Below are 57,455 nucleotides of genomic sequence, written 5' to 3' on the forward strand. Positions count from 1 at the left end.
GGAACTGCCAGGCATCAAATAAGTAGAAAGCCCTGTACTGACGTACAGGGCTTTTTGCTATGGGAAATTTGGGTGAAGCATCGTGAATTTTGAAGGCAATATATCGCGTTCAGTCTCAACATATTCACGGTAAATGGTTGCTTATTAATAGTGCGTCAGATGATAAGCGCTGTATCCGACAGCCGCTCCTGCAATATCCCAGCTAAAGTCCTTCCAGCTCCAGCCACTTCCTCCCGCACGGCTATCATAAAGCTCTTTTGTCGCCCCAAGGCCGACTGAAAATAATAAGCCGAATGAACGACTGCGCGCTTCATTCCTGCCCTGATTATCTGCGTAGGCTGTGCCTGCTGCCGCTAATACCGCAGAGCCAACAAAGTGCCCGGCTTTGTCCTTACCTGTCCATTGGTCATTGGCGAAATGGGTACAACCGCTGCAAAAAAATATAAGGCTGATGACAGAGAGTCTGACGGAAGAAGGGAGTAATGGCGTCATAAAATGAAATTCCAGATATAAAAAAGCCCGATCAGGATGATCAGGCTTTCAGTATAGCCAATTATAGAATTCGGCTGATTAATCTGTCGATTCGAATCCGCCGCAGACGGCGAATAAGTTTACGTACTTTAACCGGATAATTAGGAATACTTTCCAGTTCCATGTAATGAGAGACAACTTGCGTATGCTGGCGGATCTGTTCCAGCTCTTTTTGACGCTCAACCGCCATCTCTTTAAGCGGATCGTGGATCAAAATGGCATTCTCCAGATCCAAACGCCAGGCGCGTGGGTTGAGGTTATTACCGGTGATCAGCTGCCAGCGGTCATCCACCCACATACCTTTCAGATGGTAACTATTGTCCCCATCTTTCCATAACCGGACAATTAATTGCCCGCTGTCGACAAAGCGTTGCAAACGGCTCAGGAAGCGGCGCAGATTGATTTCATACAAATAAGGCAAGGCGCCGATGATTTTAAAAGGTTGATCTTGCGGAATGTAGAAATCGTTAGCGGTTTTATCACCCACAATAATTTCAACCTGTTTACCCCGGCGCAGCAAATGAATGATATTGCGCGCCAGCATTGCAGGCATATTGAAATAAGGAGTACACAGCGTCAGCTTATGATCGGTGCTGGCCATTAAATGGTGAATCGTACGATTCAATTCATTCTGCTTGCCCAGGCCTACAATTGGCGTGACCGCCAGTTCATCATTACCGGCGCTGTCTTTGAAATGATAACCACTGGTGCGCAGGGTTTGCCGAAACTGACGCGTTTCGTTCTTAATCTCAATACTTTTAGGGCGATCTTCACGATCGAGACGCTGAACCGCTGCGGCAGTGAGGATCGATTTCTTTATAAAGTCGATCATCGTGTTAGCCAGCGTAGTATTTGTCAGCAACTGATAACGGTCATAACGATATTTTTCATGACGATGCAGATACACATCATTAAGACTTGCGCCGCTGTAAATGACCTGATCGTCGATAACAAAGCCTTTGAGGTGCAAAACGCCCAGGGCTTCACGGGTATTCACAGGTACGCCATAGACCGGTACGGAAAGCTCAGGATGCTCTTTCGCCATACGACAATACCAGTCAGCATTGGTATTGGCCGCAGCTGCGCCGATACGCCCACGCTGAGCGCGGTGCCAGTCAACCAGCACGCAAATCTCCAGTTCAGGACGCCGCTGCTTGGCATCATACAGCGCCGACAACACATCGCGACCACCATCATCGTTCTCTAAATAGAGAGCAACCAGATAAATCCGTTGGGTGGCGTTGGCAATGGCTTCAAGCAGTGCCTTACGGAAATCGGTAGGGCAGTAGAGCGTTTTTACAGCACCAACTGTTTGGGGGAGTTTTGGCAGTTGAGCAAGGTGTTGTTGATGTTTATTACGTTTGAATTTTGACAACATCACAGTGCGCTTCTTCTCTCTTCAGGTAATGATTTTAGCGGCACAGACAAACTGTGGTGACCGCACAATCGGTCGATAATACCATTAGTCCTGCCGCATGTGCGCATCTTTTGCCTGTTCATCGCTCAGGCTCACGGTTTTCTGCTGTGAATTTCGGCGCTTTTCCAGTGCCAGAGACAGATTAACAATACTGTCCTGAATCTGAATATCGACGTCAAATCCCAGTTTTTTAGCCAGTGTAATCATGCCGCGGTTATTCGGCATCGTGATGCCTGTAAGACGTTGCAGGCCGTGCTCTGCGGCGTAATCAATCATCTTATCCAGCAGACGTCGCCCGAGCCCCAGACCTTTCAAATCAGATCGTACCAGTACGGAGAATTCGGCATCGATATTGTCGGGATCCGAAACGGTTCGCGTGACCCCAATAATTTCACTTTCTTCATTTTCTGTACGCACGGCGACAAAAGCCATCTCACGGTCATAATCAATCTGCGTCATGTTCGCTAAATCTTCATGAGTGAACTCATTAATCTCACTGAAATAGCGGTAATACAGGTCTTCTTTAGTGACCTTCAGGATGAAAGCTTTCAGCAGCGGCTCATCTTCCGGAAGAATCGGGCGGAACAGTGCAGGCAGTCCATTCTTCAGTATAACGTGCTCTTCGAGTTCACGCGGATAAGGACGGATTGCCAGTCGTGATGGTGTCCCGGCAGAAAGTGCAGAAAGCTGCATGGAAACATCAAGCAGGCTGAGTTCATTACCGGACACCAGCAAAGGATGAATATCCAGCCGTTCGATTTCCGGACAATCAATAATCAGGTTAGACACGTTAACCAGAAGCTGACTCAGGGCGGGAATATCGAGAGGATGTAACGCATTGCGACCGCGTATTTTACCGCTCTTCAATGCCTGCACGACCTGGTAGCGCGCCAGCGTCATGTTCAGGGGCGGAAGCGAAACGGCTGCCTGCCTTTCCGGACGCCAGTCAGTTCCGCCTTCGGCCAGCATAATCAGCGGGCCGAAGACCGGATCCTGCTCTACGACTACCCGTAATTCCTGAGAGCCCGGGCGGTTAGCCATCGTCTGTACCAGCAGACCCAGAATTCGCGCCTGTGGAAATGCCTCTCTGGCGCGGTCAAATATCGCATTCGCCGCCTGTTCCACTTCGCTGGCGGTGCGCAGATATAACATGACGCCCTGAACTTCAGAGTTATGCGGAATGTCCGGCGAACGCAGTTTCAGCGCAACGGGATAACCAATCTGGCTGGCAATATTTACGGCTTCAGCGCTGTCACTGGCGATCCACGTCGGCAGCACATTCATTCCGTACGCCTGCAAAATCGCGCGGACTTCATGTGTATCAAGCTGCGTGGTGCCTTCTGCCAGCGTTTGTGCAATCAGTTTGTGAGCCTGATCGGTATTTTGTTCAAGGTCTGCTGGCAGCGCAGGCGTTTCTTTCAGCTGTTTCTGATTCCGGCGATATTCCACCATATGCATAAACGCCGTTACCGCGCCTTCCGGGGTGCGGTAAGTCGGGATCCCGGCGGTACTGAACAGCTTGCGCGCTTCCTGCGAGGAGAATTCCCCGCACCAGTTTGTCAGCAGCGTGATGTATTTTCCGCGTGGATGTTTTCGAACGACATCTATCACCCCGCTTGCTGTCACTGTACCGTTCGCTGCGGCACTCGGGGCGTGTATCACCAGCAGGGCGTCGTAATCTGTACTGTCGAGCAGCGCCATTATCACCGACTGATATAGCTGAGGCGTGGCGTCATCATGCAAATCCAGCGGATTAGAGGCGGTAATGTTCTTCGGCAGAATGCCAGTCAGCGCTTTGCTCGCTTCATTCCCCAGCCTTGCCAGTTTGCCGTTACGCAACAGCAGCTGATCTAACGCCATAGCCGCCGGTGCAGCGCCGTTACTGATAATGAGTAAGCGCTCACCGCGCAACGGGCGCATATGGCTCAGGGTTTCGACGGCCGAAAACAGTTCATGCGTATCTTGTACGCGCAGCAAACCCGCACGCTGGATGGCGGCATCGTAGGCCGCGTCGAGGCTGAGCGGGCTGTTCAGTAGCTGCTGAGCCTGTCCGCTGCGGCCACTTTTGATGACCAGAATAGGCTTGTTGCGTGATGCGCTGCGCGAAGCAGAAAGAAAACGCCGGGCATCGCTGATGTGCTCCAGATAAAGAAGGATGGCGCTGGTTTTTGTATCGCGGGCGAGAAAATCAAGCAGATCATCAACGTCGATATCCAGGCTGTCTCCCAGTGAGACAAAATACGAAAATCCGACGGCACGCTGCTGCGCCCAGTCAAGAATGGTATTAGCCACGGCGGCCGATTGCGAAATAAATGCAAGTTTGCCCGGCAGGATCGGCACCGGAGAAAAACTGGCATTCAGCTTTTGCCAGGGAGCGAGAATGCCGAGACTGTTTGGCCCAAGCAGCCGCATTGAAAAACGCTGGGCGCAGGCTTTCAGTTCCGCGAACTGATCGGGTTGAGAGGAAAGCACGATGACAGTTTTGCAGCCGCGCTCGCCGAGCTGTTCCAGCAGCGCCATATTACGGTCTGCGTGCGTGCAGAGAATGGCGAGATCAGGCGACATCGGCAGACTGGCGACATCCTGCCAGGTCAGAACGCCACAGACTGCGCGATAAGCCGGAGTGACCGGCAAAACAGGGCCGTTGAAGCCGCTGTCGAGCAGATTGCGCATCATCAGATAGCCGGCGCGCCCCGGTTTATTACTGGCGCCGACGACGGCAATCGACTCAGGTCGTAATAGTGCTTCTAGTCCGCGCTGGCTCATCGTCTCTCCGATTCATCATGTTCCCATGATTCTAGAGGCTTTCTTCGTTCTTTGCTGTGAGCTGATGCACCGGATGATGGGGTTTTCCTGCCAGATATTGCGTGCGGAAATGCGTAAAATGTCGTGATAAACCCGCCGACGCCTGTGTATCGCCGGCTTTTTCGAGCAACGCGGCGGCCACTTCAACGGTGCAATGCAATTCCGGACGCGAGGCTTCACGCAGGATATAGCCGGAGCTGGCGCTTACATCCAGAGAGAATACCGGCAGATTATCCAGATACGGACTTTTGCGGAACATCTTGCGTGCTTCATTCCAGGTGCCGTCCAGCATGATAAACAGCGGCGGTTTACTGCCCTCGGGGACTTCGGTAAAGACCTGACGCGGCGGCGTTGCGAAAGACGCCGGAAAAACTACATAAGGCTGGCGCGACGGGTCAGAAATGGCATCCAGCAACGCCGGATCGGTTTCCGTACGCGACCACAGAAATGCCTGCGTATCCGGCAAAACATCCGCAATCAGGCGACCGGTATTGCTGGGCTTCATCGGCTCGGTGTCAAACATCACCAGACAGAAACGGCTGTTCGCCTGATGAATCTCACGCGTGGCGCAGATGCAATGACGTAGAGGTAACAGGCATGCCTGGCAACGAATGGCACGGGATCCCCGGGCCAGAAAAGGGCGGGTCGATCGGGCTAAACGCTGCTCACGCAGGCGTAGGACGGCGTTGTCTGACATAAGCATTCCGGTATTCGAAAAGCGGCTATTTTAATCACCCGCCGTTCGCTGGCAAGCAGCATCTGCTGAACGTACAAAAAGGCCCGCGCTGAGGCGGGCCATCGGCAGGGCTTTATAACGGCTTATGCGTTACAATGATTCATTAAGCCAGGTGTTGAAAGGCGCTTTAGGCATTGCGCCGCTCAACATATCGACCATTTTGCCTTCATTAAACACCATAATGGTCGGAATACTGCGAATACGGAACCGCGCGCTCAGTTCAGGTTCTGCTTCGGTATTAACCTTAATGAAACGGATTTTACCGGCACGTTCCTGCGCAACATCTTCAAAAATAGGCGCGAAGTTCACGCACGGGCCACACCACGGTGCCCAGAAATCGATGACAACCGGCAGGTCGTCCTGCAGATATTTGTCCAGCGTGGCGGCAGTGGCGTGAACTACATCGCCTTCAAAAAGTGCATGACCGCAGCGGCCGCATTTCGCGCCGTCGTCGATACGATCCTCAGGCAGGCGGTTGGTGGCCTGACATGATGAACAAACCGTATTCATAAATAGCCTCTACATTGCTTAACGTGAGAAGGGTATCAACCAGAAACCCGCTTTTACCCTTAAAAATGGTTAATAAAGCGGCTGATATGTTACTTGTATGTTGTAAGTATGGAGGCACCGCGTCACGGAAACAACGCGGTTTATTCAATGAATACGATAGTTTTTAGCTTTTGGTCGAAAGCCTGTGGCTTAGCTCACAGACATCAGGTAATCTTCGCGCCCTGCGCGTAGGTGGAGAGAAAAATGAACGATTCATTCAGTGGCAAGAACGGCAAAGTCAAAGTGATGTACGTCCGTAGTGACGACGACGGCGATAACCGCAACAACGATAAACGTCCTTCCAACAATAAAGGACGTCCGGGCGATAAACCTCGCCAGGGTTCCCGTCCTGACGATGCCCGCCGCAATGAGCGTCGTAGCAGCGATTCCCGTGGAGATTCACGCGGCCCTGCACCTCGTCGTGGTGATGATCGCCCGCGTCGTCCGGCACGTGAAGACGACGGTCCGTACTCCTCACCATGGAAAACCGTTTCCCGTGCACCGGCGGATGAATCCGTACCGGATCACGGTGGTATCAGCGGTAAAAGTTTCATCGACCCTGAACAGCTGCGTCGTCAGCGTCAGGAAGAAACCCGCGTTTACGGCGAGAATGCCTGTCAGGCGCTGTTTGCCAGCCGTCCTGATGCGATTGTTCGCGCGTGGTTTGTGCAATCAGTCACGCCACGTTTCCGCGAGGCGCTGCGCTGGATGGCGGCAAACCGCAAAGCGTATCACGTGGTTGAAGACGAAGAGCTGGTGAAAGCTTCCGGCACCGAGCACCATGGCGGCGTGTGTTTCCTGATTAAAAAACGTCAGGGTCTGGATGCAGAAACCTATCTGCAATCTGCTCCTGCGAAAGACTGTGTGCTGGCGCTGGAAAACGTCGGTAACCCGCATAACCTCGGCGGTATCATGCGTTCATGTGCGCATTTTGGTATCAACGGGATGATGGTTCAGGATCCGGCTCAGCTGGAATCCGGTGCAGCCGTGCGTACCGCTGAAGGCGGCGCAGAACACGTTAAAGCTATCAGTGCGGATAACTTCCTTGATGTGCTGGCGACCTTCCGTAAAGCCGGTTACACCATCGTGACCACGTCCAGCCACAAAGGGACGGCGCTCGGTAAAGCTGAGCTGCCTGCCAAAATGGTGCTGGTGCTGGGTGAAGAAAGCGACGGCCTGTCCGACAGCGCATGGCAGCAGGGCGACCTGAGCGTGTCTATCGGCGGTACGGGCAAAGTGGAAAGCCTGAACGTTTCCGTTGCGACCGGTATTTTGCTGGCTGAATGGTGGCGTCAGAATCAGGCGTAAATCCTGATTTTCACCCATAAAAAACGGACGCCCTGAGCGTCCGTTTTGCTTTCTGATGTTTACTGATTCGTGTTAACTGACCACATGAAATCAGTGCGCACCTCCGCCGCCACCGCCGCTACTGAATGGCGGACGGGCGAACCAGATTAAGATCAGCAGTACCAGGAATGCCCCGCCGGATAACCAGAAAATCTCGTTAGCAGAGATGATAAGCCCCTGATTCGTAATTTCCCGCGCTATCCAGCCGGAAGCCTGCTGATGGCTCATGCCAATCCCTTCCAGCTGCTGATAAGTCTGCGTCGCCGCCGGGTTGTACGGTGTGATGTTTTCGGTCAGCTGCGCATGGTGCAGCGATTCCCGGTTTGACCACATCGTCGTGGTGATTGACGTCCCGATAGAACCCGCCAGCGTACGAATAAAGTTCGACAAACTGGAGGCTGCCGCCATACGTTCCGGCGGTAATCCCGACAAAATAATGGTGGTCAGCGGCATGAAGAAGCAGCCTACCGCAAAGCCCTGAATAAACTGCGGCCATGCAGAAGCACCAAAATCCATCCCCGGTTCAAAGGTATACGCACGCCAGAAGAAACAGTAGGCGTACATAATAAAGCTGAACGTCACCAGTTTTCGCATATCCAGACGGTGTGCGAAGCGGCCAATAATCGGCGACATCAGCACCGGCAGAATACCCACCGGCGCGGACGCCAGACCCGCCCAGGTGGCGGTATAACCATAGACCTCCTGCAACAGCTGCGGCAGCAAAACAATCGCGCCGAAGTAGAGCATGTAGGCCAGGCTGATACACAGTACGCCGATGGTGAAGTTTCGGGATTTAAACAGTGACAGATCAACTATCGGGTGGTCATCGGTCAGCTCCCAGACAACCAGGAAGCACAATGCGATCACCGCCACGACCGCCAGTACAATAATTTCCGTCGAGTTAAACCAGTCCAGCTCCTTGCCCCGGTCGAGCATCACCTGCAATGCGCCAATGCCCAGCACCAGTAACACCAGCCCGACGCTGTCGATCGGGCGGATCTGCGTGGCGGTTTCGCGGCCTTTCAGGGTTCTCAGCGTCAGCACAACGACCACGATGGCGATCGGTACGTTGATGAAGAAGATCCATCCCCAGTGGAAGTTATCACTGATATAACCGCCGAGGATCGGCCCGCAAATCGGGGCGACGATCACCGTCATCGACCAGAGCGCGAGCGCGGTACTTCGCTTGGCCGGCGGATAGTTATTCAGTAGCAAACTTTGTGATAACGGGATCAGCGGACCTGCTACCACGCCTTGCAGCACACGGAAGAAGATCAGCATTTCCAGGCTGTTGGACATCCCGCAAAGCCAGGACGCGAGCGCAAACAGTATCGTGGACCACAGGAACAGTTTGACCTCACCGATGCGCTTTGCCAGCCAGCCGGTGATGGGGATCGAGATGGCGTTTGCCACCCCGAACGACGTAATGACCCAGGTGCCCTGTGAGTTCGAGGCACCCAGATTCCCGGCGATGGTCGGGATCGCCACGTTGGCGATCGTCGAGTCCAGCACCTGCATAAAGGTGGCCAAAGACAAAGCCACCGTCATCCAGGCCAGCGGGGCGCCTACCAGCGGTTTATTTGCCACAGAGGCCTCCGGAGGTTTTAGCCCGCATTTGCGTGAATAACATCAGCAATGATGGCATTAGCCGGGGCCAGATCCAGTGTCAGAGCCGAAGTCTGGTACAGCGGTTCGGAACGCACGGTATCAGCCAGCACCAGGCCATCACGGTTTTGAGTATCAACCGTCACCAGCGTGGACAAACCAATGCGCAGCGGATGTTCCGCCACTTCCTGATCGTTAAGCTCAATACGCACCGGCAGGCGCTGAACCACTTTGATCCAGTTGCCGGTCGCATTTTGTGCAGGAAGCAGCGAGAACGCGCCGCCGGTGCCCATATCCATACCGACCACTTTGCCGTGATATTTCACGTCATCGCCGTACATATCGCTGACGACGGTGGCGACCTGACCAATACGCATATTCGCCAGCTGAGTTTCTTTAAAGTTGGCATCAACCCAGATGTGATGAGCAGGAACAACGGCCATCAGAGACGTGGTCGGGCTGATTTGCTGTCCGACCTGAACCGCGCGACGGGAAACAAAACCGTCAATCGGGCTGCGCACTTTGGTTCGTTGCAGGGCAAGCCATGCGTCACGTACCTGTGCCGCGGCCTGCATCACCTGCGGTTGTTTATCGACCGGCGTATCCAGAATCATCGCCTGATTCGCGTTGTATTGCTGTACGGCGACATCATATTGCGCTTTCGCGGTATCCACGGCGTCACGGGCGTGTTGCAGTTCTTCACGGCCAATCGCGTCAACGTTGCCCAGCACGATACGGCGTTTCAGGTCAGACTGCGCCTGTTGTAGTTGTGTCGCACGCAGTGCGATATTTGCCTGATACTGTTTGCCGTTGATGATCAGCTGATGCGTCTGGCGGACGCTGTTAGCCAGCGCCGTTTTAGAACGTTCAAACGCCTGTTCCGCATCGGTCGGATCAATAGTCACCAGCACATCGCCTTTTTTGACAAAGTCGGTGCTGTCGAAATTGACGTCAGTCACGCTGCCTGACACCTGCGCCATAATCTGAACCTGATTACCGGCAACATACGCATCATCGGTAGACTGGAAATGACGTAACACCAGCAGCCAGTAGAACAGGTAGGCGATGGCGATAAGAATGAAAATCCCGGTTAACAAGAGCATCGCGACTTTGCGCGTTTTCTTCTTATTTTTCGGAGCTTGCGGCGTTGCCTGAGTTTCGGCATTTGCGCTCATGGTCTTCTCCACACTGAGTCTTTTATTATGATTTTTGGTTCGCAGCCGGGGCCTGATAGCCACCCCCGAGCGCACGAATGAGACTGATTTTTGCCTGCATCAGCTGACTGCTGGCGGTAAGTTGCGCCTGTTGCTGTTGCAGGAGCGCTGACTGGCTGCTTAACAGCTCATCCCGTCCGATGACGCCAGCGTTGTATCTTGCATCCGAAACGCGATACACCTCTTCCAGCGATTTAGCGGCAGAAGAAGCCTGCTGCAATTGTTCAACGCCGCTTTTCGAGAGGGTAATGGCATCCGCAGTTTGCTGGATGGCGTTCAGGATGGTCTGGTTATATGACTCAACGGACTGATCATATAACGCGGACTCTTCGCCCAGTTTGGAACGCAGTGCGCCCGCGTGGAATATCGGCAGCGAAATCGCTGGCGTGATATTCCAGGCCTTGCTGGCTGCTTCCAGAAGATTCGGGCTGGTGCCGCCGTAGTTGGTGGTCGTCAGACCGCCAAAGGCGCTGATGGAAAGGCTTGGGTAGAACTCTTTTTTGGCCGCACTGACGCGCTGGGAATAAGATTCCACCAGATCACGCTGTGCAGTAATGTCCGGGCGTTTACCCAGCAAATCCAGCGTCAGCTCGCCTTTCGGTGCCAGCGCTTCAGCCGGTGGCAATGCCACGGCGTGAAGTCCGTTCATCGCATCAGGCCCCTGACCCGCCAGCGCGGAAAGCTGATGTCTCAGCTGTTCGGTCTGGGCTTTCAGGTTGATGATTTGCTGTTTAGCACTGTCGGCCTGCGCCTGGGTTTGTTGCGGAATTTCAATGCCATAGACACCGGCCTGATACTGCGCTTTGCGCAAATCCGCCAGATGCTGATTGTTATCCACTTCATGTTGCAGAACATCCTGCAAAGCCAGATTGGCCTGCAACTGATAATAGGCTGACGCCACCGAACTGGTCAGCGTCAGCGCGGCTTCTGCCTGCTCGGCGCGGGCGGAATCCACCTGTGCTTTCGCGGCATTCACCTGATTGCGGTATTTACCCCACCAGTCAAACTCATAGCTCAGATTCAGCCCGAGGCTGTTGCTGTTATCATAGATTGGCGCTTCCGGATAGCTGGTCAGGAACGGCGGGATCGTGTTTTTAGCCACACGTTCACGTCGCATCGAACCATTCAAATCCAGATAGGGGCCATTGGCTGCATCTGCTTCGCCCATCACGCTCTGCGCTTCGCGCACACGAGCCGCGGCCTGACGCAATGACGGCGAGTTTTGCAACGTCGTGGTCATCAGGTTATCAAGCTGCGGATCATTAAGACTACGCCACCACTGTGGGCCGATGGTCAGAGAACTGACTTTTGCCTGCTGCAGATGAAGCTGTTGGGTATCCAGCAGCGACGACTGAGGAGCAATATTATTACTGGAGGCGCAGCCAGCCAAAATCAAAACGGCAAACAGCGGCGTAAGCCTCCAGCGAGCTTGGAGTGACATGTGTGGTTTACCTGAACAGAAATTTAGAATTGTTGTAGTGCTGTCGCATCCATCTGATCAAGGCGAGTTAACAGTTTGCGCGTCAGGGTTTCTAACTGCTTCTGCTCATCTGCGTCCAGGGTTGACCAGAGAAAATGCAGGCTCTTATGTTGAGGCGGCAGTAACTTCTGGATAAAAGCTTCACCATCGGCCGTCAGGTGCAAATGCAGACACCGACGGTCATTGTCGCTCTCACGACGTTCAATCCATCCGCGTTTTTCCAATTCATCCGCAATACGGGTGGCATTGGTGCGGGAAGAACCCAGCGCTGAGCTTAGCTCCGAAGGCTGAATACTGTGGCTTTCCTGCGCATCAAGTGTGATCAGAGCCATAAACAGCGTTTCGTTGATGCCTTGCGCTTTCAGCATCTTATTGCGGTTTTCCAGTAATTTACTTTGCATGTGCATACACAGGCGCGTCAGCAGGATTTCCTGATAAGGGAAATCTTTTTGCTTTTTAGCCCGGAAATTTAACATGTGTTCAATTGGCGCGAACGAACTGTCCATATGAGAAGCCTCATTAGTTACAGATGACATAGTAACGATGGTAATTAATAATATCAATGTCATGAATCACCAATTCTTTAGCAATTAGTGTGATTCATAACTCCAGTGAATTATTCGATGTTTAAAGTATTCGGCAGAGTTTGCTCTGCTGTTACTCTGCGGTAAAAAATGGTCTTCAGCCTGCGGCCATCAGCATCACCTTGAACACCAGCCCGTACACCAGAGCGCCGGACAGCGTGGCCATAATGATACTTTTGGTTCGCCAGAAAATGATCGCGAGCACCACAAAACCGGCCAGTGAAGGCAGCAGTTTTTGTTGATCACGAAGAATTTCCGGAGTGCTGGATACCACCAGTAATGCACAGATTGAGGCGATACCGATGCTGTCTAGCACGCGGGATAGCGGGCCGCTTTTCAGTGTCCCGGACTTCTGCCGCGCGCCCATGCGCAGTGGCAAATATCGAAAGAGGTAATTGACGGCGCCGACCAGCAGGCAAACCAGAATGACATTAGTGCTCATCCGGGGTGACCTCCGTGGTGCCCGCTGAGGCTGCGGGTTGCAGCAGGGCGGCCAGACATCCGGCGCCGAGGCCGCATCCGATAGCGGCAGGGATCGACCAGAACAACAGTCCGCCGAGCGAACCGGCCAGCGAGGCGACAAACACCATGCTTTGCTGGCGCTTAAAAGCGGCGAGCAGGAAACTCAGGAAAAGGGCGGGCAACATGAATCCGAGCGCAGCTTCAATGGCAGGGTAATTTTCCAGCGGACCATTGCCGAAAAGTGCGCCGACGGCGGTGCCGAAAACCCACGAGAGCCAGGAAGAAAGCGCGATGCCACACATCCAGTTCTCGCTCCAGCTGCGTTTATCACGGACGAGTTTGGCGGTGGCGGCGGCAAAGACCTCATCGGTCAGGCCAAACGCCCAGAGTGCGGTTTTTTTGCCGCTGAGTTTTCCTGCAATACGGTTACGCAGCGAAGGACCGTAGAGAACATGGCGAACGTCCATGGCCATCACGGTCAGAGCAGAAACCCAGAGAGACATCCCTGCGCTGAGCAGCGCGGTGATCACAAACTGACTGGCGCCAGCATAGATAAGTATGGAGAACAGCAGACTTTCAGCGGGCGTGAAACCGAGTTTGACGGCGCTGAGGCCGAACGCAAAAGCGATAGGAAGATAACCAATCACGATAGGAAGGCTATCGGTAATACCTTGTGCGAAAGTGGAAACGCGAACGGGGTCAGGCGCTTCGAGATCAGGGTTGCTGTGCATGGGTATTTAAAACATTGTGAAAACCGGGAGGATGCCGGCGAATAATTTATGGCGTAAACATTACCAGACTGTAAGTATTGTTAACACCCTTTGGTCCAAATAAATTTCTAATATGATTATTCGCAAGCTAATCAGGAGGGGTGATGATTCCCTCCTGATGTAATTTCGTACGTTATCAGGCCAGCTTGTGTTTATACCCTTTCAGCCAGACCAGTAAATTCAGTACGCACATGATGGTGCCTGCCACCGAGACCCCATACCAGCCCGCCGTTTGATAAGCCGAAGCCGACACCAGAGACCCTACCGCGCCGCCAATAAAGTACGTTGTCATGTAGCCTGCGGTCAGGCGGTTACGCGCTTCCGGCATCGATTTATAAATCACACTTTGATTGGTGATGTGTACACCCTGAACCGAAAGGTCCAAAACGATGATGCCGACGATCAGGCAGATCACCGAATGCTGACCGTAAGCAATCGCCGCCCAGGACAGTAAAAGCAGCACCAGCCCCGCCGTTGTTGTCAGATGCGCTTTGCCTTTGTCGGCCAGATGTCCGGCGCGTGTAGCCGCCAGTGCGCCCGCTGCGCCGACCAGACCAAACAAGCCAATCACCCCTTCGGAATAGTGATACGCAGGACCGGCCAGCAGGAACGCCATTGACGTCCACAGAATACTGAAGTTGGCAAAACAGAACATACCGATCAGCGCGCGGGTGCGTAAAACTGGCGTGTGGATAAACAGGGTGAAAATGGATTTAAGCAGTTGCGGATAATTAAGATCCGTATGTTGCTGATGTTTTGGCAGTTTGCGCCACAACACCAGTGCCATGATAATCATCAGCGCACTGGCAACCCAGTACACCGTCCGCCAGCCGCCAAGCGTCGCCAGTGCACCGGCAACCGTCCGGGCCAGCAGAATACCCAGCAACAGGCCGGACATAATCAGCCCAACCACTTTGCCGCGCCGTTCCGGTTCAGCCAGCGTCGCCGCCAGCGGCACCAGAATCTGCGCCACCACCGAGAACAGCCCGGTCAGCGCCGTCCCCACCAGCATGATAGTCAGCGTCGGTGCCATCGCGGTGATCAGCAATCCGGCGGCGGAAAGCAGTGTCATCAGCACGATTAACCCGCGACGTTCAAACATATCGCCGAGCGGCACGATAAACATCAGGCCGCAGGCGTAACCCAGCTGAGCGACGGTGACGATAAAACCGGCCTGATTAACGGAAAGGCTGAACGCACGCGCAATGGTTTCCAGCAGCGGCTGCGGGTAATAGTTACTGGCGACGGCGAGCCCGGTGGCGACTGCCATCAGAATAATCAGCGCGGGGCTGAGGGAGGAATGTGTGGTCGTTTTTTTCATAATGGGGATAACAGATCTTATTGAATAAGCAGGGGAATGCGAAAAACGATTATCGTTTGAGTTAAAATATTAAACCAATGAATAGTTTTCATGGCAACTATTGGGTTTTGCAATAGCGCTTATTTCAATACGCTCCCCAAAAAAAACGGGCGGAGATTTCTCTCCGCCCGCGGGTTTTACTGAGTCTGTTCCTGCGTTACTTCGCGGCCGCAGCAGCTTCTTTCACCCAGCCATCGAACTCTTCCTGGTGGGCTTTAATCCAGCCGTCGGTCTGTGCATCGATATCAGCATCCGAGTTTTTACCGGCGTGCATCGCAGCATTCTGCGCATTGATGTCTTTCAGCGGTAATTTCATGATGGCAAACAGCTTCGCGGCGGCCGGGTTTTTCTCAGCCCAGGCTTTGTTTGCCACGATATGCATAGTGCTCACCGGGAAACCGTAGTTCTTGCCGTTTGGCAGTGTGGTATCGGCGTTTTTATCACCCGGCACGACGGAGAACGGCACCTGCATCCACAACACATCTTTGCCCGGGATCAGCACATTGCTGACCCAGTACGGCGTCCAGGTGTAATAGAAAATTGGTTTGCCTTCTTTGTATCGCGTAATGGTGTCGGCGATCATCGCGGAATAGTTACCCTGATTATGTGTCACGGTTTTTTCCAGACCGTACGCTTTCAGCTGTTCGTTCAGTGCGGCTTCACAGCCCCAGCCCGGCGTACAACCGGTCAGATCGGCTTTGCCGTCGCCGTTGGTATCAAACAGCTTGGCGAGTTTCGGATCTTTAAGCTGTTCGATGTTGGTAATGTGATACTGTTCGGCGGTTTTCTTATCGATAAGCCAGCCCTGCGCTGCGCCGGTCACATACGTCCCTTCACGATAGAAAACTTTATCGCCACCGGCGGCTTTGTACATTTCATCATGCAGCGGTGACCAGTTCACGGCGGTAAACGTGGCGTCACCGGCGGCAATGGTGGTGTAGCCGACGTTGTAATCCACTTCACGGGTCGGCTGAACGTCGTAGCCCAGTTTTTCCAGCGCCTTATTCACCAGTTCCGTCTGGAAGGTTTCTTCGCTGATGGTGCTTTGAATCGGTGTCACGCTGACGCCTTTACCCGGAAGATCGGCGGCGAACGTTGTGGCTGTGGCAAATGTGGTGAGGGCGGCAACCGCCCAGATTCCTGTCTTTTTCATAAATTCCTCTGAGATTTTCATCGGTTATTTCGTGGCGGCTGCGGCGGCCGCTTCTTTGATCCAGCCATCAAACGTGGCCTGATGTGCTTTGATCCAGCCGTCAACGTGCTGCTGGATATCATCAGAAGAGGATTCCCCTTCGTGCATCTTCAGGTTTTGCGCGTTCACATCCGCCAGCGGCAGTTTCATGATGGCGAACAGTTTCGCGGCGGCCGGGTTTTTCTCAGCCCAGGCTTTGTTCGCCACGATGTGTTCGTTGTTGACCGGGAAACCGTAGTTTTTGCCGTTCGGCAGCGTGGTATCCATGTCTTTCAGCGAGCCCGGATTGGCCGAGAACGGCACGGTCAGCCAGACCACGTCTTTGCCCGGTTTCATCTCGTTGCTCACCCAGTAAGGTGTCCAGGTGAAATACAGCACCGGTTTGCCGGATTTATAGCGGGTCAGCGTATCGGCAATAATCGCCGAATAGTTGCCTTCGTTCTGTGTAACGGTGTCGCTCAGGCCGTAGGCTTTAATCTGCGTATTGATGACGGAGCCGCATACCCAGCCCGGATTACAGCCGGCCATATCGGCTTTGCCGTCACCGTCGGCGTCAAACAGTTTGGCTATCTTCGGATCTTTCAGCTGCGACAAATCATGAATGTGATATTTGTCGGCTGTTTTCTTGTCGATCAGATAACCCTGCGCCGCGCCGCTGATATAGGTGCCCTGACGGTAAAATTTCTGATCGCCACCGGCGGCGTTGTACATGTCTTTTTGCAGCGGTTCCCAGTTCACCGCCATGTACGTCGAATCGCCGCTGGCGATGGCGGTGTACGCGACGTTGTAATCCACTTCACCGGTTTGCTGAACGTCGTAGCCCAGTTTTTGCAGGGCGCGGTTAACCAGTTCCGTCTGGAAAGTCTCTTCTGCGATGGTGCTTTGCAAAGGTTTCACGACCACGCCTTTGCCCGGTAAATCAGCGGCGAAAGCGGCGGGTGTCGCAATGGATAATGCGAGGATGAGTGCTTTTTTCTGAATTGTGCGCATGGTGAACCCTTATTCTTATTAAGTTTGTGGCTTATGAATACGTAAGAGTGGACTGCGTTGTTTTAGCTTTTGAGAGTTCCCGGCAGCGAACCGCCGGGAAAAGTGCAGTGTGTGAATCAGGCTTTTTTGACGAAAGGCTTCATCACCAGACCAACCGGTCCGCGGGTGAACCAGCGGTGGCCGCCTTTGCTGCGGCTGTCGCGGCCCATAGACTGTGTCAGGCGGTCGAGGATGATGGCGAGAATAACGATACCCGCACCACCGACCGACGCGAGGCCCATATCCAGACGGCCAATCCCGCGCAGTACCATCTGACCCAGCCCCCCGACGGCGATCATCGAGGCGATAACCACCATCGACAGCGCCAGCATCAGCGTCTGATTAATACCGGCCATGATGGTCGGCATCGCCAGCGGAAGCTGAACTTTAAACAACATCTGACTCGGGCTGGAACCGAAGGATTTCGCGGCTTCGATCAGATCTTCCGGTACCTGGTTGATCCCCAGAATCGTCAGACGCACGACCGGTGGCAGGGCGAAGATGATGGTGACCACGACGCCCGGCACGTTACCGATACCAAACAACATGACGATCGGCACCAGATACACGAACGCCGGTGTCGTCTGCATGGCATCGAGCAGAGGCCGGATAATTTTTGCCGCCCGCTGACTGCGCGCCAGCCATATCCCCATCGGCAAACCGATCAGAATACAGAAGAACAGCGAGGTCAGAACCAGCGCCAGCGTCACCATGGCCTGTGACCACGCGCCGATAGCGCCGATCAGAACCAGAGAAACCAGCGTAGCAGCACCCATGCCTAAACCCGCCATCTGCCAGGCGAGCAGGGCGAAAATCAGAATCGCAATGGGTGCTGGTAATGATTCCAGCCCGCTTTGAAAACCGCTCAGCACGAAATCGACCGGCACGCGGATCCCCTGGAATACCGGACGGAAGTTGCCAACCAGCCAGTCGATCCCGTTGGTTACCCAGTGGTCGAGCGGGATCAGCGTGCTGTGAAACGGATCCAGAATATTGAAATGCTGATGCTGTTCAGGTGCGACGCTCAGCCAGTCGTTGGCCTGTGCGGCGGCGTGGTGTGTGGTGTCAGGTGCGCTGGTTGCGGCATCGCTGCCACCGCCCCACGGATCGCCACCGGCATCGGCAGGTGCGGAACTGGCTGCTGCGTCAGGCTGCGGCGCAATGCCACCGCTGGCGTTATCGGCACTCCACGGATCAACGGATGCATCCAGTGGCTGAGTCTGAGCCGCCTGCGCGTGCTGAAGAACTGTATTGTTTATGGTTGAGTTGCTCATTCGTTACCCCCTTCTTTATCCAGAGCCTGAAGCAGCATGGCTTTGGAAATAATGCCGATATAGTTATTGTCCTCATTGATCACCGGTACTGCGCAAGGCGCGGCGGCCACATGAGAAATCAGTTCGCTGAGCGGCATATCTGCCTGCACCGGTGCCGGAGATTCCAGCAGGGCACTTTCCAGCGGCTGATTGGCTTTCAGCGCGGTTTTCAGGGATTCAATCGACACGATGCCGATGAATTTCTGTCCGCGCTCCAGCACATAACCATATTCGCGGTCTTCGTCTTCGAGCAGCTTGAGTGCGGCACGTGGACCAAAACCGGGGGTTTTACGAATAAGCGCGCCACGACGGCGGGCGATGTCTTTGGCACTGAAGACCTGACTGATATCGACGCCACGGAAGAAGGTGCGGACATAGTCATTGGCCGGATTATTGAGGATATCTTCCGGCGTACCGACCTGAACCACTTCGCCGCCCTGCATAATCGCAATGCGGTCGCCGATGCGCATGGCTTCGTCGAGGTCATGGGAAATAAACACGATGGTGCGCTGATGCTGCGCTTGCAGCTTCACCAGCTCATCCTGCATTTCGGTACGGATTAACGGATCGAGCGCCGAGAAGGCTTCATCCATCAGCAAAATGTCAGGGTTATTGGCCATCGCACGGGCTAAGCCGACACGCTGACGCATCCCCCCGGACAATTCATCCGGATAAGAATTAGCATAGTTTTCCAGCCCGACCTGACGCAGCGCATCCAGCGCTTTGGCATTTCGCTCTTCCACCGGCACACCGGCCAGCTCCATACCAAACGCCGTATTATTCAGCACGGTCAGGTGGGGCATCAGAGCAAATGACTGAAACACCATACTGATTTTACTGCGACGCACCTGGCGTAATTTTGATTCTGAGATTTTGGCGATGTCTTCGCCGTCAATCAGCACTTCGCCGCGGGTGGGCTCTATCAGACGATTGAGAAGGCGTACCATGGTGGATTTACCGGAACCGGATAACCCCATGATGACGAAAATCTCGCCTTCTTCAATGGCCAGACTGGCATCTTTAACGCCAAGTGACAGACCGGTTTTCTCGAAAATTTCTTCTTTACCCTTGCCAGCGTCAATCATCTTGAAAGCGCGTTCCGGGTTCTCGCCAAACACCTTATAAAGATTTTTTACTTCGATTTTAATTGCCATGCAATATGCATTCCTTGGATATAAATAGCCGTATCGGCTTGATGTCTAATTTTTCTGTTGAAACGTATAGTTTTTTGCCTGTTACAAAATAGTGAACGCTTTATACCCTAACACACCAAAATTCTGAGACAAGTCTCAATGTTTCTCATGAATATTCATGGTTGTGTTTCTGGTGGCGTATTTTTGTGTATTGTGCGTGTCTAATTTACGTCAGCGCAGGTTGACATTTAATGACAATTTTAAGGGCGCTGTGTTTATTGTTGTATGCCTAATTATCTGATGCGTGCATTTTGCTTAATATATAATTAATTAGTTGATTTTTAATGATTTAATGCCTTCTTGTTTTGTGGGGTTTTTAGTGGTTTAAATAGCGTGGTTCAGGGGGATTTAATGCAAATTCCATGGCGGGATTTGCAATGTGTAAATAGTGATTTCAGCTTGCACTGAAAGCCCTGAATTTACCGGTTGTCTGAAAGGTGAATATTTGTGGAAATAATCGCACTGTGCGGGGTGAAATGTGGGAATTTGGCCAGCGGAACCGCTGGCCGTGAAGGCGAAATTCAGAGAGGCAGAACGCCATAATTCGGGTTCAGGAGGCGGATTTTTCCTCAGTCACTATTTTCCGGTAAAGACGCCTCGGATGGCCGATATTTCCGTACTGCATCTCGACGCCGATAAAGCCAATTTCCACACAATATTCCAGATACCGGCGGCCGGTGGTTTTGCTGATCCCAACCTCCTCAACCACCTGTTCCACTGACCAGCTGACGTCGGGTTTCGCGGTGAACACCCGCTGAACCAGTTCGAGCGTATTCGGCTCAATCCCTTTTGCAGAAGGGGCTGGCGGCGTGTCGCTGGCGGGGAGGTTAAACAGTTTGTCCAGCGCCCGCTGATCGACCACTTTCACATTGCGCAGGGTTTGCACCAGTTGCATGAAACGCTCGAGCGAGCTGCGCAGGCGGTGAAACGACACCGGCTTAATAATGTAGTCAAACGCGCCGCTACGCATGGCGTGGCTGCACGTCTGCATATCGCTGGCCGCCGTAATGAAAATCACCGAACAGTCGAAGCTTTTCAGCAGCGGGCTGTCGATCAGATCCACGCCCTGGCCGTCTGGCAGGTAATTATCCAGCAGCACCAGCCTCGGCTGATGCTGCCGCAATAACGAACGGGCCTGTTCCAGCGTGGCGGCAATCCCGACCACGCGCAGGTTAAAGTTTTGCTCGATAAAATCACGGTGCAGACCGGCCAGATGCGGCTCGTCTTCCACAATCACGACATCGAGTGCGCTGCTGTTATTCATGTTGCTGTCCTGTTGACCTCTCTGACGGATACGGGATAAACACTGAAAATATCGTACCCTGAGGCGCATTGTCTGAGATTTCGATGCTGCCGCCCGCCTGACGGACGTAACCGGCCACCAGATAAAGCCCGATGCCGTGTTCCGCGCCGGTCATCTCATCGCCGCCGGAAGGCTTCGAGGTGACGCCTTGTTCAAACAGATTCGGCTTCAGGGCGTCATCGACGCCGCCACCGCGATCGGCCACCTCAATCAGCAGCTCGCGGTTCCTGTCTGAAATATACAATTCTACCGGCGAAATCGGTGCGCCGGCTTTCAGCGTGGCGTCCACGGCGTTATCAAGCAGATTGCCGATCACCGACATCAGCTCGGTTTCGCCGATGACCGGCGGAATACGGATTAACTGGCAGGCCGGGTCAAACACCAGCTCCACGCCTTTCTCGCGCGCACTGACGAATTTTCCCAACAGCAGCCCGCAAAGGGCAGGCGACGTGAAGCGTGCCGACACGAAATCCAGCACCGCCTGCGCACCTTCTGACTGTGCCTGAATATAGTGCATCGCATCATCGTAACGCTGCATTTGCAGCAAACCGGCCAGCGTCGCCGTCCAGTTCAGCTGTTCATGGCGCATGATGCGCAGGCTATCGGCGTAGCGTTTCACCTGACTCAGCTGGCTGCTCAGCGTATTAATGTCATTTTTATCGCGGAAACTGAACACCCAGCCGCTTTCTTTCCCCGGCTCCAGTTCAATAGGCACGCGGTTCATGATTACCTGACGCTGGTTGAGCACCGTTATCTGATCATGGCGGCTGCTATTGTCCTGAAGACCGCTTTGCGTAAAGAACGCGGGCGGCGTATGGAGCACTTCTTCCAGCGGTTTGCCGATCAGCTCGTTTTCCGGCTGACGGATATCGAGTAATTCCCGGGCGGCGCGGTTAATGGAAATCAGCTGCTTCTCAGCATTAATAGCAAATACGCCTTCATACATGGCTTCCAGCAACGCTTTTTGCTGGCGAACCAGCAGCGCAATATCCTTGGGTTCAAGCCAGAACATCTGTTTTTTGACGTTGCGGGTAAACATCCACGAGAAAATAAACAGCAGTAATAAAAGAAGAAGACCGTATAAACCGGCCTGCGCCAGACGGTGACCGTTAATATTGTCGATGTAAGATGTGAGATAGCCGACCGACACAATGCCGATGACCTGATTATTTTCGTCGAGGATCGGCGCTTTGCTGCGTAATGAAACACCGATGCCGCCCTGACGCACCGATATAATGGTTTTCCCGGCCAGCACCTCCGCGTTATCGCCGCCAATCATCGGCAGATCTATTCTGTCCGGGGATTCCGAGTGATAAAGATGCCGCTCGCGGACGTCACCAATCACGATATAACTCGCATCACTCTTATCGCGTAACGGCTGGATAAGACGGGCAATTCCCGGCACATCGCGACGGGCGACTTTCTGCGCCAGCCCCGGCATCAGCGCGATTTCGCTGGCCTGAACTTTGGCGCGTTGCCCCAGGTCGTGATGCAGCTGGCGGTCAATAATATGAAATAAAATAGCGCCCAGCAGCGCCAGCAACAGGCAGGAAAATACCACCAGAGATAAAAAGAGCTTTACCTGAAAAGGTAATCTTAATTTCATACATCCCGCCAAAAGCCAGCCCTGACACACACATCGAATAAGCCTATCACGGCGAAAACGCTGCCGTAATCTGACATAAGCGAAGTTGTGAACGAAGAAGATAAATAGAATGTAATTCACACAGTGATTGCAAGGTTAATTGCGGGTTTTACTACTTATCTGATAATCCTTATAAATTTGGACGCATTAACTCCATAAACACCATAACAACCTTTATCCCTGCGGCCTTAATTTGAACAACCTCACATCCGCCTGACCGGCCATTTTCATATGCTCAGATCATCAATAAGAAAAGTATTACCAAGAAAGAGGCAATGCCATGAGCACAACCGACGATTCCTACATCGCTGTCAACAAAACAAAAGCTTCCGGCCTGTCTGCCAGACAAAAATGGTGGCACATTCTGGATAACTACAAGATAGGGATTATTCCGCTGCCGTTTTTCCTGCTGGCGGGCGTGCTGATCCTGCTGGATTGCCTGAACGGCAAACTGCCCAGCGATATCGTTGTGATGGTCGCGACGCTGGCCTTCTTCGGCTTTGCCTGTGGCGAATTTGGAAAGCGGCTGCCGGTGGTCGGCAAACTCGGCGCGGCGGCGATTTGCGCCACCTTTATTCCGTCCGCGATGGTGCATTACGGCCTGCTGCCGGACGTTGTGGTCGATTCCACGGTCAAATTCTATAAATCCACCAACATTCTCTATCTCTACATCTGCTGCATTATTGTCGGCAGCATCATGAGCATGAATCGCCAGGTGCTGATCCAGGGCTTTATGCGGATCTTCGTGCCGATGCTGTGCGGGGAAGTGGTCGGGATGATCGCCGGAATGGCGATGGGTACCGCGTTAGGTTTACCGCCGGTGCAAACCTTCTTCTTCCTGATCCTGCCGATCATGGCCGGTGGCGTGGGTGAAGGCGCGATCCCGCTGTCGATGGGCTACGCGACTATCCTGCATATGGAGCAGGGCGTGGCGCTGGGGCGTATTCTGCCGATCGTTATGCTCGGCGGCCTGACGGCGATTGTGCTGGCGGGCGTACTGAACCAGCTGGGAAAACGTTATCCGCATCTCACCGGCGAAGGTCAGCTGATGCCGTCGAAGAAAGGTGAACTCGGCAGCGGGACTGATGAATTCGAAGGAAATCCGGGCGTGAATGCGCTGGCCTGTGGTGCGCTGCTGGCGATCCTTCTGTACATGGTCGGGATGCTCGGACAGAAATGGATCGGCCTGCCCGCGCCGGTCGGTATGTTATTTGCGGCAGTGCTGGTGAAACTGGCTAACGGCGTGTCACCGACCATTCAGCACGGCTCGATGACGGTATATAAATTCTTCCGCACCGCGGTGACTTATCCGGTGCTGTTCGCGGTGGGCGTGGCGATTACGCCTTGGCAGGAACTGATCAACGCGTTTACCGTGCAAAATCTGCTGGTGATCGTGACCACCGTGCTGGCGCTGGTCGGCACCGGTTTTTACGTCGGGAAAAAAATCGGTATGCATCCCATTGATGTGGCGATTGTTTCCTGTTGCCAGAGCGGGCAGGGCGGCACCGGCGACGTGGCAATTCTGACGTCCGGCAACCGCATGACGCTGATGCCTTTCGCACAAATCGCCACCCGTATCGGCGGTGCGATCAACGTTTCCGTCGGGCTTTTCGTGCTGGCGAAGTTCTTCTCCTGAGTTCCTTCCGCCCCCTTTTTCCGTTAAAGGGGGCAAACCTGCAAAAATTAGAAAGTCTCATTTTGGACTCGTTTTGGGGTGGTTATTTTTTGCTCATCGGTTATTATTTGCGCACTCAACGAAGAGTCACCCGCCCCGTTCGCTGGTCTACAGGTAAGGATAAAATCTATTTTTGAAAAAAGAACGTTCGTATGTTTCGCATTAAAACCCTGGTTTATTTTTTATTATTGATAGTCTCTTCATTCTTTAGCATTAATTCCTTTGCCTTCGAATTGCCAAAGGAATTCACGTCTCTCGGGAAAAAGAATTATTCCCATAAAGAAATTTTTAAATTACATAACGAAGCGCCTTTATCCGGTGATAATGGCAATCCTGATGAAATTAAAACGGCATTATTATCTCAGTATTCCCATTGGAAAGGCACTCAGTACCATCTGGGTGGCACGACCCACAAAGGCGTGGACTGCTCAGCGCTGATGCAGCATCTGTTCAATGACTCCCTGCATCATCCGTTGCCACGCACGACGTTTGAGCAAATTAAAAATGGCAAAAAGGTGAATAAAGATAACCTTCAGCCCGGTGATTTAGTCTTTTTCAAAACAACAGAGGCCGATCGCCATGTGGGTGTTTATATTGGCGATAATCAGTTTATTCATGCTTCTAAAATTGAAGGGGTGACGATATCGTCACTGGATAATCAGTATTGGGTCAACCATTATGAAACAGCGCGACGTCTGGAATTAATGAGTTAACACTTATAAATTAAAAAGGCGGATTAATACTCTCCGCCCTTTAATTACTGATTATTTATCTGACGATGTTTGCCACAAATTTAACTGACCGTCTGAGACATGCTGATCAATCGCCGCCAGCTCTTCGGTGGTGAAGCGCAGGTTTTCCAGCGCCCTGACGTTTTCATCCAGTTGTTCCGGACGGCTGGCACCAATCAGCACGGACGTCACGCGATCGTCTTTCAGTAACCAGCTCAACGCCATCTGCGCCATCGTCTGCCCGCGCCTTTGCGCCATTTCATTAAGCAACCGCAGACTGTTCAGATTCTCTTCTGACAGCATTTTTGCATTCAGCCCGCGCACTTTATTGCCTTCCACCTGCATGCGCGAACCGTCCGGGATCCCGTTAAGGTACTTACCGGTCAGCAGCCCCTGAGCCAGCGGCGTGAACGCGATGCAGCCCGCGCCGTTTTGTTTCAGCGTATCCAGCAGGCCGCTTTTATCCACCCAGCGGTTCAGCAGATTGTAAGACGGCTGGTGGATCAGCAGCGGCACTTTCAGCTCGCGCAGCAGTTCCGCCATTTTCTGCGTACGTTCCGGCGAATAAGACGAAATCCCGACATACAGCGCCCTGCCGCTTTGCACCGCATACGCCAGCGCAGCCGCGGTTTCTTCCATCGGCGTTTCTTCATCCACGCGGTGGGAATAGAAGATATCAACGTAATCCAGCCCCATGCGTTGCAGGCTTTGATCAAGACTCGCCAGCAGATACTTACGTGATCCACCGGAGCCGTACGGACCCGGCCACATGTCATAACCGGCTTTAGTCGAAATGATCAGTTCATCGCGGTACGGGGCGAAATCCTGTTTCAGCAACCGGCCAAAATTCTCTTCGGCAGAACCCGGAGGTGGCCCGTAGTTATTCGCCAGATCAAAATGCGTGATGCCCAAATCGAAGGCTTTTTGCAGCAAGGCTCGCTGGGACTCCAGCGGGCTGACATGGCCGAAGCTGTGCCATAAACCGAGAGAAAGTGCAGGGAGTTTTAAACCACTCTGACCACAGCGGCGGAATTGCATGGTTTCATAGCGTGAAGTTGAGGGCTGATACGACATGATGTTTCCTTTTCTAATAGCGTAGGGTTTTGAAACACTGTTTCTATACTAACGCTGAGAAAAATAACGGCAACATCAGAAAGTGGGTTTTAGCTCCCTCCCCTGCGAAGGAGCACAAGCAGCCCTTCGCAGGGAGCTGTTTAGAAATCCCAGTCCTCGTCTTCAGTATTCACGGCTTTGCCGATCACATACGACGATCCGGATCCGGAGAAGAAGTCGTGGTTTTCGTCGGCGTTTGGCGATAACGCGGAAAGGATCGCCGGATTCACATCCGCCATGCTGGCCGGGAACAGCGCTTCGTAGCCCAGATTCATCAGCGCTTTGTTGGCGTTGTAATGCAGGAATTTTTTCACGTCTTCGCTCCAGCCCACGCCGTCGTACAGTTCTTCGGTGTAGCGGATCTCGTTGTCGTACAAATCCTGAATCAGATCAAACGCCTGCTCTTTGATCTGCCGCTGACGTTCTTCGCTTTCCAGCGCCAGCGCTTTCTGGAACTTATAGCCGATGTAATAACCGTGAACGGCCTCATCGCGGATGATCAGACGGATCAGATCCGCGGTATTCGTCAGCTTGGCACGGCTCGACCAGTACATCGGCAGATAGAAACCGGAGTAGAACAGGAACGATTCGAGGAACACGCTGGCGACTTTCTTCATCAGCGGATCTTCGCCATCGTAATACGACAAAATGATCGCCGCTTTATTTTGCAGCGCGACGTTTTCTTCGCTCCAGCGGTAAGCCTCATCCACGTCCACGGTGGCGCACAGCGTCGAGAAAATCGAGCTGTAAGAACGCGCATGCACCGCTTCCATAAAGCAGATATTCGAGTAAACCGCTTCCTCGTGTGGCGTCACCGCGTCTTTCATCAGCGTCGGTGCGCCGGCCACGTTCTGTACGGTATCGAGCAGCGTCAGGCCGGTAAACACGCGGATGGTCAGCTGTTTCTCCTGCGCACTCAGCGTCGCCCACGACGGAATATCGTTCGACAACGGCACCTTTTCCGGCAGCCAGAAATTCGACGTCAGACGGTTCCACACTTCGAGGTCTTTATCATCCTGAATTTTGTTCCAGTTGATGGCTTTGCTGACCGGCTGCGGTACTAACAATTGTTTTACTGCGCTCATTTTTAAGTCCTTTCAGTCAGTTACAGCGTGCAGGAAACGCAGCCCTGAACTTCGGTGCCTTCCAGCGCCATCTGGCGCAGACGAATGTAATAAATGGTTTTGATGCCTTTTCGCCAGGCGTAAATCTGCGCTTTGTTGATGTCTCGCGTGCTGGCGGTATCCCGGAAGAACAGCGTCAGCGACAGCCCCTGATCGACGTGCTGCGTCGCTTCGGCGTAGGTATCAATGATTTTTTCCGGACCGATTTCGTACGCATCCTGGTAGTAATCCAGATTGTCGTTGGTCATAAACGCTGCCGGATAATACACACGGCCAATTTTGCCCTCTTTGCGGATTTCCACGCGGGACACAATCGGGTGAATACTCGAGGTCGAATTATTGATGTAAGAAATCGAACCGGTGGGCGGCACCGCCTGTAAATTCTGGTTATACAGCCCGTGCTGCATCACAGAATCTTTCAGCGCTGCCCAGTCTGCGGTGGTCGGAATCGCGATTCCAGCGTCAGCAAACAGCTCACGCACGCGGTCAGTTTTCGGCTGCCATTTCGCGGCCAATGCCTCATCGACATATTTGTCGAAATAAGCGCCGCTGGCGTAAGTTGAATCTTTGAAACCTTTGAATGACTGCTGACGTTCGATAGCGATCTGGTTCGACGCGCGGATCGCATGGAAAGCCACAGTGCAGAAATAGATGTTGGTGAAATCCAGACCTTCTTCTGAACCGTAGTAAATACGTTCGCGGCAAAGATAACCGTGCAAATTCATCTGCCCGAGGCCAATGGCGTGGGAATCCTGATTCCCCTGATCGATAGACGGCACCGAGCGGATGTGACTCATGTCCGACACCGCCGTCAGCGCGCGTACCGCCATTTCAACGGTATTGCCGAAGTCCGGGGAGTCCATGGCTGAGGCAATATTCAGTGAGCCGAGATTACAGGAAATATCCTTGCCAATTTCCTGATAAGACAGGTCTTCGCCGTAGATCGTCGGCGAATTCACCTGCAAAATCTCCGAACACAGGTTGCTCATGTTGATGCGACCTTTGATCGGATTGGCGCGGTTTACCGTGTCTTCAAACATCATGTACGGATAGCCGGATTCAAACTGAATTTCCGCCAGCACCTGGAAGAATTCGCGCGCGTTGATTTTGCTTTTGTGAATGCGTTTGTCATTCACCATTTCGTGGTATTTCTCGCTGATGCTGATTTCAGACATCGGCACGCCATAGACCTTCTCGACGTGATAAGGCGAAAACAGGTACATATCTTCGTTGTTCTTCGCCAGTTCAAAGGTAATGTCCGGAATGACCACGCCGAGCGACAAGGTCTTAATTCGAATTTTTTCGTCGGCGTTTTCGCGTTTGGTATCGAGGAAACGCAGAATATCCGGGTGATGGGCGTTCAGATACACCGCGCCCGCGCCCTGACGTGCACCCAGCTGATTGGCATAAGAGAAGGCATCTTCCAGCATTTTCATGATCGGAATGACGCCGGATGACTGGTTTTCGATACGCTTAATTGGCGCGCCGACTTCACGGATGTTGGTCAGCATAAACGCCACGCCGCCGCCGCGTTTGGAAAGCTGCAACGCCGAGTTCACCGAGCGACCAATGGATTCCATGTTGTCTTCAATGCGCAACAGGAAGCAGGAAACCAGTTCGCCGCGCTGTTTTTTGCCGCAGTTGAGGAACGTCGGCGTAGCAGGCTGGAAGCGGCCGGAAATTATCTCATCGACAAAATGGCGGGCGAGCTGAATATCGCCGCGTGCCAGCGTCATCGCCACCATGCATACGCGGTCTTCGTAACGTTCCAGATAGCGTTTGCCGTCGAAGGTTTTCAGCGTGTAACTGGTGTAATACTTGAATGCGCCCAGAAAGGTCTGGAAGCGGAATTTTTTGGCGTAAGCCTGTTTAAATAACGCCTTAATGTCTTCAAAAGCATATTGATCCAGCACGGCGGCTTCGTAATAGCCCTCCTCAACCAGATAACGCAGTTTCTCCGCCAGATTATGGAAGAACACCGTGTTCTGATTGACGTGTTGCAGGAAGTATTGGCGCGCGGCCAGGCGGTCTTTATCAAACTGGATCTGACCGTTCGCGTCGAACAGGTTCAGCATCGCGTTGAGCGCGTGATAGTCCGGGCTGCGGGTGCCGGGGTCGGTGATTGCTAGTTCTGTCGCTGCCAAAATTCTGTTACTCCCTGTCTGACCTTTGCAACGTCTTCCGGCGTTCCCAGCAATTCAAAGCGGTACAGGTAAGGCACCTGACACTTCTGGGAAATAATGTCGCCGGCAATACAATACGCTGCGCCGAAGTTGGTGTTCCCGGCGGCAATAACACCGCGGATGAGTGAACGGTTATGTTCATCGTTCAGAAAACGGATCACTTGTGCGGGCACCGCGCCTTTGGCCGATCCGCCGCCGTAGCTCGGCACCACCAAAATGTACGGTGAGTCAACGCGCAATTTTTCAGGCTGTCTGTCTGTCGGGATGCGGATCGCCGGCAATCCTGTTCTGCCGACGAAGCGATGGGTGTTTTCTGAACTGCTGGAAAAATAGACCAACGGATTCATCCGCCTGCCCTCAGAACGCGTTCTGAAGCTGGCGCAGGGCGCTGATCTTATCCGGGCGGAAACCAGACCAGTGGTCGTCACCGGCCACAATCACCGGCACCTGCTGATAACCCATCGCACGGACCTTCCCGAGAGCCTGCTCATCCAGAGTCAGATCGACAACCTGGTAAGCGATGCCTTGTTTATCTAATGCACGGTAAGTCGCGTTGCACTGGACACAGTCTGGTTTACTGTAAATAATAATGCTCATGATTCGTATTTCCATCTAGTAAGAAATCAGAGACAATTTTTGCCTGTCCGCTGTACGGCTGTTTCAGCCGGGGAAAGGCGCGAGAGTCGGTGCCATCTTGGCGTCCCGATGGATTGAATACTAGATGTGGTGATTTAAATTTTCAACCACACAATATGTAGTTTTTCCAGTTTTGCTTATTGCAAAAACGACAAAGCCCGCAGGAAGCGGGCTGGCGGGGAGAAACTTTTTTGGTTCAGATTTTTTCGCAACGGATTGTTTAAAAAATGCACTGCGCAAAGTGTGAAACTTACTGGCGCATACCCACAGCAAGACGGTTAAACGCATTCATCAGGCCGATAGCAAAAGTCAGTTCTGAAATTTCCACGTCGCTGAAATGTGCTTTCAGCGGTTCAAACGCGCTGTCCGGTGCACCGGTGGCGGCAATTAGCGTCAGCGATTCTGACCAGGCCAGCGCCGCACGTTCACGTTCTGAATACGCGTGGCTGACCTGCCAGCCCGCCAGCTGATCCAGCTTAGTTTGCGCGACGTCCATTTTGCGCAGCGCTTTGGAATGCATATCCAGGCAATAGGCGCAGCCGTTAATTTGCGAAACGCGCAGGAAGGCCAGTTCGATAATTACGTTATCCAGCGGACCGTTTTCCAGTGCGCCGAGCGCCGCTTTCATTGGCTCCATCACGGAAGAAGACAGAGAATAGTAAGGCAGGCGAAGTGCAGTCATGATGATTTCCTCTGGGATTTTTTGAAGTAAATTTTTCAGCAAAGAGTGACGCATCGTGCGTCTCAGTGACCGCTACTTTACGCTTCGTATGGTCTATACTACAGGGCCATAAAGTACCTATTTAAGCAGGTCATGATGCGCGGCTTCAGTCTTTCCTTTCAGCTCGATCCCCGGCGCAAAGCACCGCTTTACCGCCAGATTTATCAGCGGGTTAAACAGGCGATCATGGCCGGGCAACTCAAGCGTGACAGCCGCGTGCCGTCGGTGAGGGCGCTGGCCAGTGAACTCGGCGTGGCGCGCGCGACGGTGGAAAATGCCTATGGCCTGCTGATGGCGGAAGGTTTTTTGCAAAGCCGCGGACAGTCCGGAACGGTGGTCAGCGCGCCGGAAAGCTTATCCGTCCCCGCGCCAGCGCCGGTCAGGAAGAATGCCGCATCTAATCCCATCAACCCGATGTTGCCTTCAGTATCTTCGCTGCCTTTTCAGCTCGGCCTTCCGGCGCTGGATGCGTTCCCGCGTGCTATCTGGTCGCGCATTGTCTCAAGGCAAATCCGTCACACCAGCATGAATGATTTAGGCCATCCGCCGCTGGCGGGCACCGACGGATTGCGTAATGCGGTCGCACGCTATCTGCAACTTTCCCGCGGATTTACCTGCCGCCCGGAACAGGTCTTTATCTGTGGCGGATACGCACCGGTGCTGGATTTGATCATCGGCAGCCTGTTACAACCCGGTGATGGCGTGTGGCTGGAAGACCCCGGTTATCCGGTGACACAGGCATTCTTTCGTGCGGCAGGGGCGGTTGCCAGGGCGGTGAAAGTCGATGATGAGGGCATGGATGTTCCGCAGGCTGTTAAGCAGTTTTCTGCTGCACGGTTTGCCGTCGTTACGCCCGCTCATCAGAGTCCGACCGGTGTGACCATGAGTTTAGCGCGGCGTATGGCGCTGCTTGACTGGGCAGCGAAACAGCAGGCGTGGATTATCGAAGATGATTACGACAGCGAATTCCGTTATCACGGCCAGCCGCTGCCTTCTCTGAAAAGTCTGGATACGCAGGGAAGGGTTATTTACGCAGGAACATTCAGCAAAGTGATGTTTCCGGCGCTCCGTTGCGGTTATGTGGTGGTGCCGGAAAGTCTGGTGGAAAAAATCGAGGCCTATTGCCCGCTGCGAATTTGCGGCACGCCACCTCTGATACAAAGCAGCATTGCGGAGTTTATCGAACAGGGACATTTCTACCGGCATCTGAAACGTATGCGCCAGCTGTATGCTGAACGTCGTGGTTATCTCGAACAGGCGCTGACGGCGAAGTTTCCGGCGGACATATTGCGGGTGAATCAGCAGGCTGGCGGCATCCAGCTATCCACCAGTCTGAGTGCTCATCTCGATGATTCTCTGATCGCCAAAAACGCCCGCGAACAGGGACTGGCGGTACAGGCGCTTTCCGACTGGCAGGTTGAGTGGCGTGAGCGTAGCGATGCGTTGCGCCCGAACGGACTGCTGATGGGATTTCCGAATATCAGCTCGCAGGAGCATGCCAGCGGGCTGGTGCAGCGTCTGGCCGACGTCCTTCAAAACAGCCGCTGATCAGTGCGGCATCCGTCGGGCGATCAGGGTAAATTTATAATCATCGGTGCGGAAGGTATTGCGGCTGAATTCAAATACCGTGCCGTCCGTCAAAAATCCCTTCGAGATCTTCTGCAAAATCGGCTGATCAGCCGCCACGCCCAGCAGTGACACCATCTCTTTGGTCGGCATCAACGGAATAATTTCCTGTTCGCTGCGGTCAATCACCAGATGTTTGGTCTGCTCCATCCAGGCATATTTTGACCCCTGCATCACTTCGTAGGTCAGATCAGGAAAGAGTTCCAGCGGCATCCAGGTTTCTTCCAGTGTGACGGGTTTGCTGACAATAAAGCGTAGCCGTTTAATGTAATAAACCCGCGCCTGTTCATATAACGCCAGCGCTTCGGCGATACCGATCGGCGGCTTAAGGATGGAGAATGCCAGCACCTCGCTGTGCGACGGCCTGTCCAGAGGCTGTAACTTCTCATCAAAGCTGGTCAGCTGATAAATATCGTAATTGACCTTTGCTTCCTTCACGTAAGTTCCGCTGCCCTGCACACTTTCCAGCACATCCTGTTCCACCAGCAGCTTAATCGCCTGCCGTACCGTCACCCGGCTGACGCCAAACTGCTCGCGCAGTCGTAATTCCGTTGGCAGCGCGTCGCCTGTTTTGATTTCTCCGCGCTGGATTTGATCGCGGATCTGCGTCGCGATCTGGCGGTAAAGTGGCTGATTACTCACGTTTCAGGTTCCTTCAGAGCAGTTTAGGCAGAGTGTAGCAGTTCGTCCGTCCCGGCAAAAACAATACAACTGAACGAAAAATCTTCTATCTGGATCACATTCAGTCCATGCCTCTTTGCTGTTTAATACAAATACAATACAACAATAATACAAATATTGATGTTTCATCGATTCAGACAGGACAACTTTATGGATCTGACATTACTGACCTCACCCGAACTGATACATCTCAACACCACTTTTGCCAGCCGCGAACAGGCGATCGCTTTTCTTGCTCAGCGGCTGGATCAGCAGGGGATCCTTAATCATGCGCAGGATTTCCTGCATGCAGTTTCTGAACGCGAAGCTGAAGGCCCGACCGCGCTGGGCGAAGGGCTGGCCGTTCCGCACGGTAAATCTGCCAGTGTGAAGCGCGCCGCTTTTGCGCTGGCGACACTCCGGCAACCGCTGCTCTGGCAGGGTGTGGATGGCGATGAGCCGGTGAATATGATCTTTCTGCTGGCGATCCCTGAAGCCGAAGCGGGATCGACTCACATGCAGTTACTGACGGCGCTGACCACGCGGCTGGTGGATGATGAAACCCGTGCTGCATTGCTGGCAGCGCGCGATGCACAGGAGGTACTGACATTATTACGGGAAGAGGCTGCGCCGGAAATTGATGACCCGCAGGCTTTGCCTGAAGAGACACCTCTGGTGGTCTGTGTGACCGCCTGTCCGGCAGGCATCGCGCACACGTATATGGCGGCTGAATATCTGGAAAAGGCGGCTAAAAAATTGGGTATTCGCGTACATGTTGAAAAGCAGGGCGCTAACGGCATTGAGGATCCCATCACTGCCGCTCAGTGCTGCCGCGCCGTGGCCTGCGTTTTCGCCGCCGAAGTGGCAGTCAAAGACAGTCAGCGCTTCGACGGGATCCCGTGCATTAAGGTGCCGGTAGCAGAACCCATCCGCCGTGCTGAAGCTGTGCTGCGACAGGCGCTGGCGATGCAGCGTAAACCCGGCGAAACACTGGGATCCGCGCCGGTAAAGCCGCCGGAAAACAGCGTGAAGGCAGATTTAAAGCAGGCGTTGCTGAGCGGTATTTCCTTTGCCGTACCGATGATTGTGGCCGGCGGATCGGTGCTGGCGGTGACAGTGCTGATCGCACAGCTGTTTGGCTGGCAGGAACTTTACGCGCAAAAAGAGTCGTGGTTGTGGATGTACCGCCAGCTTGGCGGCGGTATGTTGGGCATTCTGATGGTGCCCGTGTTGTCGGCTTACACGGCGTATTCGCTGGCGGATAAACCGGCCCTGACGCCGGGATTTGCCGCCGGACTGTGCGCCAACATGATCGGCGCAGGATTTCTCGGTGGTGTGGCGGGCGGGCTGATTGCCGGTTACGTCATGCGCTGGATGAAAAAGCACGTCCGGCTGAGTGCCAGTTTCAACGGCTTCCTGATGTTTTACCTTTATCCGGTAATCGGAACGCTGATTACCAGCAGCATTATGCTCTTTGTGATTGGTGAACCCGTCGCGTTGCTCAACAGCAGCCTGACCGCGTGGCTGAACGGATTATCCGGCAGTAACGCGATTGTCCTTGGCGCGCTGATTGCTTTCATGTGCTCTTTCGATCTGGGCGGGCCTGTCAACAAAGCGGCCTACGCTTTTTGTCTTGGTGCGATGGCAAACGGCGTTTACGGTCCGTATGCCATTTTCGGGGCCACCAAAATGGTCTCGGCTTTCACCGTGACCGCTTCAACTGTGCTCGCGCCACACCTGTTCAAATCCTTTGAAGTCGAAACCGGAAAATCCACCTGGCTGCTCGGCCTGGCGGGGATCACTGAAGGGGCGATCCCGATGGCAATTGAAGATCCGCTGCGTGTTATCGGCTCCTTCCTGACCGGATCCGTTGTTACGGGCGCGATTGTCGGCGCGGCAGGGATCGGCCTTTCCACGCCGGGTGCGGGCATTTTCTCCCTGTTTCTGCTCCACGACGGCGGATTAGGCGGCTGGCAGGCGGCGGCAGTCTGGCTGGGCGCAGCGCTGGCAGGCACGGTGATTTCCACGCTGGTTTTGCTGAGCTGGCGGGGCTACGCCGTACGCCGCGGGCAGTTCTCCGGTGACGCTCCTTCTTCTTAAACTCCCTCATTTATTCACATTGCGCCCTGCCTTGCAGGGCATGAAAGGAAAGATTTTATGACAGTTTCCCGCGTTCATCTGACGCCGCATATGCACTGGGATCGCGAATGGTATTTCACCACCGAGGCCTCAAGGATCCTGCTGGTTAACAATATGGCGGAGATCCTCGATCGTCTGGAGAATGACCCCGACTATCCGTTTTATGTGATGGACGGACAAACGGCGATCCTCGAAGATTATTTTGCGGTTTGCCCGAACAACCGCCCGCGCGTGAAGGCGCTGGTAGAAGCCGGTAAGCTTATCATCGGGCCGTGGTATACACAGACCGACACGATGGTGGTTTGCGGCGAGTCCATCCTGCGTAATTTGCTGTACGGCATGCGTGATTGCCGCGAGTTTGGTGAGCCTATGAAAATCGGCTATCTGCCGGATTCATTCAGCATGTCTTCCCAGCTACCGCATATCTTTAACGGTTTTGGCCTGCAACATGCCATGTTCTGGCGCGGGTGCTCGGAGCGTCATGGCACGGATAAAACGGAATTCCGCTGGCAAAGTAATGACGGCAGTGAAGTCACCGCGCAGGTGCTGCCGCTGGGTTATGCCATTGGCAAATACTTGCCGGAGGATGAAGATGCGCTGCGCGAACGCCTGGATAAATATCTGCCGGTGCTGGAAGCCGCGTCACTGACCGGCGATATCCTGCTGCCCAACGGTCATGACCAGATGCCGCTCCAGCAAAATATCTTTACCATCATGGAGATGCTGCGCCGGATTTACCCGCAGCGCAGTTTCCAGCTCAGCCGTTTTGAAGACATTTTTCACCGTATCGACGCCATCAGACCTCAGCTGGCGCTGCTGCGTGGAGAATTTAATGATGGCAAATATATGCGAGTTCACCGCACCATTTCATCGACCCGCATGGATATCAAGCAGGCCAATGCAGCGATTGAGAACAAAATCGTCAATGTGCTTGAGCCGCTGTGTTCCATTGCCTGGCGCTTAGGTTTTGATTATCACCATGGCCTGATTGAAAAAATGTGGAAGGAAATCATGAAGAACCACGCGCACGACAGCATCGGTTGTTGTTGCAGCGACAAGGTTCATCAGGAAATTATGTCGCGCTTTATTCTTGCCGATGACATGGCCGAAAACCTCATTCAGTTCACGCTGCGTAAAATTATCGACAACCTGCAACCTGACGGTCACACCGCTGACCGGCTGGGGCTGTTTAATTTCTCGCTGCATCCGCGTCAGGAAACCATTAATACCACCTTAAGGGTCCGTGCCTCATCTTTCAGCCTGACTGACGACCAGGGGCATCCTGTACCTTATTTTATCCGCGAAACGCGGGAGATCGACCCGGGTCTGGTGGACCGGCAAATTGTGCACTACGGCAATTACGATCCGTTCATGGAATACGACATTCAGCTTTGCGCCACCCTGCCGGCGATGGGGTACGTGACGTTAAACGTCACACCGCACCAGCCGGGGATTTTGCTGCCTGCGCCGAAGGGTGAAGACGCCCTGGAAAACGATTATTACCGTGTGACGGTCAATCCGAACGGCACACTGGATATTCTCGATAAGCAGACATTCCGCCGCTATCAGCAGGTTCTGGAACTGGAAAACGGTTCCGACGATGGCGATGAATACGATTATTCCCCGGCGCGCGAGGAATGGCGGCTGACCTCTGGCGCGCTAAAGGCAGACGTGAGTTATCAGCATAAGCCGTGGCAAAGTACCGCGGTCATTTCACTGAAAATGCCGCTGCCGCGCACGCTGGAAGATCGTGCAATGCGCATTCTCAACAGTGAAATTCCCGTGACCGTCAACGTAACGCTTTCGAAAAACAGCCGACGGATTGAGATTGAACTGGCTCTTGAGAACCACGCCGAAGATCACCGGCTGCGCGTGCTCATCCCCACACCGTTTGCCAGCAAGACGGTGGTGGCCGACAATCAGTTCGGCTGCATCACCCGTCCTGTGGACGATACGGCAATGAAAAATTGGGAGGCGGAAGGCTGGAAAGAAGCGCCGGTGCCGGTGTGGCAACTCATGAATTTTGCGGCGTTGCAGGACGGTCATCAGGGGCTGGCGCTTTTTACAGAAGGGTTGCGCGAGTTCGAAGTGGTGGGCGAAAAGCGCGATACCTTCGCCCTGACGCTGTTCCGCGCTGTCGGCGTACTCGGGAAAGAAAACCTGCTGCTGCGCCCGGGTCGCCCCTCAGGCATCAAAATGCCGACGCCGGATTCTCAGATGCCCGGCAAACAGCTTTATCGTTTTGCGTTGTTCGGTTTCAGCGGCGATCACATCCAGGCCAGCGTGATGCAACATGCGCGTGATTACCTGACGCCGGTGCGCACCTACAACAAAATTTCGTACGACGCGATGAAGCTAAACCTGACGGACAACAAAACGCCTTCGCGTTTCAGCCTGATGCAAAAATGTATTTCGGGTTCGGTGCTCAGTGCACTGAAAAAAGCCGAAGATGACGAAGCGTTGATTGTGCGGGTTTATAACCCCTCCGAAACGCAAAGTCTGCAAGACAGCCTGCAGGTCAATGCGACACTTAGCGGATGGCAGGAAGTCAGCATGGATGAAACGAGGGTAAACACCGAAAATAGTGGCGGGCAAATGGGCGAATTTAAGCCCTGTCAGTCAAAAAGTTTTCGCATTCGCTTTTAATTTCAGCGAAAGCCACAAATAGAAAACGGAGCCCGGGGGCTCCGTCGTCTTTTTAGCAATTGCGCGGCAATGAGGGAGCCACGCGGATGTTTCAGATAATCCCGACACAGGAATGAAACACCGCAAATTGCCTCTTGTGTTAACGACGTCCCAGCAGGACACCGATAACAATACCGATAGCTGCACCGGCACCCACGCCATACCATGGGTTGTCTTTTACGTAGTCGTTCGCGGACGCGGCGGCGTCACGGGCATGCTTCGTCAGTGTTTCACCGTTGAAACGTGAACGGGCGTCGCGTAACACGCCTTCAGCTTTGCTGCGGAGTTTATCCAGCTCGTCCTTGGATTTATTTCCGGCAGACTGAAGCACTTCATCCAGCGTGTCAGCCAGCAGGGTTACGTCCTGATCGATTGTCTGTTCTGATTTATTAGCCATTCTGTCTCTCCTTGTTGTGAACTGTAGCTTTCGTTTTGCTAATGACTAAAGCATAGACCAAAATGTTGTACCGGAGGGCTCTTTGAGAACATCGGGCTATGACTGGGGGTGTTTTCAGGTCATGTAGCTGTCAGGAGAAATCAGGTGTGGCGCGGCTTTGCGTGATGCGGCTCAGATTTCTCTGCAAATGCTTTTGAGCGTTACAGCCAATAACATTTTTTGCGCCGTTTTACGTTTGATCCTCTCCGAAACCTGTTTATGCTATTGATTCCACTCGCAGCGTTTTCATCCCGGTTCTGCCCATGTTTTTAAGTACATTTCGCTCTAACGCAATGCTCAACAAACGCATTCTGTCGTTCATGCTGTTTACTTTCGTCGTCTATCTGACCATCGGTTTGCCGCTCGCGGTGTTGCCCGGTTTTGTGCATAACACGCTGGGATATAACTCCGTGCTGGCCGGTCTGGTCATCAGTGTTCAGTATTTTTCGACCCTGATCAGCCGTCCGCATGCCGGGCGCTATGCCGATCTTCTTGGGCCGAAACGGGTGGTGATTTTCGGCCTGATTTGCTGCGCAATGAGCGGCATTTTCTACGCTGCGGCGTTTTTCCTGACTGACTGGCCGCTGGCGAGCCTGCTTTTATTGTGTCTGGCGCGCGTTTTTCTTGGCGTAGGTGAAAGCTTTGGCAGCACCGGCACCACGCTGTGGGGAATTGGCGCGGTGGGCGCGAAACACACCGCGCGGGTGATTTCATGGAACGGCGTGGCGACCTACGGCGCGATGGCCGTGGGCGCGCCGCTCGGCGTCATGCTCAATCATGCGTTTGGCCTGATGAGCGTGGCCGTGCTGATTGTGGTTGCCGCCGCCATTGCCGCCGTTCTGGCCTGCCTGAAAGCTGCGATTTCTGTCACCGCTGGCAAACGGATTGCCTTCAAGGCAGTGGTCGGGCGCATCTGGCTTTACGGCCTCGGGCTCGGTTTTGGCACCATCGGATTCGGCGTTATCGCCACCTTTATCACGCTCTATTATGCGGACAAAGGCTGGAGCGGCGCGGCGTTTACTCTCACATTATTCAGCCTCGGGTTTGTGGGTGCGCGTCTGGTTTTCGGCAACATGATCAACCGCTTTGGCGGCCTGCGGGTTTCTCTGGTGTCTTTCGTCTTTGAAATCGCGGGTTTACTGATGATCTGGCAGGGGCACGATCCGCTGTCTGTTCAGCTTGGCGCGTTCCTCACCGGTTCTGGTTTTTCACTGGTTTTTCCGGCGCTTGGCGTCGAGGCGGTGAAACAGGTTCCGCCGCAGAATCAGGGCACGGCGCTGGGGCTGTATTCCGCGTTTCTGGATCTCGGATTGGGCATCACCGGGCCTGTTGCCGGTCTGATTATTTCCCATCTCGGCACGCCTTCTATCTATCTGGCGGCGGCCTTTATGGTAGTAGTGGCGTGGCTGCTCACCCTCAAATTATGGATGCAAACCGGCACCAAAAAACCCGCCGAATAGCCTTTTCATAGCAGGGTTTTGGGGTTTAGATAAATCCTAAATACGCCAAAACTCAGGATTTAGGCATTGTCTGGCAGAGTTATTGCGGTAAGGTCGCCTTGCGGTTAAAGAAGCGAGGAGCAACCATGTATTTACGGCCAGATGAAGTGGCACGCGTTCTGGAAACATCCGGATTTGAACGCGATTATATTGATGATAAAGCATACGGTTATCGCCGTGGCGAACACTATGTGTATGTAAACCGGGAAGCGCGGTTTGGCCGGACTGCCCTGGTAATACACCCGGCGCTGAAAGAGCGCAGCGAACGTTTTGCCGAACCGACGGCATCGTTTCGAAGCAGTGATGCGTATAAAAACTTCCCTCTGGATGTCTCGAGCGACAACGAAACGTATTATGGCATCTGCCACGGTTTCAGCTCGCGGCAGATCCTGGCCAGTTATCTGGATAACGTGTTCAGATAATCCGGAACAAACAGCGCTGCCGTTCAGTATTAGCAGAGGCAGCGCTGCCTGATATTTCTTCCCTTATTTCAATGGCAGCAAAATATCGGTTTGCTGCGCATGTTCCGGTAACTCCTGATCAAGATGCAGATAGCGGAAATACACCGGGAAATCCCGTAATTCCTCTCCGCTTTGCGGCAACCATTCCCGGTAAAGGTAATACACGCTGTCGCTGATGCGGTCATACGCTCCGACGTGCCGGACCACGGCGCAACGCCCGCCCGGCAGGCTTTTCGCCACCACGCCTTGTGGATTTTCGGGCACACGCCCGCCCGATTCAGGGTTTAACTCCCCGCAAACGTCAAAGCGAAAATCTTCACCCGGCGTCACCAGCGGATCGTTGTAGGGAATACCGTATGTCCCGCGTACAGTGTAATCCGACAGCCCCGACGCTTTTCGCCATTCAATGAATTTCGCGACGGTATTGTTCACCGTCATCGGGTCACCGCGATGCTCCAGCACCGCAATGCTCACTGGCGCAACCTCAATAATTTTCACATCCATATTTTCCAGCCTCTGCTGATTTTCCCTGCCGGGAAATTGAAAATGCACATGCCAGTCAACCCAGACGGGAGCTTTGCGAAACTCGCTGGGCGTCAGGCCGAAAGTGTTCCTGAAGGCACGGGAAAATGACTCCGGATTTTCAAATCCGGCATCAAACGCAATCTCAATGATCTTCTCCTGCGGATTTTGCACCAGCCGGAAAGAGGCTCTTTTCAGCCGCATCAGCGTGATGTAACGGCTGACGCTGACGCCGCAAAACTGGCTGAACTGGCGGTGAAAGTGAAACTGCGAAAAGCAGGCCACTTCACTTAGCTGTTCAACCGTCATCGGGCTGTCCAGATGCGCTTCAATATAAGCAAACACCTGCTGAAAACGCCGCTGATAACGATGAGTTTTTTCGTGATTCATTTCCGCTCCTTCAAGGCACTTACTTTGCACGGGTCGCCGCGGGCTTTCCTGACTGAGATTGCTTTTTCATCGTGAAGGCAAAAAAAATGGCCCCGCCAGGGCCATGGGTGAAACACTTCTGAACATCAGACCAGATGGATCTGATTGTAGGTTTCGTTGTAATCGCGACGAAACTGCGCCAGTTCGAAAGGCTCGATGTCCAGTTCAGCAAAGTAGAACAGCGCCAGTTCGGCGTGCTCACTGCTGAGCTGAGGCGGCAGGTGCGCGCGCACCAGAATGTTCCGCCAGCGGACAATATTTTCCGGAGAAGCATCTTTGATAAATGTCTGATAAATAAAAACAACGTAGGCCGCTTTGCGGATCTCTTCAGCATAGCCACCGCTGATGGAGCGGATAAACATCTGGCTCTGTCTTTTGCCCATTTCCAGCAGCATTGAATCAATGTAAACCGGTTTAATTTTCAACAGACTGGCGAGAGAAGCGTTCGCTTTACGGGTGTCTGCCGTCATAAACCAATAACCCACAATAAAAACCACAACAATTGCAGCAAGCATAATCCATATCATTCTGGACTCTGGCCTCCGGCCTTTTCTGGCGTGATGTGAAAGGTGCATGCAACACCCGATGCTGCGAGTTTATCTGCTAATGAAAGGAAATACGTGAAGGTGTGACAAAGAATTTACGCTCCGCGACGCCGGGAGACCTCGCGGAACGCATTCAGGGAATTAATGTGCCAGTGTTTGCTGGCATAAATACTGATAAATCTGCTGAGTATCTTTATCCGAACACAGCCGTGTGCCGATGTTCAGCGTCGCTGCGCTGCCCGCGGCAACGCCGAAACGCACAATGTCGTGCAGATCAGCACCGGCGGCGAGTTTGAGTGTCATCGCGCCTACCATGCTGTCACCCGCACCGACGGTACTCATTTTTTTCACCGGCGGCGGAACCACCTGGAATGCACCTTGCGCATCAACGGCCAGTGCACCCTGCGGCCCGAGTGAAACCACGACGCGCTCGGCTCCGCCTTCGCGGATAATTTTCTGCGCCGCGGCCAGCACGTCGCCCGGATTTTCCAGAGGCCGCCCGACCAGCGCAGAAAGCTCGTTCTGGTTTGGTTTCACCAGCGCCAGACCGCCCAGTTTCAGGCCCGCGGCCAGTGCATCACCGGAGCTGTCGAGAATGCAGCGCAAACCGGCGTCCTGCGCTTTGCGGATAAGATCGGTGAGCGCGTTAATGTGCGTGCCGGGTGGCAAACTGCCGCTGATCACCAGTATTGAACCGGCATGAATATTTTCGATTTTTGCACTCAGGCTGGCGAATTCAGATTCCGTCAGCCGCGCACCGGGCATGACAAACCGGTATTGCTCACCGGTATTTTCGGTATGGACATGCAGGTTTTGTCGCGTCCAGTCCTGGGTTTCTACTGTTTCGGTAGCTATCCCTTCATCAAGAAGTAACTGCTTTAGATGCTCTCCGGTCGGGCCGCCAATCGGGAACAGCGCTGTCGCCTGCCCGCCAAGGTGGACAATGGCGCGGGCAACGTTAATGCCGCCTCCGCCAGGCTCAAAGACCGGCGCGGTACAACGCAGTTTCCCTTCGGGATAAATCTTGGGTGTTAGTGTGGCACTGTCGAGTGAAGGTGCCAGAGTCAGCGTAAAAATTTTGGTCATCATCGTTCCCTCAGTTTTCCAAAAACTCCCATGAGGTTAGCACCCTGATCCGATTTTGCAGCCTCTTATTGCGTATTTAGTAAGCGAGATCAAACCTCCTTGCCGCGGAGCATTCTGTCACGGTAAGGTCAACGGATGTTCATCAAAGACACGTAAAAAAGAGTCAACTTTAAGGGAGTAAGCGATGGCCAGAAATATTGAGATTAAAGCGAAGGTTGATGATTTTTCCTCGCTGTACGAAAAGATTGCGCTGATATCCGACGGACTGCCGGACATTATCGGGCAGGATGATACCTTTTTTATCTGCCCGCACGGACGCCTGAAACTGCGCACGTTGGCGGCGGATCGTGGCGAACTGATCTTCTATCAGCGACCCGATCAGGCAGGGCCGAAAACCAGCTTCTATGTGCTTTCTGAAACTCACGATCCTGACAGTCTGCGCGAAACGCTCACACTGGCCTACGGTGCGGCAGGCAGGGTTATCAAGCAGCGCACGCTTTTTATGCTCGGCCAAACCCGTCTGCATCTCGACCGCGTAAAAGGGTTGGGCGATTATCTGGAGTTTGAAGTGGTGCTCGAAGATAGCGAAACACCGGAGCAGGGCATTGCGATTGCTGAGGATTTGCTTGAACGGCTGGGGATTGACCGGCAGGAACTGGTGGATCAGGCGTATGTCGATTTGCTTAATCAGAAAGGCAAACATCACCACGCTTAAGCCGGATATCACGTTGAGAATTGCCGCCTTCTTTTAACCGTTCGGTCATGAAGAGGGCGGCAGCGAGCTTTCGGATTACTTAGTCTCTTCCAGCGAATACGGCAGCGGCTGGATACTTAAATGGCTGGTTGTATCATCGCGAACGCGCAGGCTGGCGTCGGCTTCCAGGTCGTTGTTAAGAACGGCCTGAACGCAGACGGTGCCATCACTGAGCTGAACTGCCGCCAGCACGGTGCCGGTTCGACGCCAGTTTTCACCAAGTTGCAGTTCGAGATCGTCAGCCGGAGCCGGTACTTTTGAGGCTTTACCGGATAACCAGTACAGCGCGCGCTTGTTCGCGCCACGGTATTTTGCCCGTGCGACCATCTCCTGACCGGCGTAGCAACCTTTGGTGAAACTGATCCCGTCCAGCGCCTGAATATTGGTGGCCTGCGGGATAAACTGCGCAGTATTGGCGGTATCAATAACCGGGAAACCGGCTTCAATATCCAGAGCCAGCCACTGCTGGCTGTCGTTGCGCTGCGCCTGCTCACCCAGTTCTTCCACTACCTGACGGGCTTTTTCCGGGCTGGTGACAATCAGAAAACGTTCAGCGGGCAGGGAGAAATGCAGCAGAGTCGTTTCATCCTGCTGTACGACCGGCTGTTCTGCTGTTGGCAGCGTCGAGAATAACCCCGTCAGCGCAGCGCTGGCCTGAAAACCGGCCACACCGAGCAGCACCACGTCATCATCGGCGGTAAACGTAATTTTCGAAAACACGGCATATTTCTTTATTTCATTCAGCTGCGTGTCGCGCAGATTGCGGCGCTCGATATAGGCCATGCCATCGCCACGCGTGAACAGACGCAGGTTGCTCCACATTTTGCCTTTGGCGTCACAGTGGGCGCAAAGAATGTGGTGATCGACCGGCAGGGCATCGATGTCTGCCGTCACCTGACCTTGCAGGTATTTCACCGTATCGGCGCCGGTCATGGTCACCAAAGCCCAGTCTTCCAGTGAAATCAGGGTCAGCGGCAGATGCGAAGACGCTGAAGGTTTTTGCGGTGGAAAGGGGAATGCGTTAGCCATTTTCTTATCCCGGTCAATGAAATGTGACTGATGCTTCATGGTAAAAGAGCCTACCGCCTTTGAAAACAGTTATTGGTGCCTTTTACGGGATGCTTTCCAGAGAATGTAAAGCCAGTGACAGGTTTGCAGCAGGTTTTACGGCACATCACGTAGATTGACAAAACAGGGCACTGAAAAGTTACTTATGACGGCTGACGGCTGATAGAATCGCTTTCTATATAAAAGAATTCTCATTCTGTATCCCAAAAAAAGAGTCTCATTATGGAAAGCAAAAACCAACTGGATATCAATAACCGTTCCCGTATTCACTGGGCCTGTCGCCGCGGTATGCGCGAGCTGGATATCTCCATCATGCCGTTTTTCGAACATGAATATGATTCGCTGCCCGATGCCGACAAAGAACTGTTTGCCCGTCTGCTGACCTGTGACGATCCGGATTTGTTCAACTGGCTGATGAATCACGGCGAGCCGCAAGACACAGAATTGCAGCGCATGGTGGCCCTCATTCAGACTAGAAACAAAGCCCGTGGCCCTGTGGCGATGTGATCTCAGGGTGTCCTGGCGCAGTCAGCTCATTTCACTGGGGTCTTACGGTGGTGTGATGTTACTGATTTTGCTGGCACCCTGGCCTGCCGGCTACTGGCCGGTATGGATGACATTACTTTTGCTGGTGCTCTTTGAATGCATCCGCAGCCAACGCCGTATTACGGCCCGTACCGGCGAAATTGTCCTGCTTGAGGATAACCGCCTGTTGTGGCGTGGCCATGAATGGCAAATTAAGCAGCCGGTCTGGATGATCAGCAGCGGTGTGCTGCTGACATTGCGTCGTGAAAAACGCAAAGGCGGGCTGGCGCAGGCGATGCGCAGCTCAAGACAGCGGCTATGGCTGGCGTCTGACAGTATGGGGCCGGATGAATGGCGGCACTTGCGCCAGATCTTGCTGAGCGGAGATCCCCGTAGCCCGGCTGAACCGGGCTGAGGTAATTACTGGTTCGTTGGCGAACGGCTACAGCAGGGCGTCCATTTCCAGCAGGATCTGCTCGCACCACTGTTGCAGGCGCTTATCGGTGAGATCAAACTGGTTTACGTCGTCGAGCGCGAGGCCGACAAAATGTTTACCGTCGGCGCTGAGCGGTTTCGGGCTGGTAAATTCGAAACCTTCCGTCGGCCAGAATCCGATGAAGTGAACGCCCATCGGGAGCAACTGATGGTAAAGCATGCCGAGCGCGTCGAGAAACCACTCGCTGTAACCGAGCTGATCGCCCATGCCGTACATGGCGACAATTTTCCCGCGCAATTTTAGCGTAGGCAGCTCATTCCAGACGGCCTCCCAGTCTTCCTGAATTTCGCCGAAATCCCATGTCGGGATGCCGAGGATCAGGATGCTGTAGTCTTCCATCTTATCGGGATCAACATCTTTAATGTTGTGCAGATCAACCAGCTCTTCGCCCAAAATATCGCGAATTTTCTCCGCGGCCATTTCGGTATAACAGGTGCTGGAACCGTAGAAAAGTCCAATTTTCATGCTTGCTGCCATAACGTCATCAGAATACGAATGGCAGGCAGTGTAGCAGATTTGGGCGAATGAAAGGCATAATGGCGGGTGTAGTCTGTACGCAAGCAACAGGAGTCGGGATGCCAAAACAAGATAATGCAGGCCATCAGGAGTTAACGCCTGAACAGGCTGCGCAAGCTGTCAATCAGGCCGATCAGGGTCTGACGGAACAGTTTCTCGATATGCTCTGGATTGAGCGCAATCTCGCAGAAAATACGCTCTCGTCTTATCGTCAGGACCTGAAATCGCTGCTGGGCTGGCTGCATCATAACGAAACAGATTTGCTGCACGTCAGCGCCGAAGATTTACAATCTTTTCTGTCTGAGCGCATTGAAGGTGGCTATAAAGCGACCAGTTCCGCGCGCCTGCTCAGTGCGATGCGTCGCCTGTTTCAGTACATGAACCGCGAATCGGTGCGGCAGGATGACCCGACGGCGCTGTTGTCCTCGCCGAAACTTCCGCAGCGTTTGCCCAAAGATCTGAGTGAAGCCCAGGTTGATGCGCTGCTGGCCTCGCCGGTGGTGGATGTTCCGCTTGAGCTGCGTGATAAAGCCATGCTCGAATTGCTCTATGCCACCGGTTTGCGTGTCTCCGAACTGGTAGGGCTGACGCTCAGCGATATCAGCCTTCGGCAGGGCGTGGTGAGGGTTATCGGTAAAGGTAATAAAGAACGGCTGGTGCCGATGGGCGAAGAAGCGGTGTACTGGCTGGAGAATTATTTCGAGCACGGAAGGCCGTGGCTGCTGAACGGTCAGTCTCTGGATATTGTATTCCCCAGCAACCGGGCGCAGAAAATGACGCGGCAGACATTCTGGCATCGCATCAAACACTATGCGATCCTTGCCGGTATTGATGCGGAGCGGTTATCCCCCCACGTGTTGCGCCACGCATTTGCAACCCACTTGTTAAACCACGGTGCAGATCTCCGCGTTGTGCAAATGTTGTTAGGCCACAGTGACTTATCAACAACTCAAATTTATACCCATGTAGCGACTGAACGACTCAAACTGCTACATCAACAACATCATCCCCGCGCGTGACGTGCCAGGGAAAAAGGACGAAATGATGAAAAAAGGTTTAATGCTGCTGACCCTTCTGGCTGCGTGTATAAGCTCCGCGGCGCAGGCTGACGATGCTGCAATCAAAGCCACGCTGAACAAGCTGGGAATGAACAATGCCGAAATTCAGACGACGCCGGTCACCGGCCTGAGCGCGGTTTCCACGGACAGCGGCGTCATTTACATCACTAATGATGGTAAACACGTTTTACAGGGGCCGATGTACGACGTCAGCGGCAGCCAGCCGGTTAATGTGACCAATAAAGCGCTGGTGAAAAAGCTCGATGCGCTGCAAAACGAGATGATTATCTACAAGGCCAAAAACGAGAAGCATGTGATCACCGTTTTTACAGACATCACCTGCGGCTATTGCCACAAGCTACATCAGCAAATGCAGGACTATAACGACCTCGGCATTACCGTGCGTTATCTGGCGTTCCCGCGTCAGGGGCTGAATTCCAAAACTGAAAAAGATATGCAATCCATCTGGTGTACCGGCAACCGCAAAACCAGTTTTGATGCGGCGATGCGTGGAGATGACATCACGCAGGCGACCTGTAAAAGCAGCGATATCGCGAAACATTTCGAGCTGGGCGTGCAGTTTGGCGTCACAGGCACTCCGGCCATTGTGCTGGAAGACGGTACTTTGATCCCGGGTTATCAGCCGCCAAAAGAAATGGCCGCGATGCTTGACCAGCGTGATCCTTCACATAAAACCGGTGGTTGATTTTTCGTGACCTTGCAGACTCAACTTCGCCGCCGTGAGGTGGCAACTGGCGTGGATCTTCCCGCTGAACTTTCCCCGTTATTACGCCGGTTATATCTGGCCCGTGGCGTTAAGCAGAGCAAAGAGCTGGAGCGCAGCGCAGCAGGTTTGCTGCCGTATCAGCAACTTGATGGCATCGCTACTGCGGTGAAATTGCTCCAAAAAGCCCTGAGCGAGCGGATGCGCATTATTATCGTCGGCGATTTTGATGCCGATGGCGCAACAAGTACGGCGCTCACGCTGCTTTCTTTGCGCAGTATGGGATGCGGTAATCTGGATTATCTGGTGCCGAACCGTTTTGAAGACGGCTACGGCCTCAGCCCGGAAGTGGTGGAACAGGCTGCATCGCGCGGTGCGGAGCTGATCCTGACCGTCGATAACGGGATCTCATCGCACGCCGGTGTGGAGCTTGCTCACGCCAAAGGCATTCAGGTGCTGGTTACCGACCATCACCTGCCGGGCGAAACGTTGCCGGACGCCGAAGCGATCATTAACCCCAATCTGCACGGTTGTGAGTTCCCGTCTAAATCTCTGGCTGGCGTTGGCGTCGCGTTCTACCTGATGCTGGCGCTGCGAAGTGCATTACGTGAAAGCGGCTGGTTTGAGCAAAACAATCTGGTGGTTCCGAATCTGGCGGAGCATCTGGATCTGGTGGCGCTGGGCACGGTCGCGGACGTCGTGCCGCTTGATGCCAACAACCGCATCATGGTGTATCAGGGCCTTAACCGAATCCGTGCCGGAAAATGCCGGGCAGGGATCCGCGCGTTGCTCGAAGTGGCGGGGCGCGAAGCCCGCACATTGTGCGCCAGTGATTTAGGTTTTGCGCTCGGGCCACGGCTCAATGCCGCCGGTCGCCTCGATGATATGTCCGTCGGCGTGGCGTTATTGCTCAGCGAGGATATCGGTCAGGCACGTGCGCTGGCCAGCGATCTGGATGCGCTGAACCAGACGCGTCGTGAAATAGAGCAGGGCATGCAGGTTGAAGCGCTGGCGCTGTGCGACAAACTTGAGCGCAGCACCGACGCATTGCCTTTCGGGCTGGCGATGTACCATCCGGAATGGCATCAGGGCGTCGTGGGTATTCTGGCTTCGCGCCTGAAAGAACGCTTTAACCGGCCGGTGATCGCGTTCGCCCCAGCGGGCGACGGTATTCTCAAAGGTTCTGGTCGCTCAATTGCGGGTTTGCACATGCGTGATGCGCTCGAGCGTCTGGATACGCTCAATCCCGGTCTTATGTTAAAGTTTGGCGGTCATGCGATGGCGGCAGGTTTGTCACTCGAAGAAGGCAAATTCGACGAGTTTCGCGATCGTTTTGCTGAACTGGTGGGTGAATGGCTGGATCCGTCACATCTTGAAGGCGTGGTCTGGTCGGACGGCGAACTTTCCGGGCACGAGCTGACGATTGATACCGCAGAAATGTTGCGCAATGGCGGCCCGTGGGGACAGGCATTCCCGGAACCGACGTTTGACGGCACCTTTCGTATCCTGCAACAGAAATTACTGAAAGACCGCCACCTGAAGCTGATGATCGAACCTGTCGGCGGCGGCCCGTTGCTCGACGGCATCGCGTTTAACATCGATCCGACATTCTGGCCGGACAGCAGTATCCGCGAAGTGCAGCTGGCATACCGGCTGGATATCAATGAATTTCGGGGAAATCGCAGCGTTCAGTTGATCATCGAGCATTTATGGCCGAAATAAGCGATTTTCATCCGCAATAAACCCTGCAAAAAAACGGCTCGTTGCTATAAAAAGACCGCTAATTCCGTTAGAATCGGCGGTTCGAATGGCATTGGGCCAACTCCGAATCTAACGTAAGACGCGAAAAATCATGTTTGAAATTAATCCGGTTAAAAACCGCATTCAGGACCTGTCCGAGCGGACAGTCGTTCTTCGGGGGTATCTTTGACTATGATGCCAAGAAAGAACGCCTTGAAGAAGTAAACGCCGAGCTGGAACAGCCGGACGTCTGGAACGAACCTGAACGCGCACAGGCGCTGGGTAAAGAACGTTCCTCTCTGGAAGCTATCGTTGAAACCATTGATGAGTTGTTGCAGGGTGCCGAGGATGTTACCGGCCTGCTGGAACTGGCTGTTGAAGCCGACGATGAAGACACTTTCAACGAAACCATCGCTGAACTTGATGTGCTGACCGGCAAGCTGGAACAGCTTGAATTCCGTCGCATGTTCTCCGGCGAATACGACAGCGCCAGTTGCTATCTCGACATTCAGGCGGGTTCTGGCGGTACTGAAGCACAGGACTGGGCGAGCATGCTGCTGCGTATGTATTTGCGCTGGGCAGAAGCCAAGGGTTTCAAAACAGAAGTTATTGAAGAATCTGACGGTGAAGTGGCAGGGCTTAAATCTGCGACCATCAAAATTATCGGTGATTATGCGTTCGGCTGGTTACGTACTGAGACCGGCGTTCATCGCCTGGTGCGTAAGAGCCCGTTCGACTCCGGTGGCCGTCGCCATACGTCTTTCAGTTCCGCGTTTGTGTATCCGGAAGTGGATGACGATATCGAAATCGAAATTAACCCTGCCGACCTGCGTATCGACGTATACCGCGCGTCCGGTGCGGGTGGTCAGCACGTCAACAAAACGGAATCTGCGGTACGTATTACCCACCTTCCGACCAATATTGTGACTCAGTGTCAGAACGACCGCTCCCAGCATAAAAACAAAGATCAGGCCATGAAGCAGATGCGTGCGAAGCTTTATGAGTATGAGATGCAAAAGAAAAATGCGGACAAACAGCAGCTCGAAGACAACAAGTCTGACATCGGCTGGGGCAGCCAGATTCGTTCTTACGTGCTGGACGATTCCCGTATCAAAGATTTACGCACGGGCGTCGAAACGCGAAATACGCAGGCCGTACTGGATGGCGACCTGGATAAATTCATTGAGGCAAGTTTGAAAGCCGGGTTATGAGGAACCAAAATGTCTGAGCAACAACCAGCAGCGCAAAGCGCAGAAACCGTACCAGATCTTAACAACGAGCTGAAATCTCGTCGTGAGAAGCTGGCTTTACTGCGCGAATCCGGTATCGCTTTCCCTAACGATTTCCGTCGTGACAGCATCTCTGATGAATTGCATGCGAAATACGGCGAAAAGACTAACGAAGAGCTGGAAGCCTTAAACATCGAAGTCACTGTCGGTGGCCGTATGATGACCCGCCGTATCATGGGCAAGGCGTCTTTCGTGACCCTGCAAGATGTGGGTGGCCGTATCCAGCTTTACGTTGCGCGTGATGATCTCGCCGAAGGTATCTACAACGAGCAATTCAAAAAATGGGATCTGGGCGATATCCTGGGTGCGACCGGTAAACTGTTCAAAACCAAGACCGGCGAACTGTCGATCCATTGTTCTGAACTGCGTCTGCTGACCAAAGCACTGCGTCCGTTGCCGGACAAATTCCACGGCCTGCAGGATCAGGAAGCGCGTTACCGTCAGCGTTACCTCGACCTGATCGCTAACGAAGATTCCCGTAAAACCTTCAAGATCCGTTCTCAGATCATGTCAGGCATCCGCAGCTTCATGGTGGAAAACGGTTTCATGGAAGTCGAAACCCCGATGATGCAGGTGATCCCGGGTGGCGCAGCGGCTCGTCCGTTCATCACTCACCACAATGCACTCGACATCGACATGTACCTGCGTATCGCGCCGGAACTGTATCTGAAGCGTCTGGTTGTTGGTGGTTTTGATCGCGTGTTCGAAATCAACCGTAACTTCCGTAACGAAGGCGTTTCTCCGCGTCACAACCCAGAGTTCACTATGATGGAACTCTACATGGCATACGCGGATTACAAAGACCTGATCGTTCTGACCGAAACTCTGTTCCGCACCCTGACAGAATCCGTTCTGGGCAGCAGCGTTGTGCAGTACGGCGACCAGACCTTCGATTTCGGCAAGCCTTTCGCCAAGCTGACCATGCGTGAAGCGATTTGCAAATACCGTCCTGAAACCAACGTTGCCGATCTCGACGATCTGGCGAAAGCGACCGCGATTGCTGAATCTATCGGTATCAAAATCGAGAAGAGCTGGGGTCTGGGCCGTATCGTGACTGAAATCTTCGAAGAAACCGCCGAAGCGCAACTGATCCAGCCAACCTTCATTACCGAGTACCCGGCAGAAGTTTCTCCGCTGGCGCGCCGTAATGATGAAAACCCTGAAATCACTGACCGTTTCGAATTCTTCATCGGTGGTCGTGAAATCGGTAACGGCTTCTCCGAGCTGAATGACGCAGAAGACCAGGCACAGCGCTTTGCTGACCAGGTTTCTGCGAAGGATGCCGGCGATGACGAAGCGATGTTCTTTGATGAAGACTACGTGACAGCGCTGGAACACGGCCTGCCACCGACTGCCGGTCTGGGCATTGGTATCGACCGTATGGTTATGCTGTTCACCAACAGCCATACCATCCGTGACGTTATCCTCTTCCCGGCGATGCGTCCGCAGACACAGAAATAAGTTGCCTCAGAAACAACAAAAGGGCGCTCCGGCGCCCTTTTTCATGCGGCAGATCACGCGATGCGCTAACTGCTTAAAACTCCAGCGCTTATCCGCAATCACGCCTTGCTCCGCCGCCGTAACCGGTTATAATGCCAGTCGCAAACCGATGCGGGTGTAGTTCAATGGTAGAACGGCAGCTTCCCAAGCTGCATACGAGGGTTCGATTCCCTTCACCCGCTCCAAAAGTACTTCCCAGACCTTCCGTAAACATCCGAAAAAACCAATAAAATCAAATGAATTAGCCGGTTTTCAGTCCGCTGGCGTCCGAGCTCATCCCTTGAAAGCCAGTGTCTGATGTGTATATGATCGCGTATAGTTTTTCTATACACACGGATTCCTATACACAATGCCTCTGACAGAACTACAAATTAAAAAGGCTAAGCCCACAGAAAAGCCTTACACCCTGAGCGATGGCCTGGGTTTATCCCTTCTTGTTGAGCCCAACGGCAGTAAAGCTTGGCGTTTTCGCTATCGTTTTGACGGTAAACCCAAAATGCTGTCATTAGGAACCTATGAGCACGTTTCCCTGGCTGATGCGCGACAAAGGCGTGATGAATCTCGTCGACTGGTTGCATCAGGTGTTAATCCAAGCACATTGAGGAAAGAGCAGAAAGCCGCAAAAACTCTTTCAGCAACTAACACCTTTGAAGCGATTACCCGTGAATGGTATGAGCATCGTTATGACCGTTGGTCGGCATCATACCGAACTGAGATGATGGATACCTTTGAGAAAGATGTATTTCCGTATCTTGGTTTTCGTCCTATAGCAGAAATTAAGCCTTTAGAGCTTTTGGCAATGCTTAGACAGGTAGAAAGCAGGGGAGCTACAGAGAAAGTACGCAAAGTGCGCCAGAGGTGTGGTGAGGTTTTCCGTTACGCTATTATCACTGGTCGCGCCGAGTACAATCCCGCGCCGGATCTCGCCTCAGCGATGAAACCCCATAAGGCCAATAATTATGCACATCTGGCCGCCCATGAATTACCTGAGTTCTTAAGTGAGTTAAACGCATATACCGGCAGCGTGATCACCAAAATTGCGACCCAGCTTCTAATTCTCACTGGATTACGACCAGGTGAAGTACGTAGGGCGCAATGGTCTGAAATCGACATGGAGAATAGGGTGTGGGAAGTACCCGTCGAGCATATGAAAATGGGGCGTCCTCATTTGGTGCCGTTATCTAAACAGGCAATAGGTTTACTTGAACAAATCAGAATCGTGACTGGCCGTTATGAACTCATTTTCCCAGGGCGAGACTTTAGAAAACCTATCAGTGAAGCCTCTATAAACCAGGTGATGAAACGCATTGGTTACAACGGTAGAGCAACCGGTCACGGATTCAGACATACCATGAGCACAATATTGCATGAGAAAGGTTATAACTCTGCTTGGATCGAGCTACAACTCGCTCATGTTGATAAGAACAGCATTAGGGGCACGTATAACCACGCTTTGTATTTAGATGGGCGTCGGGAGATGATGCAGTGGTATGCGGATTATATGGATAGTTTTGGCATCTGAATGATATAGATCCGATACCTTAACGTTTTTTCATTGTATCCAAACTCACGCTGAACAGGTGACTTAGAAAAAAAAGATTTATTAGAAAAGTGTTCACAGTGTTCACTTTTCTATTTATTCATTATATTTCAATTGATTATGTGGTGATCACCTTGTGCTGAGCTGTTCATTCCTGTTCACTTTCAAGTGACCACCTACCTTGTCATATGAAAAAACCGGCCTGAGCCGGTTTCTGTTTAAACTTGATTGATGTCGCTCTTTGGCAACCAATCAGCTTCGCAGTCCTCGTTTAATATCAGATTGGTTTGCACACCCTGATTGGTCTTTCTCTTTAAAAATTCAATCTCATACTCTTTCATCGTTTGCGGGATGAACTTGCCGAAGAGTGAGAGATTGATCGGGTGTTGATGCCCGCGCGCCTCCATAAATGACAGATAGGCGTGATAGAGGTATTTGCGAGGATTTGACGGGCGTATGTTTCCGTTGCCCATATACAAACCACTGGGTGCCTGAACCGCGAGCAGGTAACCGCAAAAATCGACCAGTGAATCTGAACTTCGTTTAATTTCCAGCGCTTCGTCGGAGTTTTGCTGCGCTTCCAGCAGTGCGCGGGCTTCGCCAGGCTCTGCAAAGCGTCCCATCAGATGGCGGACAATTACCGCGAGCTCTCCCTCTATTTTCTCGATCAGTTTTGGGTCGCGTTCTTTAGCCGATATGACTTCGGGGAAGGTAATGATCACCCGCCTGCGCGATACGCCGCCGCTTCGGTCACTGAACTGCATCGGATTGTTGTTCACCGCAAGGATCACCGCCGGAATGTGTGCTGAATAAGCATCACGGTATTTCGGGTCAATGGCTACCGCATCGCCGCCGGTGATGGCTTTAATCCCTGCACCGTCACCGCTCCATTTCTCCTGGTCGGGTAAGATAATCAGCGAGTATCCCACCAGGGAAGCCCGTTCGCGGGAAGACTCCAGCGTTTCGATGCTGGCGGAAGTGGTATTGTCATTCCCTGCAAGCATGCGCGCTATGGCTGCCATGACGCTTTTACCACTGCCGCCTGGTCCTGTCACTTCAAGGAATAATTGCCAGTCATACCGGTTCGCCAGAACCATGAAAAGCGCCGCGAGAATGCGCTCTTGCTTTTCGCTTTGCTGGTTGGCCGCCCGCGTCAGCCATTGCCAGAAGTGAGGGGCATGCTCGGCAAGATTTTCCCCTGGCTTGGCCTGCGAGTAATCCACGCTGTTGACGGTGCGCAACCAGTTATCTTTGCGGTGAGAGCTAAAACTTCCGGTACGGGTGTCAAAAACGCCATTGCGAAAACCAATTAAGTGACGCGCGGGCTTGCTCATTTCAGGCACCATGAGCTTTAGGGTTTCGATCATGCCGCTAATGAGGGGCGCTGAAAAAGGCGCTTGTGCTTTCTGAAATAGAGCGGCAATTTCACGGCTGAGGATCCTGTGCGGCAATACCAGCCACGCCCCATTCTCATAGCGGCAAAGATCTTCCCCCACCGGAGGCATAGCCAGACGGTGTTCATAATGGACTATCAGCAGTTCACACTTCTCACTCTGGCTCATGGCCTTGAGATCGGCATCACTGACCGTTTCAAAGGGGCTTTTAGGAGATTGCTGAGTAAAAGCGCGGAGCTGTTCCAGCGCTTTGTCACGACCTTCCTGCATGAATACATCGTTCCAGTCACCGGCTATTAAGGGGAGCGCAACCTCTCCGCTGACCAGATTTGCGGCTTCTTTCGCTTTCTTCTGTCCTGTGCCGTTTTCATCATTATCTGCCGCCATAAGCAGCACGGCATTAGGGTATTTCTCTCGCAGGCACTCAGCCAGATGAGGGAAGTTATTGGCACTCAGTGCCACATACACGGTTTCACCCGTCAGCGCATGTATTGTCAGACCGGTTACATAGCCTTCTGCCATCCAGATAACAGCGTTGTCGTTCCCTTCAAAATGAAGAGCGGCGCCGGTAACCTGCCCACCCGCAAGCATGCGTTTTTCCCCCGACCCGTTAATGAGCTGGGCGTTGACCAGGTTGCCTGACAAATCATAAAGCGGAATGACCAGGTCACCCGCCGCGAAATCTACGCCGCCCACGCGCAGGCCATTACCCTGTAAGGTCAGCACCTCCTTATCCGCCCAGCCTTTTTTCTCCAGATAGGCATTGCCTGAAGCTTTGCGGGCGACATTCACCAACATTTTCGCCTGCACGGCTGCCTTCTGGCGGGCATCGTCTTTTTGCTGTTGTACAGCGGCCTCGTCGTGATGAACCGCAAGAGGCTGAGTATCTCCCAGAATTTCAGCCACCTTCACGGCGGCTTCTTTCGTGGTGATATCCAGCATTTTCGCAACCAGATTTAGCCCGTCACCGGCACCGCAGTGGTTACATATCCAGGTGCCTCTTCCTGCCTGATTATCGAAGCGAAAGCGGTCTTTGCCCCCGCAAACGGGGCAGGCGGAATGATGCCCGCTAGGGGAAACGGTTATACCCAACGCAGGCAAAAGCTGAGGCCAGCGCCCTGTCGCGGCGCTCACGGTGTTTTGAACAATCATTTGTGTCATGTGCGCCTCTGTTAGTGCAGCGTGGTTTCAGGAGTGGTGTGAAGACAAGGCCGGAACAGTTCATCCATCATGGATTCTCCCAGCGGTGTCAGGCGGGGTTTTGCCACGAGAATATCGGGCTGCACCATATCCCTGAGCATGGCGCAGGCGATGTCCATCCCCAGCTTCGTGCCGTGCTGACGAACGTAGTAGCTTTCAACTTCTCTCGCGATGGTCATTTGCAGTTCATCAAGCGTGTAGCCGGTTTCAACGCCGTAGATGGTACAGGCATCGAGATAGGCCTGTGCCAGGGCGCGCCGGTAGAGGGCTGTGAGCACTTCAACCGGCAGGCAGGACTGCTGAGTCATATTCATTCGTAGACATCCTCCATTTGCCTTTTGATGGCGGTTTCACAGGTGTCTACCACTTTGCCGAGCTGGTCAGTCAGCAGCGCAACCATTGAGGCCATTGAGTTCAGCTGATCGCCGCTGGCTACGTGCCCTAATGAGTCCTGCGTATCAAGCATGTCGAGGAACATCACGCCGACGTTGTGAGCGTGTTGCAGGCGCAGGAAATCAGCATGCGGAATAGGGTAATGGGTGTTGGGGAAATAGAAGGAAGCGAGCTTGTTCATGCGGCCTCCTGAGCGGGCAGGCGACCGGCAAAGCACAGCACATAGTCGCGGGCAAACAGGCGACGGGCAGAATGTTCATTGTCGGCGGCGGAGCGCAGCATACAAACCGGCGCTTTGGGTTCAGCACGGCGCACGGCGGCGAACAGGAACGTAAATTTAGGGTGTGGCGTGGTGAGGGTTGTAGCCATGGTGGCAGCCTCAGGGCTTACGCATTAAAATGAACTTGTATTAAGTCATTGTACTCCCTATAAATAACCAAATTATGCGGAGA

General features: G+C 53.4%; 51 protein-coding genes, 1 tRNA gene and 1 pseudogene. 18 read left to right on the top strand and 35 right to left on the bottom strand.

What is annotated here, in order from left to right; all coding sequences use genetic code 11:
* Positions 1–144 precede the first annotated feature (144 nt).
* The 5 genes from J8X26_RS21730 to trxC all read right to left on the bottom strand — a co-directional run bounded on the left by J8X26_RS21730 (position 145) and on the right by trxC (position 5,999).
* Complete coding sequence (locus J8X26_RS21730; protein ID WP_208951934.1) at positions 145–492, bottom strand: YfiM family lipoprotein; 348 nt, start codon at positions 490–492, stop codon at positions 145–147.
* A gap of 61 nt (positions 493–553) precedes the next feature.
* On the bottom strand, positions 554–1,906 hold the full coding sequence (gene pssA / locus J8X26_RS21735; protein ID WP_371819711.1) for a CDP-diacylglycerol--serine O-phosphatidyltransferase: 1,353 nt from the start codon (positions 1,904–1,906) through the stop codon (positions 554–556).
* Positions 1,907–1,993: 87 nt separating this feature from the next.
* Positions 1,994–4,714: a bifunctional acetate--CoA ligase family protein/GNAT family N-acetyltransferase gene (locus J8X26_RS21740; protein ID WP_208951935.1), complete on the bottom strand. Its 2,721-nt coding sequence runs from the start codon at positions 4,712–4,714 to the stop codon at positions 1,994–1,996.
* A gap of 31 nt (positions 4,715–4,745) precedes the next feature.
* Complete coding sequence (locus J8X26_RS21745) at positions 4,746–5,450, bottom strand: tRNA-uridine aminocarboxypropyltransferase (RefSeq protein WP_208951936.1); 705 nt, start codon at positions 5,448–5,450, stop codon at positions 4,746–4,748.
* Positions 5,451–5,579: 129 nt separating this feature from the next.
* Positions 5,580–5,999: a thioredoxin TrxC gene (trxC, locus tag J8X26_RS21750; RefSeq protein WP_152324845.1), complete on the bottom strand. Its 420-nt coding sequence runs from the start codon at positions 5,997–5,999 to the stop codon at positions 5,580–5,582.
* 243 nt (positions 6,000–6,242) lie between these two features.
* Between trxC and J8X26_RS21755 the strand changes: the two genes are divergently transcribed.
* Positions 6,243–7,346: a tRNA/rRNA methyltransferase gene (locus J8X26_RS21755; protein WP_152324846.1), complete on the top strand. Its 1,104-nt coding sequence runs from the start codon at positions 6,243–6,245 to the stop codon at positions 7,344–7,346.
* 90 nt (positions 7,347–7,436) lie between these two features.
* On the opposite strand, the gene emrB is transcribed toward J8X26_RS21755, so the two are convergent.
* The 13 genes from emrB to J8X26_RS21820 all read right to left on the bottom strand — a co-directional run bounded on the left by emrB (position 7,437) and on the right by J8X26_RS21820 (position 22,496).
* Positions 7,437–8,972: a multidrug efflux MFS transporter permease subunit EmrB gene (gene emrB, locus J8X26_RS21760; protein WP_152324847.1), complete on the bottom strand. Its 1,536-nt coding sequence runs from the start codon at positions 8,970–8,972 to the stop codon at positions 7,437–7,439.
* 17 nt (positions 8,973–8,989) lie between these two features.
* Positions 8,990–10,165 (bottom strand): multidrug efflux MFS transporter periplasmic adaptor subunit EmrA, encoded by a 1,176-nt coding sequence (gene emrA / locus J8X26_RS21765; RefSeq protein ID WP_208951937.1) that lies wholly within the window; start codon positions 10,163–10,165, stop codon positions 8,990–8,992.
* Between the two features lie 25 nt (positions 10,166–10,190).
* Positions 10,191–11,645, bottom strand: a complete 1,455-nt coding sequence (locus J8X26_RS21770) for an efflux transporter outer membrane subunit (RefSeq protein WP_152324849.1) — start codon at positions 11,643–11,645, stop codon at positions 10,191–10,193.
* A gap of 23 nt (positions 11,646–11,668) precedes the next feature.
* Positions 11,669–12,190 (bottom strand): transcriptional repressor MprA, encoded by a 522-nt coding sequence (gene mprA, locus J8X26_RS21775; protein ID WP_152324850.1) that lies wholly within the window; start codon positions 12,188–12,190, stop codon positions 11,669–11,671.
* A gap of 175 nt (positions 12,191–12,365) precedes the next feature.
* The gene (gene ygaH / locus J8X26_RS21780; RefSeq protein WP_152324851.1) at positions 12,366–12,710 is read right to left on the bottom strand and encodes an L-valine transporter subunit YgaH; all 345 of its coding nucleotides are present in this window, start codon (positions 12,708–12,710) and stop codon (positions 12,366–12,368) included.
* A complete protein-coding gene (locus J8X26_RS21785) occupies positions 12,700–13,461 on the bottom strand; it encodes an AzlC family ABC transporter permease (protein ID WP_152324852.1) in 762 nt (253 codons plus the stop codon). Before J8X26_RS21785 ends, ygaH begins: the two co-directional genes overlap by 11 nt.
* Positions 13,462–13,636: 175 nt before the next feature.
* Positions 13,637–14,821, bottom strand: coding sequence for an MFS transporter (locus tag J8X26_RS21790; RefSeq protein WP_208951938.1), 1,185 nt, complete (start codon positions 14,819–14,821; stop codon positions 13,637–13,639).
* Positions 14,822–15,017: 196 nt separating this feature from the next.
* On the bottom strand, positions 15,018–16,013 hold the full coding sequence (proX, locus tag J8X26_RS21795) for a glycine betaine/L-proline ABC transporter substrate-binding protein ProX (protein WP_152324854.1): 996 nt from the start codon (positions 16,011–16,013) through the stop codon (positions 15,018–15,020).
* Between the two features lie 24 nt (positions 16,014–16,037).
* Positions 16,038–17,042 carry a glycine betaine/L-proline ABC transporter substrate-binding protein ProX gene (proX, locus tag J8X26_RS21800; protein ID WP_152324855.1) on the bottom strand — a complete coding sequence of 335 codons (1,005 nt, stop codon included), beginning with the start codon at positions 17,040–17,042 and terminating at the stop codon, positions 16,038–16,040.
* Positions 17,043–17,158: 116 nt separating this feature from the next.
* A complete protein-coding gene (gene proW, locus J8X26_RS21805; RefSeq protein WP_152324856.1) occupies positions 17,159–18,355 on the bottom strand; it encodes a glycine betaine/L-proline ABC transporter permease ProW in 1,197 nt (398 codons plus the stop codon).
* Entirely contained in the window at positions 18,352–19,548 is a 1,197-nt protein-coding gene (gene proV / locus J8X26_RS21810; RefSeq protein ID WP_208951939.1) for a glycine betaine/L-proline ABC transporter ATP-binding protein ProV, read from the bottom strand. Before proV ends, proW begins: the two co-directional genes overlap by 4 nt.
* A gap of 589 nt (positions 19,549–20,137) precedes the next feature.
* Positions 20,138–20,851: a response regulator gene (locus J8X26_RS21815; protein WP_152324858.1), complete on the bottom strand. Its 714-nt coding sequence runs from the start codon at positions 20,849–20,851 to the stop codon at positions 20,138–20,140.
* A complete protein-coding gene (locus J8X26_RS21820; protein WP_152324859.1) occupies positions 20,844–22,496 on the bottom strand; it encodes a sensor histidine kinase in 1,653 nt (550 codons plus the stop codon). The genes J8X26_RS21815 and J8X26_RS21820 overlap by 8 nt, the downstream gene beginning before the upstream one ends.
* A 319-nt stretch (positions 22,497–22,815) precedes the next feature.
* Here J8X26_RS21820 and J8X26_RS21825 point away from each other — a divergent pair, with 319 nt between their 5' ends.
* Both J8X26_RS21825 and J8X26_RS21830 read left to right on the top strand, forming a co-directional pair.
* Positions 22,816–24,171 carry a 2-hydroxycarboxylate transporter family protein gene (locus tag J8X26_RS21825; RefSeq protein ID WP_208951940.1) on the top strand — a complete coding sequence of 452 codons (1,356 nt, stop codon included), beginning with the start codon at positions 22,816–22,818 and terminating at the stop codon, positions 24,169–24,171.
* Between the two features lie 191 nt (positions 24,172–24,362).
* Positions 24,363–24,923 carry an NlpC/P60 family protein gene (locus J8X26_RS21830; protein WP_165062075.1) on the top strand — a complete coding sequence of 187 codons (561 nt, stop codon included), beginning with the start codon at positions 24,363–24,365 and terminating at the stop codon, positions 24,921–24,923.
* Between the two features lie 51 nt (positions 24,924–24,974).
* Here J8X26_RS21830 and mgrA read toward each other — a convergent pair whose 3' ends face one another.
* From mgrA to J8X26_RS21860, 6 genes are all read right to left on the bottom strand, one after another.
* Complete coding sequence (gene mgrA / locus J8X26_RS21835) at positions 24,975–26,015, bottom strand: L-glyceraldehyde 3-phosphate reductase (protein WP_152324862.1); 1,041 nt, start codon at positions 26,013–26,015, stop codon at positions 24,975–24,977.
* Between the two features lie 140 nt (positions 26,016–26,155).
* Positions 26,156–27,139, bottom strand: coding sequence for a class 1b ribonucleoside-diphosphate reductase subunit beta (gene nrdF / locus J8X26_RS21840; RefSeq protein WP_120508967.1), 984 nt, complete (start codon positions 27,137–27,139; stop codon positions 26,156–26,158).
* Between the two features lie 20 nt (positions 27,140–27,159).
* Positions 27,160–29,322 (bottom strand): class 1b ribonucleoside-diphosphate reductase subunit alpha, encoded by a 2,163-nt coding sequence (gene nrdE / locus J8X26_RS21845; protein WP_208951941.1) that lies wholly within the window; start codon positions 29,320–29,322, stop codon positions 27,160–27,162.
* Positions 29,304–29,708 (bottom strand): class Ib ribonucleoside-diphosphate reductase assembly flavoprotein NrdI, encoded by a 405-nt coding sequence (gene nrdI, locus J8X26_RS21850; RefSeq protein ID WP_152324864.1) that lies wholly within the window; start codon positions 29,706–29,708, stop codon positions 29,304–29,306. The genes nrdE and nrdI overlap by 19 nt, the downstream gene beginning before the upstream one ends.
* A 10-nt stretch (positions 29,709–29,718) precedes the next feature.
* Positions 29,719–29,958 (bottom strand): glutaredoxin-like protein NrdH, encoded by a 240-nt coding sequence (gene nrdH / locus J8X26_RS21855; RefSeq protein ID WP_208951942.1) that lies wholly within the window; start codon positions 29,956–29,958, stop codon positions 29,719–29,721.
* 289 nt (positions 29,959–30,247) lie between these two features.
* Positions 30,248–30,679, bottom strand: coding sequence for a carboxymuconolactone decarboxylase family protein (locus J8X26_RS21860; RefSeq protein ID WP_152324865.1), 432 nt, complete (start codon positions 30,677–30,679; stop codon positions 30,248–30,250).
* Positions 30,680–30,814: 135 nt separating this feature from the next.
* Here J8X26_RS21860 and J8X26_RS21865 point away from each other — a divergent pair, with 135 nt between their 5' ends.
* Positions 30,815–32,266, top strand: a complete 1,452-nt coding sequence (locus J8X26_RS21865) for a PLP-dependent aminotransferase family protein (protein ID WP_208951958.1) — start codon at positions 30,815–30,817, stop codon at positions 32,264–32,266.
* Here J8X26_RS21865 and J8X26_RS21870 read toward each other — a convergent pair whose 3' ends face one another.
* Positions 32,267–32,986: a GntR family transcriptional regulator gene (locus J8X26_RS21870; RefSeq protein ID WP_208951943.1), complete on the bottom strand. Its 720-nt coding sequence runs from the start codon at positions 32,984–32,986 to the stop codon at positions 32,267–32,269.
* A 189-nt stretch (positions 32,987–33,175) separates the two neighbouring features.
* On the opposite strand from J8X26_RS21870, the gene mngA reads away from it, so the two are divergent.
* A complete protein-coding gene (mngA, locus tag J8X26_RS21875; protein ID WP_208951944.1) occupies positions 33,176–35,104 on the top strand; it encodes a PTS 2-O-a-mannosyl-D-glycerate transporter subunit IIABC in 1,929 nt (642 codons plus the stop codon).
* Between the two features lie 57 nt (positions 35,105–35,161).
* The gene (mngB, locus tag J8X26_RS21880) at positions 35,162–37,789 is read left to right on the top strand and encodes a mannosylglycerate hydrolase (RefSeq protein ID WP_208951945.1); all 2,628 of its coding nucleotides are present in this window, start codon (positions 35,162–35,164) and stop codon (positions 37,787–37,789) included.
* Positions 37,790–37,928: 139 nt separating this feature from the next.
* Here mngB and J8X26_RS21885 read toward each other — a convergent pair whose 3' ends face one another.
* Entirely contained in the window at positions 37,929–38,225 is a 297-nt protein-coding gene (locus J8X26_RS21885) for a YqjD family protein (RefSeq protein WP_208951946.1), read from the bottom strand.
* Positions 38,226–38,527: 302 nt separating this feature from the next.
* On the opposite strand from J8X26_RS21885, the gene J8X26_RS21890 reads away from it, so the two are divergent.
* Both J8X26_RS21890 and J8X26_RS21895 read left to right on the top strand, forming a co-directional pair.
* A complete protein-coding gene (locus tag J8X26_RS21890; protein ID WP_208951947.1) occupies positions 38,528–39,724 on the top strand; it encodes an MFS transporter in 1,197 nt (398 codons plus the stop codon).
* A gap of 125 nt (positions 39,725–39,849) precedes the next feature.
* Positions 39,850–40,185: a DUF2002 family protein gene (locus J8X26_RS21895; protein WP_152324871.1), complete on the top strand. Its 336-nt coding sequence runs from the start codon at positions 39,850–39,852 to the stop codon at positions 40,183–40,185.
* A gap of 63 nt (positions 40,186–40,248) precedes the next feature.
* Here the strand turns inward: J8X26_RS21895 and J8X26_RS21900 are convergent, their stop codons facing one another.
* The 3 genes from J8X26_RS21900 to pfkB form a co-directional block, all read right to left on the bottom strand.
* On the bottom strand, positions 40,249–41,136 hold the full coding sequence (locus J8X26_RS21900) for a GyrI-like domain-containing protein (protein ID WP_208951948.1): 888 nt from the start codon (positions 41,134–41,136) through the stop codon (positions 40,249–40,251).
* A gap of 125 nt (positions 41,137–41,261) precedes the next feature.
* Positions 41,262–41,702 carry a DUF1198 domain-containing protein gene (locus J8X26_RS21905; protein ID WP_152324873.1) on the bottom strand — a complete coding sequence of 147 codons (441 nt, stop codon included), beginning with the start codon at positions 41,700–41,702 and terminating at the stop codon, positions 41,262–41,264.
* Between the two features lie 159 nt (positions 41,703–41,861).
* Positions 41,862–42,806, bottom strand: a complete 945-nt coding sequence (gene pfkB, locus J8X26_RS21910) for a 6-phosphofructokinase II (RefSeq protein WP_208951959.1) — start codon at positions 42,804–42,806, stop codon at positions 41,862–41,864.
* A gap of 184 nt (positions 42,807–42,990) precedes the next feature.
* Between pfkB and J8X26_RS21915 the strand changes: the two genes are divergently transcribed.
* Positions 42,991–43,521: a class IV adenylate cyclase gene (locus J8X26_RS21915; protein ID WP_208951949.1), complete on the top strand. Its 531-nt coding sequence runs from the start codon at positions 42,991–42,993 to the stop codon at positions 43,519–43,521.
* Positions 43,522–43,596: 75 nt separating this feature from the next.
* Here the strand turns inward: J8X26_RS21915 and ygfZ are convergent, their stop codons facing one another.
* Complete coding sequence (ygfZ, locus tag J8X26_RS21920) at positions 43,597–44,589, bottom strand: tRNA-modifying protein YgfZ (protein WP_208951950.1); 993 nt, start codon at positions 44,587–44,589, stop codon at positions 43,597–43,599.
* Between the two features lie 279 nt (positions 44,590–44,868).
* On the opposite strand from ygfZ, the gene sdhE reads away from it, so the two are divergent.
* Positions 44,869–45,135, top strand: coding sequence for an FAD assembly factor SdhE (sdhE, locus tag J8X26_RS21925; RefSeq protein ID WP_152324902.1), 267 nt, complete (start codon positions 44,869–44,871; stop codon positions 45,133–45,135).
* Positions 45,116–45,568 (top strand): protein YgfX, encoded by a 453-nt coding sequence (locus tag J8X26_RS21930; protein WP_152324876.1) that lies wholly within the window; start codon positions 45,116–45,118, stop codon positions 45,566–45,568. Before sdhE ends, J8X26_RS21930 begins: the two co-directional genes overlap by 20 nt.
* Before the next feature lie 27 nt (positions 45,569–45,595).
* Here J8X26_RS21930 and fldB read toward each other — a convergent pair whose 3' ends face one another.
* A complete protein-coding gene (gene fldB, locus J8X26_RS21935) occupies positions 45,596–46,114 on the bottom strand; it encodes a flavodoxin FldB (RefSeq protein ID WP_152324877.1) in 519 nt (172 codons plus the stop codon).
* Positions 46,115–46,224: 110 nt separating this feature from the next.
* Between fldB and xerD the strand changes: the two genes are divergently transcribed.
* From xerD to J8X26_RS21970, 7 genes are all read left to right on the top strand, one after another.
* The gene (xerD, locus tag J8X26_RS21940) at positions 46,225–47,184 is read left to right on the top strand and encodes a site-specific tyrosine recombinase XerD (protein ID WP_208951951.1); all 960 of its coding nucleotides are present in this window, start codon (positions 46,225–46,227) and stop codon (positions 47,182–47,184) included.
* Positions 47,185–47,209: 25 nt separating this feature from the next.
* The gene (gene dsbC, locus J8X26_RS21945; protein ID WP_152324903.1) at positions 47,210–47,929 is read left to right on the top strand and encodes a bifunctional protein-disulfide isomerase/oxidoreductase DsbC; all 720 of its coding nucleotides are present in this window, start codon (positions 47,210–47,212) and stop codon (positions 47,927–47,929) included.
* Positions 47,930–47,935: 6 nt separating this feature from the next.
* Complete coding sequence (recJ, locus tag J8X26_RS21950) at positions 47,936–49,669, top strand: single-stranded-DNA-specific exonuclease RecJ (protein WP_208951952.1); 1,734 nt, start codon at positions 47,936–47,938, stop codon at positions 49,667–49,669.
* A 130-nt stretch (positions 49,670–49,799) separates the two neighbouring features.
* Positions 49,800–50,898 (top strand): peptide chain release factor 2 gene (gene prfB / locus J8X26_RS21955; protein WP_152324880.1). Its coding sequence is split into 2 segments (ribosomal slippage): positions 49,800–49,874 and positions 49,876–50,898, totalling 1,098 coding nucleotides; the frame shifts between segments, so codons are not numbered across the junction.
* Positions 50,899–50,907: 9 nt separating this feature from the next.
* Positions 50,908–52,437, top strand: coding sequence for a lysine--tRNA ligase (gene lysS, locus J8X26_RS21960; RefSeq protein WP_152324881.1), 1,530 nt, complete (start codon positions 50,908–50,910; stop codon positions 52,435–52,437).
* Positions 52,438–52,587: 150 nt separating this feature from the next.
* Positions 52,588–52,661, top strand: a tRNA-Gly gene (locus J8X26_RS21965).
* Positions 52,662–52,825: 164 nt separating this feature from the next.
* Positions 52,826–53,998 carry a tyrosine-type recombinase/integrase gene (locus J8X26_RS21970; RefSeq protein WP_208951953.1) on the top strand — a complete coding sequence of 391 codons (1,173 nt, stop codon included), beginning with the start codon at positions 52,826–52,828 and terminating at the stop codon, positions 53,996–53,998.
* 236 nt (positions 53,999–54,234) lie between these two features.
* Here J8X26_RS21970 and J8X26_RS21975 read toward each other — a convergent pair whose 3' ends face one another.
* The 4 genes and pseudogenes from J8X26_RS21975 to J8X26_RS21990 form a co-directional block, all read right to left on the bottom strand.
* On the bottom strand, positions 54,235–56,571 hold the full coding sequence (locus J8X26_RS21975) for a primase-helicase zinc-binding domain-containing protein (protein WP_208951954.1): 2,337 nt from the start codon (positions 56,569–56,571) through the stop codon (positions 54,235–54,237).
* Between the two features lie 11 nt (positions 56,572–56,582).
* Positions 56,583–56,924: a DUF5375 family protein gene (locus tag J8X26_RS21980; protein ID WP_208951955.1), complete on the bottom strand. Its 342-nt coding sequence runs from the start codon at positions 56,922–56,924 to the stop codon at positions 56,583–56,585.
* Entirely contained in the window at positions 56,921–57,184 is a 264-nt protein-coding gene (locus J8X26_RS21985) for a hypothetical protein (protein ID WP_208951956.1), read from the bottom strand. The genes J8X26_RS21980 and J8X26_RS21985 overlap by 4 nt, the downstream gene beginning before the upstream one ends.
* Positions 57,181–57,390 (bottom strand): annotated as a pseudogene (locus tag J8X26_RS21990) (host cell division inhibitor Icd-like protein); the annotation flags it as partial. The pseudogene J8X26_RS21990 and the gene J8X26_RS21985, both read right to left, overlap by 4 nt.
* Positions 57,391–57,455: the final 65 nt, after the last annotated feature.

Origin of the sequence: Rahnella sp. ChDrAdgB13 (assembly GCF_017655185.1) — a bacterium.
GTDB lineage: Bacteria > Pseudomonadota > Gammaproteobacteria > Enterobacterales > Enterobacteriaceae > Rahnella > Rahnella contaminans.

Coding starts and splice junctions, on each gene's coding strand:
- J8X26_RS21730 (WP_208951934.1), bottom strand. CDS start 492: ATGACGCCATTACTCCCTTCTTCCGTCAGACTCTCTGTCATCAGCCTT.
- J8X26_RS21740 (WP_208951935.1), bottom strand. CDS start 4,714: ATGAGCCAGCGCGGACTAGAAGCACTATTACGACCTGAGTCGATTGCC.
- J8X26_RS21745 (WP_208951936.1), bottom strand. CDS start 5,450: ATGTCAGACAACGCCGTCCTACGCCTGCGTGAGCAGCGTTTAGCCCGA.
- trxC (WP_152324845.1), bottom strand. CDS start 5,999: ATGAATACGGTTTGTTCATCATGTCAGGCCACCAACCGCCTGCCTGAG.
- J8X26_RS21755 (WP_152324846.1), top strand. CDS start 6,243: ATGAACGATTCATTCAGTGGCAAGAACGGCAAAGTCAAAGTGATGTAC.
- emrA (WP_208951937.1), bottom strand. CDS start 10,165: ATGAGCGCAAATGCCGAAACTCAGGCAACGCCGCAAGCTCCGAAAAAT.
- J8X26_RS21770 (WP_152324849.1), bottom strand. CDS start 11,645: ATGTCACTCCAAGCTCGCTGGAGGCTTACGCCGCTGTTTGCCGTTTTG.
- mprA (WP_152324850.1), bottom strand. CDS start 12,190: ATGGACAGTTCGTTCGCGCCAATTGAACACATGTTAAATTTCCGGGCT.
- ygaH (WP_152324851.1), bottom strand. CDS start 12,710: ATGAGCACTAATGTCATTCTGGTTTGCCTGCTGGTCGGCGCCGTCAAT.
- J8X26_RS21785 (WP_152324852.1), bottom strand. CDS start 13,461: ATGCACAGCAACCCTGATCTCGAAGCGCCTGACCCCGTTCGCGTTTCC.
- J8X26_RS21790 (WP_208951938.1), bottom strand. CDS start 14,821: ATGAAAAAAACGACCACACATTCCTCCCTCAGCCCCGCGCTGATTATT.
- proX (WP_152324854.1), bottom strand. CDS start 16,013: ATGAAAAAGACAGGAATCTGGGCGGTTGCCGCCCTCACCACATTTGCC.
- proX (WP_152324855.1), bottom strand. CDS start 17,042: ATGCGCACAATTCAGAAAAAAGCACTCATCCTCGCATTATCCATTGCG.
- proW (WP_152324856.1), bottom strand. CDS start 18,355: ATGAGCAACTCAACCATAAACAATACAGTTCTTCAGCACGCGCAGGCG.
- proV (WP_208951939.1), bottom strand. CDS start 19,548: ATGGCAATTAAAATCGAAGTAAAAAATCTTTATAAGGTGTTTGGCGAG.
- J8X26_RS21815 (WP_152324858.1), bottom strand. CDS start 20,851: ATGAATAACAGCAGCGCACTCGATGTCGTGATTGTGGAAGACGAGCCG.
- J8X26_RS21820 (WP_152324859.1), bottom strand. CDS start 22,496: ATGAAATTAAGATTACCTTTTCAGGTAAAGCTCTTTTTATCTCTGGTG.
- J8X26_RS21825 (WP_208951940.1), top strand. CDS start 22,816: ATGAGCACAACCGACGATTCCTACATCGCTGTCAACAAAACAAAAGCT.
- J8X26_RS21830 (WP_165062075.1), top strand. CDS start 24,363: ATGTTTCGCATTAAAACCCTGGTTTATTTTTTATTATTGATAGTCTCT.
- mgrA (WP_152324862.1), bottom strand. CDS start 26,015: ATGTCGTATCAGCCCTCAACTTCACGCTATGAAACCATGCAATTCCGC.
- nrdF (WP_120508967.1), bottom strand. CDS start 27,139: ATGAGCGCAGTAAAACAATTGTTAGTACCGCAGCCGGTCAGCAAAGCC.
- nrdI (WP_152324864.1), bottom strand. CDS start 29,708: ATGAATCCGTTGGTCTATTTTTCCAGCAGTTCAGAAAACACCCATCGC.
- nrdH (WP_208951942.1), bottom strand. CDS start 29,958: ATGAGCATTATTATTTACAGTAAACCAGACTGTGTCCAGTGCAACGCG.
- J8X26_RS21860 (WP_152324865.1), bottom strand. CDS start 30,679: ATGACTGCACTTCGCCTGCCTTACTATTCTCTGTCTTCTTCCGTGATG.
- J8X26_RS21865 (WP_208951958.1), top strand. CDS start 30,815: ATGCGCGGCTTCAGTCTTTCCTTTCAGCTCGATCCCCGGCGCAAAGCA.
- mngA (WP_208951944.1), top strand. CDS start 33,176: ATGGATCTGACATTACTGACCTCACCCGAACTGATACATCTCAACACC.
- mngB (WP_208951945.1), top strand. CDS start 35,162: ATGACAGTTTCCCGCGTTCATCTGACGCCGCATATGCACTGGGATCGC.
- J8X26_RS21885 (WP_208951946.1), bottom strand. CDS start 38,225: ATGGCTAATAAATCAGAACAGACAATCGATCAGGACGTAACCCTGCTG.
- J8X26_RS21890 (WP_208951947.1), top strand. CDS start 38,528: ATGTTTTTAAGTACATTTCGCTCTAACGCAATGCTCAACAAACGCATT.
- J8X26_RS21895 (WP_152324871.1), top strand. CDS start 39,850: ATGTATTTACGGCCAGATGAAGTGGCACGCGTTCTGGAAACATCCGGA.
- J8X26_RS21900 (WP_208951948.1), bottom strand. CDS start 41,136: ATGAATCACGAAAAAACTCATCGTTATCAGCGGCGTTTTCAGCAGGTG.
- J8X26_RS21905 (WP_152324873.1), bottom strand. CDS start 41,702: ATGATATGGATTATGCTTGCTGCAATTGTTGTGGTTTTTATTGTGGGT.
- pfkB (WP_208951959.1), bottom strand. CDS start 42,806: ATGACCAAAATTTTTACGCTGACTCTGGCACCTTCACTCGACAGTGCC.
- J8X26_RS21915 (WP_208951949.1), top strand. CDS start 42,991: ATGGCCAGAAATATTGAGATTAAAGCGAAGGTTGATGATTTTTCCTCG.
- ygfZ (WP_208951950.1), bottom strand. CDS start 44,589: ATGGCTAACGCATTCCCCTTTCCACCGCAAAAACCTTCAGCGTCTTCG.
- fldB (WP_152324877.1), bottom strand. CDS start 46,114: ATGAAAATTGGACTTTTCTACGGTTCCAGCACCTGTTATACCGAAATG.
- xerD (WP_208951951.1), top strand. CDS start 46,225: ATGCCAAAACAAGATAATGCAGGCCATCAGGAGTTAACGCCTGAACAG.
- dsbC (WP_152324903.1), top strand. CDS start 47,210: ATGAAAAAAGGTTTAATGCTGCTGACCCTTCTGGCTGCGTGTATAAGC.
- lysS (WP_152324881.1), top strand. CDS start 50,908: ATGTCTGAGCAACAACCAGCAGCGCAAAGCGCAGAAACCGTACCAGAT.
- J8X26_RS21970 (WP_208951953.1), top strand. CDS start 52,826: ATGCCTCTGACAGAACTACAAATTAAAAAGGCTAAGCCCACAGAAAAG.
- J8X26_RS21975 (WP_208951954.1), bottom strand. CDS start 56,571: ATGACACAAATGATTGTTCAAAACACCGTGAGCGCCGCGACAGGGCGC.
- J8X26_RS21980 (WP_208951955.1), bottom strand. CDS start 56,924: ATGAATATGACTCAGCAGTCCTGCCTGCCGGTTGAAGTGCTCACAGCC.
- J8X26_RS21985 (WP_208951956.1), bottom strand. CDS start 57,184: ATGAACAAGCTCGCTTCCTTCTATTTCCCCAACACCCATTACCCTATT.